The organism is Frankia sp. RB5 (assembly GCF_059816245.1).
The window spans coordinates 1-55,424 of record NZ_JCBATA010000032.1; the positions used below are offsets into that span (position 1 = coordinate 1).

A 55,424-nucleotide genomic window follows, 5' to 3' on the forward strand; every position below is an offset into this window, starting at 1 on the left:
CCGGCTCGTCGGCATCCTCCACGGCTGCCTCAAGACCCAGACCGCCTACAGCGAGGCAACCGCCTGGCCACAAAACGTCACACTCGATGTCGCCGCTTGACATTCAAAAACATGGGATGTCTGACGTCCGGCGAGGCGGCGCGGGGTGCGGCGGTCAGGCGTCGTCAGCGGGCTGGGGGACACCGGTCGCGGCGGACAGCAGGCATCGCAGGCCCCCGCCGAAGGTGGTGCTGCCGTCGAAGCGGCTCCATTCGACCAGCGCCGTCATCATCGTGGCCAGCTCGGCGGTGGAGGCTTCCCCGGAGCGGGCCCGCTCGATCAGGCTGTGCAGCCGGGCTGTCCAGGTCAGCGCATCGTTGCCGGCGGAGCGCGCGCGCCGGGCCGCCTCGTCGATGCGGGCGCGGCGCAGGATCGGCCGGCCGATGGCGGTCGGCGCGTCCGCGAGGCGCAGCAGTCCCGCCGCCCGGCCCGAGTCGGAACCGACCCGTCCGTACGCGGCCAGGGAACGCCGCCACAGCTCCTCCGCCCGATCGCGGTAGGCGGGCCGCGCCGGCGGGATCGGCGTCCCGTCCCAGCCGCGGCTGAGCGTCTGCGCTCCGCCGTCGGGGTAGCCGGCCCAGTCGCCGCGGACGAGCGCGGCATGGGCCAGCGTCGCGTCGTCGACGTCGCCCGCGGACTCCACCACGTCCAGCGCCCGGTTGGCGTCGGCCTCGCGACCCATGCGGAACAGCAGATCGGCCCGCAGGATCGTGCCGTAGGCGCTGGCCTGGCGCACGGGGAGTTCGGCCAGCCGGCCCACGAACGCGTCCGCCGCGCTGAGCGCCTGGGCGGCCATCTCGCCGGCGGTCGGGGCACGCAGCCCACCCTCGCCACCCGCCTGGCTCGGCGGCGGCACGGCCACGGCCGTTCCCCGCGGACCCGCCGTTGCGTCCGGACCGGTCGTCGCGTCCGCTGCCTCGGGCCGCAGGTGCCTGGGTCTGGGTCTGGGTCTGGGTGGCATGAGGCTCAGGGGCGCCGGGGCGGGTTGCGCCGGATCCGGGCCGCCAGCCGGCTCCTCTGACGGTGCCGCCAGGGCCGCGGAGAGGGCCGGGCGCCGCGGCGCCCTGTCGGGTGGGGACGAGAGCGGCGGCGGGAAGGCGGGCAGCGGCGGGAGCGGCGGCGTGACCCCCCGTGGGAGGGCGAGGGTGTCGGCGGATGCGCTCAACCCCTTGCCGGGAGTGGGGGTCTCGTCGGGTCCGGATACCCGCCGCCCGCCCCGGCCGAGCATCGCCGGCAGCAGGCCGCGCCCGCGCGGAGCCGTCCGGTGCGCCTCCCGGTCGGCGGCGGGCTGGCGGGCGAGGCCGCTGCTACCACTCCACCCGAGGTACATCGGCAGGTAGGACTCCGGCGAGGGGAATCCGGCGTCCGGCGCCGACCGCGGGGCGGCGGGTGGTGCGGTGGAGGGCGGCGGTGGGGCGTCGCTGTCGCTGGGCGGTGCCTGGCTGTCGGCGGAGGGCGCGTCGGTGGCTGCGGGAGGCACGTCGCCGTCGGGCGGTCGGGGAGCGGCGAACACGGTGATCATCGGCGTGGTCGGGGCCTCGGCGAGGACGATGGGCCGGGTGGTGAGGCCGTCGGGCGACGTGTCCAGCACCGTCGGCGGGCTTGCCGGGCCAGCGGCGGGGGAGAGGGCGGCGGGGGAGACGGCTGCGGGCACCGTGCTGCCGGCGGTCAGCGCGCGGGGGCCGATGGTGATGGCCGCACGGGCGGGTGGGGCCAGCGGGGGCGGCTCGACCGGCGTCGGATCGATGGGCGGCGGGTCGGCGAGCAGCTGGGCGCGGGCGATCCGGATCGCGGGGATCACTTCCGCGCCGAGCACGCAGATGACCGCTGTCGCCGGGTCGAGCAGGTCGCCGCGCTGCCGGTGGATGGCCTGGGTCGCCCAGGCCGCCAGCAGGCCGTAGTCCCGCGCGGCCGCGGCGGCCGGCCCGGGTCGGGCGACGGGACGCACGAGGCCGGCGTCGTCCGGGGCCCAGTTCAGGTCGAGGGCGAGCGCGGCGAGGTAGAGCGACTCGTGCACGGCGACCTGGTCAGGGTCGGCGCGGTCGTGCTCACTCTGGCGGAGCTCGCGCAGCGCTCCCTTGGAGCGGCCGGCGGCGACCGCGGCGGCCGCGCGGACGAGATGCCGCTCTGCCGGCGGCGGGAACGGGTACCGCACGGGTACCCAGGCGGGTTCGACGCGGTGCTGCTCAGGCATCAGGAGAGCGATCAGAAGCCGGGCTGACGAAAGCGGCATCGGAGGGGTGTTCCTTCACGGGGGCGGCGCGGGAACCGGGGCTGTCCGGACTGTTCGGACCAAGGGGGAAACTCGGGGCTTCCGACGGTACCGAGCATTCCGCCCGGAGGAAACGGTTTCCGACCGTTCAATGGCGGACCAGTTGTTGCATCCGCGATATCTCGAATAAATGGTCGCCCGTCGTGCGATAATGCCGGGTCGGCATAATTGGCTAACCAATTAGACTTCTAAGTAGAGGGCGTCGAGACCCCCGGGGGGCGTGAGCCGGCGAGGCGCGCGGCGGCCGTCAGACAGCGTCGAGCGGGATGGCCCGGTAGCGGCGGATCAGCTCCTCGACCAGCGGCGTCGACCCGGGGAAACGATGGTCGTCGATGGCGGCGACGGGGGCGATGCCCCGCGAGTTCGTCACGATCGCCGCGTCGAAGCGGTCGAGGTCGGCCAGCCGCAACGGCTCGCGCACGCCGTTCGTCAGCGGCTCCACCAATGCCATCGTCACCCCGTGCAGGGCCGGTGCCGCCGGCCACACGACCGTGTCCGCGGACAGGAAGCCCACATTGGTCGTGGCGCCCTCGGTCATGGTCCCGTCGGGACAGGTCAGCAGGGCCTCGTCGAAACCGCGGGCGCGGGCGACGCGGTTGTACTGCAGCTGACCGAAGGTTCCCAGGTGCTTGATATGCGCGAACGGCCGGGTGTAGGGGACGGACAGCAGTCGCTGGGGTACCGCGGACGCCTCGGCCGGGGCGGTGACCGCGACGATGATCCGGCTGGGTCCGTCACCGGCCGTCCGTGTGGCGACGACCCGCACCGTGGCGTCGCCGCCCGAGGTGCCGGCCGACGCGTCGCCGGCACCGGCACCGGCACCGGCACCGGCCAGAGCGTGACGGATCCGGGCGCGCAACAGGTCGCTGGTCAGCGGCGAACCGTACAGCTCACGGTTCGCGGCGTCGAGGCGGGCGAGGTGCAGGCCGAGCCCGCGCACGCCGCCGCCGCGCACCTGCATGACCGTGAAGTGGCCGTGCGTGGCCAGCGCGAGCGGATGCGGCCCGTCGGGCGGCATGGCCCGGCCGTCGACCTCGACATGGGTCGGCGTGGCCTGGCTCACCCTGCCGACGATAGCGCGGGGGCATCTCCGGGGGTGCCTGGTCGCCCGAACGGGCCACCAGGCGACGGAGACCACATCTGTGTTCGCTAGCGTGCTGGTACGCCCAGGGTGCCCACCCGAAGCCGATCCGATGCTTGTCCGTGAATGGCTCGTCAAACGAATTGCCCGCCGAACGAATGGAGTGGAAAATGTCCGACCTCGCGGTTGACCCCACCGCCGATCCGGCCAGGCTTGTCAGTGGTCTGTCCACCATGTCGGAACGCGAGATCTCGGATCTTCTCGGCGGTCCGGCCGGGGAGCGCGTTCTCGACGAGATCTTTCGCCAGATGCGCGACACCTTCCGGCCCGAGCAGGCCGGCGACGAGACCGCCTCGGTCCGGTTCGCCCTCACCGGCGGTCCCGGCGGCTCGACCCGCACCTACGAGCTGCGCATCCTGGACGGCACCTGCACCCTGGTGACCGAGCCCGCCCCCGGCGACGCGGCCCCCGCCGGTCGGGCGCTGACCATCACGACCGACCGGGTGCGCTTCGTCCGGGTGCTGACCGGGCAGGTCAGCGGCGCCAAGCTTTTCCTCACCCGCAAGATCAAGGTTGATGGCGACATGAAGTTCGGCGGCAAGGTGATGACCTGGTTCGGGATCAGGCAGGAGGACTGACGCGCCGTCCGACCCCACCCTTCCATGCGCTCAGTGTGCTGATCATACTACCGTCGGTAGACGTCGGGGGATGGTCGGGTCGCTGGGCGGACGGGACGGGAGGGCGGTGCCGATGGTGCGGCTGGTGCTCGATGGCCAGGCCTACGACCTACCGGCCGGCACGGACGCGTCCACGCTGCGCCGCCGCGCGGCCGACGTGATGAGCGGCCACGCCGGCAACGTCGGCCTCGACCGGATCGCCCTCGCCGACGGCAGCATCCTGGAGGTGAACTGGCGGGCGGTCACCATCGTCCAGGTCCTCGACACCGACCGGGACGCCTCCCCCTGATCCGATGCCCGGCTCCCTGCCCCGATGCCCGGCAGCGCGCCTCCCGGGACGTCCCGCCGGGACCAGGACCCGGACAGGGCCGCGGACCAGGGTGGGCGTCCGACCAGGCGGGCGTCAGAGGGAGAACTCGGCCGGATCCAGGCCCAGGGTGAGAGCGGCCTCCCGCACGACGGCCCGCTCGCTGGCCACGAACTCGCCGTCGACGAGACCGATGACCTCGCCGAAGCGCACGACGGCGGCCGCCTGCGCCACCCGGCCCCGCACCTTCGCGATCTCCGCCAGCGCCACCCGCCGGCCCGCCGGCAGGTCGGTGGACAGCCGGTCCAGATGCTCCTCGAACAGGCGGACCGTGTCCTGTTCGGGGAACTGGGACAGGACCGGGTCGGTCGCGGCGAAGGCGCGCAGGCCCTCGCGCTCCGTCGGGTCGATGTGGCCGTCGGCGACGGTGACCAGCGCGCACATCGCCACCGCCGCGTCGCGGAACGCCAGCGTCCGCAGCTCCTCCCGGCGGGCGAACAGCTGCGAGCGCAACGACGCCAGCGACGGCAGCCGCCGGGTGCCGCCGAGCGGATCCAGCCCGCGCCACAGCGGCCAGCCCTCGGCCAGCCAGCGGCGCACCGCCTCGGCCATCGACAGCGGGCGCAGCCGGGTGGCGAGCAGGACGTCCACGTCCACCGGGACCAGGCTGTGGTCGCCCCAGCGCGACGGCGTCGGGATGTCGGCCGGCCAGACGCCGGCGAACAGCACGCTGAGCACGTGATTGTCCGCGGACTCGGGGGAGCGGCCGGTCAGGCTGCCGTCATGCTCCACCGCGCCGACGAACTGCCGGGACACCACCCGGGGCCCGGCCAGCCGGCCGACCTGCCGCTCCAGCGCGTCGTCCGTCGTCTCACCGCCCTCGACGGGGCCGCCGGGCAGCACGTGCCAGACGTCGTCGGGCGGCCGGGCGAGCAGCACCCGGTTGTCGATGCGCAGCAGCAGCCGGACATCGAGTCGAACAGCGGCCTGCGATGGCATCCCGAACTTCCCTCCGAAGACGCACGGCACAAGGTGGGTCACCCGCCGAAGGCATCATCCCCCAGAAGAGTGGACGACTCGCCGTGGCGGTCCGTCCGGGTGACCCGGCACGGCGACGTGTCCCGGCTCGGGTGGCCCGTCGGTGCCGGCGCCCGTCCCGAAGGCCCGCCGGTAGGCGCGGGGGCTGGTACCGACGAGCTCGCGGAACCGTTCCCGGAACGCGGCCGGTGAGCCGAACCCGACCTGCGCGGCGATCATCTCGACGGGATGCCCGGTCGTCTCCAGCAGCTGCTGCGCATGCCGCAGCCGGCTGCGCCGCAGCCAGGCGACGGGCGTAACCCCGATCTGCTCGCGGAACCGGCGGTTGAGGGTGCGCGGACTGACCCTCGCGTGCGCCGCGATGTCGGCGAGCGTGAGCTCACGGTGGGAGTTCGCGGCCAGCCAGCGCAACAGCGGCTCCAGAGCCAGGCCGTCGGGCGGCGGCGGATCGCGGTCAATGAACTGCGCCTGCCCGCCGTCACGCTCGAGCGGCGCGACGCACAGCCGCGCGGTGCGCGCCGCCACCGCGACGCCCTGGTCTCGGCGCACCATGTGCAGGCACAGGTCGAGCCCCGCGGACGCGCCGGCCGACGTCAGCACCTGCCCGTTGTCCACGTACAGCACGTTCGGGTCGACCGTGACGGCGGGGTGGCGCCGCGCGAGCTCCGCCGCGGCCGCCCAGTGGGTTGTCGCCCGCCGGCCGTCGAGCAGGCCGGTGGCGGCGAGCAGGAACGCCCCGGAGCAGATCGACGCGATCCGCGCACCCGCCGCCGCGGCCTCGCGGACGGCATCGAGGGCCGCGACGGGCGGGTCACCCGCCTCATCCTCGCGTCCCGGGATGATGACGGTGTCCGCCGCCGCGAGCGTGTCGAACCGCCACGGAGCGCGCAGCGTGAACGCGCCGGTGGTCACCTCCGCCGCAGGCGTGCAGATCCGCACCTCGTAGGCCGGACCGCCCCCGGGCAGATGGGTGCGGCCGAAGACGTCGAGCGGCGTCATCAGGTCGGAGGGGACGACGTCGTCCAGTGCCAGGACGGCAACCACGTGCATGGCGGCCAACGTAATCCCGTGCCCGGCCGCGCTCCGTCCCAGTTTCGACGTTCGGGCGACGGCCTGGGGCTGGGCGTCGGCCTTGGGGCTGGGCGCCGGCGATGGGGGCGCGCTCGAAGGTGCGGGCCGATGGCGGGAAGCCGGCGCTTTCTGGCCGGGGCCCGGGCATCGGGGCGGGCGCCGTTTCGTAGCGTCTCCAGACGTACCGTCCGTGTCCCTTCCGCCCGCGGTGAGGTGTCCGTGTGAACCGTTCCTCGTCCCTCCGGCCGCGCGAGGCGCGCTGATGACCAAGTTCCTGCTCAGCGTGCACGTCCTCGCGGCCATCGTGGCCATCGGTCCCGTCACCGTGGCGGCGAGCATGTTCCCGCCCGCCGCCCGGGCCGCGCTCACCCGGCCGGGTGACGCGCATGCCGCCGGCGTCGTCCGCACGCTGTACCGGATCTGCGGCGTCTACTCGGCGCTCGGGCTGCTCGTCGTGCTGTTCGGCTTCTTCACCGCGCAGAGCCTCGACGTGCTCGGCCAGGGCTGGCTCATCGCGGCGATCGCCCTGACGGCGCTGGCAGCCCTCGTCCTCGCCTTCGCCGTCCTGCCCATCGAACGCGACCTGATGGACGTCATCACCGCCGCCACCCCGAACCCCGACCCCGCTGCCGTCCCCGCGCAGACCGCCGTGCCCAAGCAGACCGTCGTCCCCGAGCAGACCGGCGGCGCCGTCCTGCCCGAGCGGAGCGCGGCCGTTCCCGAGCGGGCCGCCGCACCAGACGCCACGCCGTCGGCTCCCGCGCAGGCGGGTCCCGCCCTGCCGGCCGCGGAGGCCGCCCCACTCCCGGCCGCGACCACGGCCGGGCCGGCGGCGGCGATCGCGCGCAGCCGGCGGCTCGCGATGACGGTTGGCATCTTCAACCTGCTCTGGGTCGCCGTCACCGTGCTGATGATCGTCCGTCCGGGGTCGACCACAGGCGTCTAGCCCGCGTGTGCAGGTGTGATCTTCACGGCCACCGTCGCGAGAACGTGTCACTCGACGTGCCCACCCCGGCGTGCCCACATGATCACACGTCGAGACATGACGTGATCTGACCCGCCTCGCGAGTACGCGGATTCGGCGGCGGCGCCGGATCGTGCGATGGGAGGATCTGGGCGCGGGCGCTCGGTCAGGCGCCAGCAGGCGATGCGATGCGAGGGCGAGGGCGGGAGGCCCGGGTGGGCGAGGCGCTGGACACGGTCAAGCAGGCGCTCGACGCCTTCGACGCGGGCGACCAGGACGCCGTCCTCGCGTTGCTGGACGAGAACCTCGTCGTCGAGGCGCCCGGCGGAGTGCGGGTCGAGGGGCGTGACGCCGGCGCCGGCTACAGCGCGGCGTTCCTGGCCGCGTTCGGCGACATCGACGTCGACACCCACGTCCTCGCCGAGCAGGGCGAGCTCGTCGTCGAGGAGTACACCCTGGCCGCGACGCACACCGGCCCGCTGCGCGACCCCGACGGCACCGAGCATCCCCCGACCGGGCGGCGCATCACCCTGCGGGTCGTCGAGGTCTACCGGGTCGAGCGCGGCCGGATCACCGAGAACCGCCTCTACTATGACCAGACCCGCCTGAGGGCCCAGCTGGCCGGCTGATCGCTGGCCGCCGTGGAACCGGATGATCAGACGGTGCCCGGGGGCGGGCTGACATCGGGTGGCTGGGCGGGCTCGAGGCGGTAGCCCATGCCACGTACGGTGACGATCCGGCCGGCGCCCAGTTTGCGGCGCAGGTAGCCGACGTAGACGTCGACGATGTTGCTGCCGGGGTCGAAGTCGTAGCCCCAGACGGCGGACAGCAGCTGCTCGCGGGCGAGCACCTGGCCGGGATGACGCAGGAACGTCTCGGTCAGGACGAACTCCCGCGCGGTGAGGTCGATGATCCGGTCGCCGACGCGAGCCTGGCGGGTGCGCAGGTCGAGGGCGAGATCGCCCCGGCGCAGCACGGTCGGGTCGCCGTCGGACCGTTCCGGGCGCAGCCGCAGTCGGATCCGGGCCAGCAGCTCCTCGAACCGGAACGGCTTGCTCATGTAGTCGTCGGCCCCGCCCTCCAGGGCGGCGACCGTGTCACGCACGCCGTCGCGGGCGGTGAGCATCACCACGGGGAGCCGCGAGCCGGCGGCACGCAGCTGGCGCAGCACGGTGAAGCCGTCGAGGTCCGGCAGTCCGATGTCGAGAAGGAGCAGGTCGACGTCCCCGGAGAGGGCGACCCGCAGCGCCGACTGGCCGTCGTCCACGCAGGTCGGCACGAAGCCGTGGGCGCGCAGCCCCTTCGCCACGAACGAGGCGATCCGGTGCTCGTCCTCGGCGATCAGCACCCGGTTCGTCAACCCGGCGTCCCCTCTGCTCCGCCGCGCGGACGCCCGCCCGCCGCGTCATGGTGCCCCCGGCCGGCGGTCCCGGGGCCGACGAGCTCGACGCGTCCAGGCTCGTGGACGGGAGTGCTCTGCTCGACCAGGCTCAGTTCGAGGGTGAAGGTCGCGCCCGCGCCGGGCTCGCCGCTGACCCGGACGGTGCCGCCGTGCGCGGTCGCGATCGCCCGCACGATCGCGAGACCGAGCCCCGCGCCCCCGCCCGCTGGCGACGGCGGCCTGGCGGAGGCGCCACGGGCGAAACGCTCGAAGATGCGAGCCCGGTCCGCCGGCGACACCCCGGGGCCGGAGTCGGCCACCCAGAAGCGCGCGGCGCGGTCGTCGGCGGCCGAGCCGATCGCGATCGTGTCACCGGTCCGGGTGTGCTCGGCCGCGTTCTGCGCGAGCTGCAGCAACGCCTGGGTGAGCCGCTGCCGGTCGGCGAGCACCCGGCCGTCCCCGACCGCCGCCAGCCGCCATCCGCGCGGGGCCAGCGCCCGCGTCTTCACGAACAGGTCCGTGGTGAAGCCGGCGAGGTCCACCGGCTCGCGGCGCAGGAAGTCGGGCTGCTCCGCCTTCGCGAGCACCAGCAGGTCGTCGACCATCCGGCTCATCCGGTCGAGCTCGTCCAGGACGAGGGCGACGGTCTCGGCCCGGTCGTCCGGATCGTCGCCGAGCAGTTCCAGATGCCCGCGGATGATGGTGATCGGGGTGCGCAGCTCGTGGCCGGCGTCGTCGACGAAGGCGCGCTGGGTCTCGAAGGCCTGCTCGAGGCGATGCAGCATGCCGTTGAACGTCCGCGTGAGCTCCGTGATCTCGTCCCGGCCACCCCACCCGCGGCCGATCGGGATGCGCCGGGACAGATCCGTCTCCGTGATCGTCTGGGCGGTCCGGCGGACCATCCGCACCGGGGCGAGCACCCGCCCGGCGACCATCCAGCCGGCCGCGCCGGCGACGGCCAGCGCGCCGAACCCGACGATGCCGAGCACCCTGGCCACCTCGTCCACCTCGGCGCGCTCGCGGTCGACGAACACGGCCGACACGAAGACGCCCCGCTCCGAGTGGCCCCGCACGCTGACGGGGACCGCGACGTAGCGCACGTCGCCGGCCGAGGTGCCTACCCGACCGTAGTGCGGCTGGCCGCCCGCCACCGACGACACGAACGCCGCGGTCGCGGCCCGGTCCGTGTCCAGCCGGTAGGGCGGCGTCTCGGCGCTGCGGTACGCCGGCACGCCGTCGACGAGCGCGAGCATCGTCTGGTTGCGGTCCGGGATGGCCCGTTCGAGATGCGCCTTCAGCAGGGCGCGCACGTCGGGGAACTGCGAACGCCTGGTGGCCGGGTCGACGCTCTTGTCGACGAACCGGCGCAGCTCGCTGACCTCCTTGGCCAGGCCCTGGTCCACCCGTTCGTCGACACGCGCCATCAGCACCTGGCGGGCCGCCAGCACGGAGCCGCCCAGCGCCAGCGCCACGAGCAGCAGCTGCCAGCCGAGGATGCGCAGCCGCGCCGAGCCCGCCACCACGCGGATCCGCATCACGCCGCTTCCCAGCCCGCGGGCCCGCGGCCGCCCGGGCAGCACGCGTTCCAGCGTCGCGAGGAAGCCGAAGCCACGGATGAGAACACCATGAGAAGCCTCTCATCCGACGGCCGTCCCTGGCGGCGGGCTACGGCACGGCTCCCGCGGCCGGCGTCGCTGCGGCGGTGGGCGTGGCGGGGGCGGGGGCGGGAGCCGGAGCGCCGCCGGGCGCCGCCGCCATCGCGGTCGGCTGGACCGTGGGCGGGACCGGCAGCGCGCGGACGGGCACCGGCGTCGCCGCCCGCGCCGCGGAGGCCCTCGTACCGTCGGCCCGCGCGAGCACCTGCGGCGGGAGCTGGCCCGGGCGCCTCCTGCCGGGCACCGGCGACAGCGTCCCGGTCAGCGGCGCGGAGGTGGCGGTGGACGCCGACGCCGGCGTGGACACGGCGCTGGGCGCCAGGATCGGCCCGCCCAGGTCCGGCGGGCGTGGTGTGCCCGAGACGGACCCCACTCCGGCGGCCATGCCGGCGACGACCGCGGCCAGGCCCAGCGCGGCGAGGCCGATCCCCCAGATTCCGGTCCGAGCCGCCACCTCCGGCGCCGCCGCGGCGCCCGTGGCAGAGCCCGACGTATCCGGCTGATCCGCCATGCGGGTCATCTTAGGCCAGCCCGGCGGCACCCCCCGGCCGTCACGTCGACGCGCGGACAGCGCCGGGCGGATGAGAGGGCTCTCATCGTCATCTCATTCAGCGCCCATCCGGCGTGGACAGGCTCGATGCGGGCCGGGCAGGCGAACCGGCCGGTGACCATCGGCATCCGGTCGGCCCGTACGTGGCTCTGGATGCCGCCGACAGAATCGAGGTAACCCGGTGATGAGCACTCCCAGCCGCCCGGCCCGAGCCGGCCAGAGGCTGCGCAGGTCCGCGCTCGGGGTGACGCTGGCCGGCGTCATCGCCGTCGGGGTGGCGCTGCCCGCGACGGCCGCCAGTGCCGCGACGCCCGCGCCCGCGTCGGGCCTGCCCGCGACCGGGGCGGCGCCCGCACCGGCGCCGGGCCTGGCCACGGCCACCCCCCGCCCGCGGCCGCCGCGGGCCGACGGGAAGCCGGGCCAGGGACGTGCCCTTCCGGTCCAGCCCCAGGGTGGTGTCGACACCGGCGCCGGCGGCACCCAGCCGGACACGCATTCCGGCACCGAGGCGGCTGTCCCGCTCGCGGCCGGCGGCGCGGGACTCGGCGTACTCGCCGGCTTCGGCCTGTGGCGGCGACGTCGCGCGGGTGCGCTCGGGTGACGAGCGATCCGACGGCCGCCGGCGGCGACGCCGGCGGCCGGACGCCCCGGCCGGGTCACGACCCGCGGCGGTGGTCCGGCCGGCGCCGGTCGGCTGTCGGGGCGGTGCTGGCGGCCGTCCTCGTGCTGGCTGCGGTGACGGTCACCGGCTGCGGCTCGGGACAGCCGGCCACGACCGGCGGGAACCCGCGCGGGACGCCGCCGGCGGAGGTGGGCGCCGTGACGTCAGGTGCCGCGGCGCCGGGCACGACACCAGGCGCCGAGGCGGGCACGGTGGCGGATCCGGTGCGGCTGCGAGTGCCGGACCTCGCCGTCATGGCGCCGGTCGTGGCGCTGCAGCTGGACGCGGCGGGGACACTGATCCCCCCGGCCGGGTTCGACGAGGTCGGCTGGAACCAGGCGGGCCCAGAGCCGGGCGACGACGGCGTGGCCGTGATCGCCGGGCATGTCGACTCCAGGACCGGCCCGGCGGTCTTCTACCGGCTGCGCGGCCTGCGGGCCGGCGCCACGGTGTTCGTCGACCGACGGGACGGCACGACCGCGACCTTCGTCGTCGACCGGCTGGCCGAGTACGCGAAGGCCGACTTCCCGGACCAGGAGGTCTACCACTCCGGCAGCGGCGCGCAGCTCCGTCTGATCACCTGCGGTGGCACCTTCGACCACAGGTCCGGCCATTACGTCGACAACGTCGTCGTCTTCGCCCATCTCGGCTGAGGTCCATCCGCCGGCGGCGCATCCGCACGGGTCGGCGTTCGCGCGCTGATCGTTGTGGACATACTGCCCATCGGGACCCGGTGAACGGGGACGGACAGGACGAACGGGTCCGGGTGCGGCGGAAGGCGGGACATGCGGTTCGACGACGAGCAGGTGGATGCGTCCGAGCTGGACGACCAGCGCGGCGGCGGCGGGGGGCTCGGCCGGGGGATCGCGGTCGGCGGGGGCGGCGCCGGGGTGATCGGCGTCGTCATCTACCTGCTCGTCACCGTGCTCGGCGGCGGGGGGACAGGGTCGGGCGGCGCGCCGCTGTCGGGCCCCGCCGGCCAGACGGCCGGTGACGTCGCCAGACGGTGCAACACCGCGGGAGCGATCGACCGGGACGACGACTGCTTCGTGCTCAAGGCGTTCAACGAGGTCAACGAGGTGTGGGGCGCGCAGTTCGCCCGTTCCGGCCAGACCTACGCGAAGCCCAGGCTCGTCTACTTCTCCCAGGCGGTACGCACCGGTTGCGGGACCGCGTCCTCGCAGGTCGGGCCGTTCTACTGCCCGCCGGACCGGCGGGTGTACATCGACCTCGGCTTCCTGGACCAGCTGCAGCAGCGGTTCGGCGCGCAGGGCCGGTACGCGCAGGCCTACATCGTCGCGCACGAGGTCGGGCACCACCTGCAGACGCTGACCGGCACCGAGTCCCGCGTCCGCCAGGCGCAGCAGGCGAACCCGTCCCAGGAGAACGCGCTCAGCGTCCAGCTCGAACTGCAGGCCGACTGCTACGCCGGGGTGTGGAGCACGCTGGCGAACACGGGCGGCAACGTCACCATCGGAGAGGCCGACCTCGACGAGGCCCTCGGCGCCGCCCAGGCCGTCGGCGACGATCGCATCCAGGCCCGCGCCGGCGACGTCAACCCCGAGACCTGGACGCACGGCTCCGCCCAGCAGCGCAGGACCGCCTTCCTGACCGGCTACCGCGGCGCCACCATGTCCTCCTGCGGCACCGTGCCGCACAGCTGACCGGCGGCTGCCCGGGCCCGCCCGAGCGCGGGCTCCAGCCCAGGCCTCCACCCGCCACCGCCACACCGGCCGCGGCTGGGCGCTCAGTCGGCCCGGTGACCGGACGGCCCGAACACGTGGTGGTAGGGCAGGTCCGATGTCGTTCCGTAGCGCTGCCAGCAGTCTCTGCCGCGCCGTTTGGCGGCGTACATCGCGTGGTCGGCGGCGCCCACGAGGTCGTCGGAGGTGACGACGCGCGGGCCGGTCGTCGCGAGCCCCACACTCGCGGTCACCATGATCTCGCGCGGGCCGGCGCGCCGGCGAATCGTGAGGCCGTCGACCAGCCGGGCGGCGATGGCCTCGACGGACTCGTCGGACGTGACGTCCTCGCACAGCACGACGAACTCGTCGCCGGAGATCCGGGCGACCGTGTCGCGGGGGCGGACGACCTGGCGCAACCGAGCCGCCACCTCGCACAGCAGCTCGTCGCCAGCCTGATGGCCCAGAGTGTCGTTCACCTCCTTGAACCCGTCGAGATCGACGAACAGGCATCCGACGTGCCTGCCCGTCAGCCGCGCCGTCTCGACCGCCCGATCCAGTCGCTCGAACATCGCGGTGCGGTTGGGCAGGCCGGTCAACCCGTCGAGCAGGGCTCGACGGCGGGCCTCCTTCGCCGTCACCCGTTCTCGCTCGACGGACCGGGCCGTGGCTGCGGCCGCGGCGATCTGGCTGGCGGCCAGTGCGACAAAAGTGCGGTAGTCGCGGTCGACGGGAAGCTCGGCACTCATACCGGTGACGAGTAGCGCGCTGGTCTCGCTCTCTGCCAGCGGCGTGACGAGCGCCGCCGTCGACGGTGGGGTCTCGTCCTGGCGCCGCAGGCCGAACCGCTCCAGGACGCTGCCGACCTGCCGGGTCTGGCCCATGGCCAGCGTGTCCGTCAGCTCGGGGACAGGTCCCTGCGGGAGGGCGCGCGTGGTCACGCCGGGCCGGGCGGCCGCGTCCAGGCCGCCCGTGGCGACGGGCACCAGCGGGTCCTCGTCGCCGGGTCCGGGAACGAGGACCAGGCAGTAGGGGACGTCCGCCGCATTGCGGGCCAGACTGGCCGCGGCGTGCACGAAGACCTCGCGAGGGGACGACTGGCCGCTCAGGGTGCCGGCGAGTTCGCGCAGACAGGCCAGCCGGCGCGCGGTGAGGACGCGACGGGTGGTGTCCTGCGAGGTGAAGAGAACACCGAGGACCGCGTTGCCGGAAGGGTCCCGGATGGGGCTGCAGGAGTACGTGAAGTAGCACTCTTCCAGATAGCCGTACCGATCCAACGCCGTCAGGTGGTCCTGGCGCAGTACGGAGCCATGGCCGGCCACCACCCCGGCGATCATGGGCGCCAGGTCCCCGCGCAGTTCCGAGAAGGCCTCGAAGAACGGCCGGCCGAGGGCGGCCGGGTGCTTCTCGCCGATCTGGGCGATCAACGCGTCGTTGTACAGCTGGATGAGGCCCGGGCCCCACAGGATGTGCATCGGGAAGCGGCATTCCAGGCAGAACGTCACCATGGTTCGTAGTGTCAGGGGCCAGTCGCACACGGGCCCGAGGTCGGTGACCGACCAGTCGAGGGTCGCCGCCAGCCGCCCGACCTCGCCACCGGACGCGAACATCGGGAGCGTCACCGACGCGCCGACGGCGCCCGCGGCCGTGTCGGCCGGACCGCGGGCGCCGGACTGGTCCCGTGGGACCCGTTGAGACGCCTCCACACCGTTCGTACCCCCCATCGCCAGCTACCCCCGGGCGGTCCCCGTTACACCACGCATCGGCGCGTCTCGGCCGGCGTTGCCTGGCGGGGGTGGTCCGTCCGCATCACCTCCGCACCGGACGTCTCCCGGCCGGTCTGACTGGGTACCTCTACCTGCGGCGCCTTCTCGGGAGGATCCGATGGAGCTGGTAGGCAGGGCCCCGCAGCTTCAGACCCTCGCGGAGCAGCTGGCACAGGCGAGCACCGGGCGGCTGGGGCTCGTCGTCGTCCACGGGGAACCGGGGATGGGCAAGACGACGCTGCTGCGCGCCTTCCTGGCCGGACTCGACTCCGAGCATGTCCTGATGGCCAGCGCCGACCGGGCCGAGGCGACGGTCGCGTTCGGCGTCGTCTCCCAGTTCCTGACCACGGTCGGTGACGAGTCGTCCCGGCCACCTCGCCGGCCGAGGCCGGGAGCGGAGCCGGGGTCGGCGACCTGCGCCGTGCCGGGCGTTCCGGCCGCCGCCGGAGGAACGGCCGCCCCGGGCGACGGGGCGAGTCAGAGCCAGGTCGCCGAGGTCGGCCTGACCGTGCTGCGGCTTGTCCGGCGGCTGCTCGCCGGCGGCCGGCCGGTCGTCCTGCTCATCGACGACGTCCACTGGGCCGACGAGTGCTCCCAGCAGGCCCTCGCCGTCGCGCTGCGCCGGCTGCGCGGCGAGCGGGTGCTGTGCGTCCTCGCGATGGCCGGGGCGCCACCGGAGCTGGCCGACGGGCTGCGTCACCTGGTCACCGAGCTCGCGAGCACGCTGCGGCTCACCGGGCTCGACCCGGACGAACTGCGCACCCTCGCCGACAAGCTGCCCGTCGACGGCCTCTCGCCGTGGGCGGCCGCCCGCCTGCACGCCCTGACCGGCGGCAACATCCTGCACGCACGGGCCCTGCTGGAGGAGCTGCCCCCGCAGGCGCTCGACAACGGCGCCGATCCGCTGCCCGCGTCGAGCGCGCTGGCCCAGGACGTGCTGGCCCGGCTGGCCGCCTGCCCCGACGAGGTCCGGCGCCTGATCGACGCCGCCGCCGTGATCGGCCCGACCTGCCGGCTCGCCGACGCCGCCGGGATCGCCATGGTGGACGATCCGGCGCTCGCCCTGGAGGGAGCCGTCGCGGTCGCGCTGCTCACCGAGAAGACGACCGCCGTCGACCGGATGGTCGCCTTCACCGAGCCACTCGTGCGCTCCGCCGTCTACCACGGCATCGGGCTGGCTCAGCGCTCGGAGCTGCACCTGCGCGCGGCCTGCCTGATAGACGATCCGCGGGCCCGGCTCTGGCACCGGGTGGTCGCGGCGGTGGTGCCCGACGAGGCACTGGCCATGGAGGTCGAGGGCGCCGCCCGCAAGCTCGCGACGGGTGGCCGCTGGCGCCCGGCGGCGGATCATCTCCTCGCCGCGGTCCGGCTCAGCCCCCACCGGGCGGCCCGGGAACAGCGGTTCACCGACGCCCTGGACTACCTGCTGTGGGGCGGCGAGCTCGCCTACGCGGGCAGCCTGCTGGCCGATCTCGCGGGCCTGCTCGACGACTCGCGCGGCGGCTACCTCCGGGGCCGGCTGGCGATGCTGCGCGGTTCGCTGCCGGAGGCGACCGCGCACCTCGGCCGGGCCTGGCTCGCGGTGGACCCGGGCCTGCGGCCCGCGCTGGCGCGCGCCATCGGGGAGCAGCTGGCGTGCTGCCACTTCTCGAACGGCGACGTCGCCGTCGCCGCGCAGTGGGGACGGCGGGCGCTGGAACTCGGCCCCGCTCCACTGGGCGACCCCACCCATCTGCTCGACATGCTCATCCTCTCGCTGTCCGACGCCGGCGCCCGCGACGAGGCCGCTCGCCTCGCCGCCGACGTGCCGGTGCCGGAGCGGGATCCCGCCGGCCCGCCGGTCGGCGAGGCGTGGCACCTGCCACCCGACGGTCTGGTCGGGCGCGGCGTCGTGCGCCTGGCGGCGGACGACCTGCCCGCGGCACGGGAGGCGTTCCTGCAGGCGATGGCGGTCAGCAGCGGCCAGGAGTGGAAGGTTCCCGCCGGACTGTTCGCGCTCATCCAGCTTGCCGAAACCGAGTTCCTGCTCGGCAGCTGGGACGCGGCGATCGCGCATGCCGAGACCGCGGTGGCCGTCGCCACGTCCGCCGGACAGGGTTGGCTGCTCGCGGCGTGCCACGCGGCCGCGGCCTGCCCACTGGCGGCGCGCGGCAGCCCGAAGGCGCACGAGCATCTGGAGCGCGCGGCCCGGCTTCCCAGCTCCGCCGTTCCCTACACCGAAGCGGCGGTGATGAGGGCGAGACTGTGGGCCGCGCGTGCCCGCAGTGATCCCGAGGCGTGTGTCGCCGCGGTGGAGAGTCATCGCACCTTTGATCGTCAGGAACCGTCGGAACCGCGATGGATGCTCTGGCGCCCTCTGCTCGCCGAGGCGCTCGCCCAGACCGGCCGTCCGCGGGAGGCAACGGCCATCCTCCGGCCCTTCGAAGCGGCCGTCGAGCGCCGCGGCCGACGTTCGGAGCTGCTGTCCTGCCTCCGAGCCCAGGCGGCGGTGGAGATCGCCGACGGCCGCGAGGAGCAGGCCGACCGGACCTACCGGGACGCCCTGGAACTGGCGGCCGGGCTGCCGTTGCCGTTCGAGCGGGCGCTGCTGGAGTTCCACCACGGGGCGCTGCTGCTGCGAGACGGGCAGATGCCCGCCGCGGCGGACCTGCTGGAGACGGCCCGTGACCGGTTCGGATCGCTCGGCGCCGAGCCGTATGTCACGCTATGTAATCACAAACTGGCGGGGTGCGGCCGATTGTCGCCGCGTCGCCAGCGCGGCGCGCTCGACGCCCTCACCCCGCAGGAAATCCGGGTGGCGAGGCTCGCGGCGACCGGCCGCTCCAACGCGGTCGTCGCGCGCGAGCTGGTGCTCAGCGTCAAGACGATCGAATATCACCTGGGGAATGTCTACGCCAAGCTCGGCCTGCGCTCGCGCCACGAACTCGCCGCGGCCCTGCCGCCCGACCTCACGGCACGCGAGGGCTGACGGTTCGCAGGCCGGCCGGTCGTTCGTCATAGGCGGGGCTTTCGGGATCCGTCATGTCCGATGATGAGCCGAATCGGGCAGATCGGCGCCGAGCTCCACCCAGGGTTGCCCGCGAATCTTTCCGGACGAACCGCATCCCGGCCCCGGGAAATCCAGGGGTTTAACCGCGACCCCGGGGTGGCCCAGGGTTCCTTGGTCTGCCGTTCCCGGTGGATCGACTCCGCCATCCCTTACATCCCGGCCTCCGCCCGGGGATGACAGCCGGGGGTCGTCACGGCCCTGCCACGCCTTGCGGAGCAACGCACGGAGGGATCCGCGGGGACGCGATAGCGATGTGAGGAGCGTCATGACTCTGAAGAAGCGAGCCTGTGTGATGCTGGCTGCGATTCCAGCGAGTATTGCCATCGGTGTCGTGCCGCCTGCGGTCGCCCAGGGGAACACCGCCGGCGGCACCTCGGTCAGCGGTACCGGTAACACCGCCGGTGGTACGACGGTCGGTGGCGGTGGCGGTAACACGGCCGGTGGTACGACCGTTGGTGGCGGTGGCGGTAACACGGCCGGTGGTACGACGGTTGGTGGCGGTCCTGGTGGCGGTAACACCGCTGGTGGTACGACGGTTGGCGGCGGTGGTGGTAATACCGCTGGTGGTACGACGGTCGGCGGCGGTGGTGGTGGCGGTAACACGGCCGGTGGTACGACGGTCGGCGGCGGTGGTGGTAATACCGCTGGTGGTACGACGGTCGGCGGCGGTGGTGGTGGCGGTAACACGGCCGGTGGTACGACGGTTGGTGGCGGTGGTGGTAATACCGCTGGTGGTACGACGGTCGGCGGCGGTGGTGGTGGCGGTAACACGGCCGGTGGTACGACGGTTGGTGGCGGTGGTGGTAATACCGCTGGTGGTACGACGGTTGGCGGCGGTGGTGGTGGCGGTAACACGGCTGGTGGTACGACGGTTGGTGGCGGTGGTGGTAACACCGCTGGTGGAACCACGGTCGGTGGCGGCGGCGGTGGTGGTAATACCGCTGGTGGTACGACGGTCGGCGGCGGTGGTGGTGGCGGTAACACGGCCGGTGGTACGACCGTTGGTGGCGGTGGTGGTAATACCGCTGGTGGTACGACGGTCGGCGGCGGTGGTGGTGGCGGTAACACGGCCGGTGGTACGACCGTTGGTGGCGGTGGTGGTAATACCGCTGGTGGTACGACGGTCGGTGGTGGTGGTGGCGGTAATACCGCCGGTGGAACGACGGTCGGTGGCGGTGGTGGTAATACTGCTGGTGGAACCACCGTGGGTGGATTCCGTCGAAACACGGCGGGTGGCACGAGCGTCGGACGATTCGGTTCGCGCAACACCCTTATCCGGACCTTCCCCTTCGTCGGTAACACCGCTGGTGGAACGACGGTCGGTGGCGGCGGTGGTGGCGGTAACACGGCCGGTGGAACGACGGTTGGTGGCGGTGGTGGTAACACCGCTGGTGGAACCACGGTCGGTGGCGGCGGTGGTGGTGGTAATACTGCTGGTGGTACGACGGTTGGTGGTGGGCCTGGCGGTGGGAACACGGCTGGCGGGACCACTGTCGGCGGCGGTGGCGGTGGTGGTAATACCGCTGGTGGAACCACGGTCGGTGGCGGCGGTGGTGGTGGTAATACTGCTGGTGGTACGACGGTTGGTGGTGGGCCTGGCGGTGGGAACACCGCGGGTGGGACCACTGTCGGCGGCGGCGGTGGCGGCGGCGGAAACACGGCCGGCGGCACCAGCGTCGGATAACACTCGCGTTCCGGCGGGCATCTGACCCATGTGCTCCACGGACAGCGGCGGCCCTTTCCTCGGGCGGACCACATGCATCGTCATGTGCCGGACCGGGGCAAGGGCCGCCATCATGTCCGGAGTCAGGACATTCACGCGGCCTCGGATTCGTCGAAACCGGGCCGGCGGATTGGCTCCGAAACCCCGCTGCTGAGTGACTACGTATCAGTTCTTCCTGGACGTGAGCTACCCGCCTTCCGCGGCGGACACGCGGAACGAAGGCGCGGCCTCTTCGATGCTTCTGCTGGCTACGATCTCGCGGAGCTGGTCCCTGACCTGCGCGCGAAGAGGAGCCACATGCATATCAAAAGATGTTCGACCGGCCTGTTTTTGACAGGTGGGATTTCGGCCGCGGCCGTCCTTCTGGCCTCGCCCGCGTCGGCCGCGACAGCCGGGACGGAAAACGGTGGCGAGGCCCGGTATGCGGGTCAGAAAAGTCTTCGTTCCCTGACGGTACCGATCTGTTACCGTCCGGGTGACCCGGAACCGGTCAATGGCGGGGGCACGTCCACACAGAATCCGAGCTCCACCAACCCGACGGACCCGACGACGTGCTATGCGCTCAGTTACCAGTACGATCCCGGCGCGTCGACATGGTGGCCTTCGCTGGATCCGCTGTGCACCCCGGGCGGTACCGCGGGGGGTGGCGTGCCGCTGGCGGAGCGAATCGACCAGGCCGACCGTCAGGACGACTGGTTCCGCAACGATGACGACGACTGGTTCGGCGACAAGGGCCGCCGTTTCGACGACCTGATCATCGGCAGTGTGACGATCGGCATCGGCGGGCCGACCGTCGGCGGTACCGGCATCGTCGGCGGGACGGGGAACACGGCGGGCGGCACCACCGCGGGGTTCGGTGGCGTCACCGCGGGCGGCACGACGGTCGGCGGTTTCACCAATACCGTCACCAACAGCGGCACGACGATCACCGCGCCCGTTCTCGGTGGCGCGGCCGGCATCGCGGAGGAACCATCGCCCTTCGGCTCGCAGGCCTGGGGCACGGACACCAGCCTGCCGACCTGCGATCCCGCTCGACTCCCCGGTGGCGACGGCCCGGACGGAGACAGCGTTGGCGGCGACGTGATCGCTCCGGACTCGGCGTCTGACTCCGGTGGAACGACCGAGACGAGTGCGCTGGCCGGAGCCGGTGAGCAGACGTCCTTCGCGCCGCCGTCCGCGTACGAGCGGGGATGGTGGGCCGGCTGGGCGGCCCGCGGTCAGCGGGACGGCGAGGCCGTCGCCTCGGTCGACGGTGAGCCCGGCAACGGCGGATTCGTGCCGACGGACGAGCCGCCGGTCGATGGGGACGGCATCGTGTCCGCGTCCTGACGCCGCGGCCGATCAGGGCGTCTCCGGGAGGGGTCGGGGACGCCGTGGGCGGGGCCTGTCCGTGGTCCCAGCCGCGGCGGCCCCGCCCGGATCGTCGCGTCAGCTGATCCGTCCAGCCTCCCGGGCGGCGGTCTCGGCGGCGCGCAGCTGGGCTTCGACGAGGTCGAGGCCGGCGGACCAGAATCCCGGGTCGGTCAGGTCGATCCCGACGACACGACCCAGGTCCTCGGGCAGCCGCGATCCGCCCGCGCCGAGCATCTCCAGGTAGCGAGGCACGAACGACGCCCCCTCCTCGACGTAGCGCTGGTACACCGACAGCGCCAGCAGCTGCCCGTACGCGTAGGCGTACACGTAGCCGGGGGTGCCGATGAAGTGCGGCACGTAGCTCCACCAGGTGCGGTAGCCGTCGGTCAGTTCGACCGCGTCGCCGAACAGGTCAAGCTGGGTGGACGCCCACGCCTCGTTGAACCGTTCCACCGACAGCTCGCCCTCGGTGCGACGCGCGCCGTGCACGGCCTCCTCGAACTGGTTCATCGCGGTCTGGCGGAAGACGGTCGCGATCGCCCCCTCGATCGACTCCGCCAGCAGCGCGAGGCGCGACTCGGCGTCGCCCGCCCGCTCCAGCAGCCGGTTGAACACGATCGTCTCGCCGAACACCGACGCCGTCTCGGCCACCGTCAGGGGCGTGCTCTGCTGCAGGATGCCCTGCTTCTCGGCGAGCGCGAAGTGGATGCCGTGGCCGAGCTCGTGGGCGAGAGTGAGCACGTCACGGCGCCGCGAGGTGAAGTTCAGCATCACATACGGGTGCACCGACGGGACGGCGGAGCTCGCGAACGCACCGCCCCGTTTGCCCGGCCGGACGGGCGCGTCGATCCAGTTCTCGTCGAAGAACCGGCGGGCGACCCGCTCCATCTCCGGCGAGAACGAGCCGAACGAGTCGAGCACCAGGTCGCGGGACTCGACCCAACCGTAGTGCTCGTCGGCGTCGGCGGTCACGGCCGCCGACCGGTCGTGGTCGGCGAGCTTCGGCAGGCCCAGGATCCGGGCCTTGAGCCGGTACCAGCGCTGCGGGATGTCGTAGCGGCCGCGGACCGCGGTGATCAGCGCCTGGACGGATTCGTCGGACACCTCGTTGGCGAGGTTGCGGCTCGACAGCCAGGTCGGGTAGCCGCGCAGCCGGTCGTTGACCGCCTTGTCGTGCAGCAGGGTGTTGAAGATGTAGGCCCGGGTGCGCAGACCTGGGGCCAGCGCCGTCGTGACGGCCTCGGCGGTGGCGCGGCGGACCTCGCGGTCGGCGGACGCCAGCCGGCTCAGCGCCACGTCGAGGGGCTGGCCGTCCACCGTGATCGCCGAGACCTGCTCGGAGAAGAGCCGCCCCCAAGCCCCCGCCCCGGTGACCGACTTCTCGGTGAGCAGCTTCTCCTCCGGCTCGCTGAGCAGGTGCTGCCGGTAGCGGCGCTCCATCCGCAGGTAGTGCCGGGCCTGGTCGAGACCGTCGGCGGCGAGCAGTCGCTCGGCCGTCTCGTCGTCCAGCGCGGCCCATTCGAGGCCGAAGAACAGCATCGCGGTGTGGATCGAGGTGGAGCCCTCGCGGACCTTCTGCAGCATCGCGCCGCGCGCCGGTTCGGCCGTGTCGGTGGAGAAGCGCAGCGACGCGTACCCGCCGGCCTTGCCGATCAGCTCGTAGATCGCCGCCAGTTCACCGACGGCGTCCACCAGCCCCGGCCCGTCCAGCTCGGCGACCTTCCCGGCATACCGCGCGGCGAACGCCTCGGCCCGCGCCCGTGCGTCCGCGAGCTGTACGTCGACCTGCTCCTCGCCGCCCCCGTCGAGCAGCGGCCCAAGATCCCAGGCGACATCGTCCAGCGAGGGATCATCCTGCGTCACACCCACCATCCCCGCAGGCTACCCACTCCCGCCCGGCTCGCCTGGGAAGGACGGTCGGGCCAGCAGACGCCCGGAGCCACTGAACTGCCTTGAGTTCACGCCAGTTACCGGTATCCTCGACGCCATGACCGTGCTTCCTTTCACCGAGGCGCGTAACCGGCTGTCCGAGATCCTCGACGACGTGGAGCGCACGCACGAGCGCGTGGAGATCACCCGGCACGGCCAGGCGGTCGCGATACTGATCTCCCCCGACGATCTCGCCGCTCTGGAGGAGACCCTCGACGTCCTGGCGAGCCGGGAAGCAATGCGTCAACTCGCGGAGTCCCAGGAGGCGGTCGAGTCCGGGGACGTTCTCGACGCCGAGGAACTGGCCGCGCTGATGGCGAAGCGCGGGCGTTCCGCGAGCCTGCCGCCCGGCAGTGGCTGAACCCGCTCTGCGCCCTTTCGAGCTGCGGGTGGCGGGGCCGGCGGCGCGCGCGCTGGCCGGCAGGCTGCCCGAGAAGGTCGCCGCGGCGGTCTACGAGTTCATCACGACGACTCTGCTCGAGAATCCGCATCGCCTTGGCAAACGGCTTCTCCTGCCGCCGTTCGAGGGCACCTGGTCCGCGCGCAGAGGCGGATATCGCGTGCTGTACGAGATCGACGAGGAACATCGCGTAGTCCTCGTGACCGCGATCGAGCATCGCTCGGACGCCTACCGTTCGCGTTGACCTCGCCTGCCTGCCCGGGCGCGGTCGCAGGTCAGTGGCGGGTGGAGAGGGTGAGGCCGTCGTCGAGGGGGAGGTGGACGGTCGTGTAACCGTTCGCGGGGTCCTGGACGTGGTCGAGGTAGTCGCGGGTCTCGTCGGCGAACCGGACCGTGTCGTCGGCGATGATCAACGTTCCCGGCCGCAGGTTTGGTTCGAGGACGCGCAGGACCTGCAGGTAGATGTGGTTCCAGCCGTCGAGCAGCACCAGGTCGGCCGGGCCGGGCAGGTCGCGCAGCGTCTCCAGGGCATCGCCGGCGCGGACGTCGACGAGGTCGCCGAGCCCGGCCTCGGCGACGTTCGCCTCCGCCGCCCTCACCTTGCTGGCCGACAGCTCGCTGGTGACGATCTGGCCACTGCCGTTGTCACGCAGCGCGGCGGCGAGATGGATCGTGGAGATCCCGAATGACGTGCCGAACTCGACGACCAGCGCGGGTCGGCTCGCGCGGGCGAGCGTGTAGAGCAGCGTCCCGACCTCCGGGGCGACCGGCAGGTACGCCTCGCCAGCCAGATCGGCCAGCTCCGCGGCGGGCATCCGCTCGATGACCGCGCCGGGTGCCAGGCCCGCGAGCAGGCTTGCCATCAGGGAGCCGTCCCCCTGCGCGGCGCCGAAGAGACGGTCGAGGACGGTGCGGACAGCGGGGTCGTACAGGGCCGAAGGCATGCTGAGGAGACCTCTTCTCCTGGTGAGGATCGTGCTGGGTGGGTGCTCCGGGGCGGAGCGACGGTGAGGCTGGCGGCGATCAGTCCATGCCGCGTTTGCCGGGCGTCCAGAACGGTTCGGTGAGGACGGCGCGGCGCGGCCAACCACGATCGTTGACGAGATGGTTGCGGACCGACTGGACGGTGCGGGCCTCACCGGCCACGTAGGCGACACCCGGCTGTTCGGGCAGGTCGAGCTCGGCGACGGCCCGCGGCAGCAGCGGCGACGAAGCCGCCGACGCGCCCTTCCGATGCACCCAGGTGGTCCGAAATGTCGCGGTCGCGTCACGGGCGCCGGGCGGTGGCAGTTCGTCCGCCGGATCGTCACACTCGAAGATCGCCCGAGCCTCGGTGCCAGCCGGCAGGGCACGCAGGATCGCGCTGAGGGGGACGGCGGCCGTGTCGTCCCCGACGAACAGGTGGTGGGCCGCGTCCGGCCGGGCGGTGAGGTGGCCGTCGGGCTTGGTGGTGATCACATCATCGCCGGGTTGGACGGTGCGTGACCAGGTCGCGCCCGGTGAGTCGCCGCCGTGGTCGTAGACGGCGAGCTCCAGGCGTCCCGCAGTCGGGTCCGCGTCCCAGACGGAGTAGCTGCGCTTCATGTCGCGCGGATTGCGCAGCCATGAGCCGGGAGCGGAGGGATCGACGAACAGGACGGAGACGCTCTGGCCGGGCGTCCAGGGCAGGTCGATCAGCGGCGCGCCGGCGAGCACGATGCGCCGCGTGCGCGCGGCCAACGGCTCGACGGCGGCCACCTGCACGCGCAGCAGCACGCGATCCAGCAGTCGACGCCGGGTAGCGCTCGGGTGACTCGACGGGGTGGCTGGAGAGTCGGCAGTCATGGCAGCTCCTGCTGGACGATAGTCATCGACGCATCGCGATAGCTCGTTAAGATGAGCCTAGGGGTGCCGTGATCTGCCGACAAATGCAACTGAGGCAAGGGGACGATGCACGCGATGCAATCCGTGGCGGATGACGTTCCAGCCGCAACGCCGCTGATCATCGGGCGCGGGCAGCCGATGGGGCGCCCGCTTGCCGGCATCGACCTGAATCTGTTGGTCACGCTCGACGTTCTGCTGGCCGAACGGAGCGTGAGTGGCGCCGCTCGCCGGCTTCATCTCACCGAGCCGGCTGTGAGCCGAGCGCTGGGCCGCATCCGCCGGGCCATCGGCGACCAGATCCTTGTGCGGTCGGGAAACACGATGCTGCCCACGCCGCGCGCCCTGGCGATCCAGGCTGAGGTGCGGGATCTCGTGGCACGGGCTCACGGCGTCTTCGCGCCCGTCGGCCAACCCGATCTCTCGACACTCGAGCGTACGTTCACGATCCTCAGCAGCGACATGCTCGTCGCATCGATCGCCGTCGACCTGCTCGACAGGCTGACCGCGGCGGCTCCAGCAGTGCGCGTGCGGTTCCTGCCCGAGCCGATGCCGTCCGCCGATCCGCTCCGCGACGGCACCGCCGATCTGGAGATCGGCCAGATCGACTCGACCGCGACGGAGATCCGCGTGGAGACCCTTGGAGAGGACGCCGCCGTCGCCGTCGTCCGTGCCGGCCATCCGCTCACCCGCGGTCCGCTCACCCCGGAGCGGCTCGCCGACGGCCGGCATGTCGTCGCGTCGCGCCGCGGCCGCGTCCAAGGCCCGCTGGACGCGGCGCTGGCCGCCCATGGTCTGCGGCGCACCGTTGCCGTCACCGTTCCATCGCATACGGTGGCTCTTTCTCTGGTCGCCCAGAGCGACCTCATCGGCATAGCCCCCCGCCGTCTCGGTCGCGTCGGCCTGGCGAGCGCCGGTCTGGTCGCCCTCGATCTGGATCTTGACCTGCCGACCCTGCCCGTCTGCCTGGCCTGGCACCCGCGCTACGACGCCGACGGCCCCCACCGCTGGCTCCGCGCCCACGTCCGCACCGCCATCACCACCGCCCTGCGCTCGTCGAGCTGGTCGACGACGGCCGGCGGGTAGTCGTCACCGCTGCAGGTCGAGGGCGGCGAGCCGGTCCGTGGCGGCGGCGACCAGATGCGGATCGACGTCGATCGTCGTGACCTGGCTGCTGCCGTACCTGCGGGCGAGCAGCGCCGTGCCGTAGCCGGATCCGGTGCCTACGTCGAGGATGTCCAGGCCCTCGCCCGCGGTTGTCGCGTTAACCGGCGGGGCTGACGGCGGTGATGTTGGCTATGGCGAATTCTCGGCCGGCGTTGCGGAGGTAGCAGTGGGCGTCGAGCCAGCGGCCGAACAGGGCGTTGATGCGGATGCGGCGGAGGGAACGGGAGCCGCGCTTGTCGGTGTAGGCGATGACGACGTCGCCATGGGATTCGACGGCCTCGGCGAGCAGGGTGAGCTCGTTGTCGTTCAGGGCGGTGGCCATCTTGCCGAGGGTGACGGCGAGGGGGCTGAGGATGGCGGGGATGCCCGCGTGCTCGTCGGCCTGGAGGAGGGCGACGAGCTCCTCCGGCGTGACCCGCCTGAGCTTCGCGGGGCTTGTACGACTCGGACTGCCCGATCCAGCCCGCGCGGAGGAGCCTCCACCGGACAGCCTGGAGGAACGCCGCCCGGTGGAGGCGGAAGGCTGGTCGTCGTCCTCGGAGGCGAAGGCGGCGGATGGTGGGCCGAGCGGGTTGGCGCCGGAGGGAAGAATGATCGTTCCGGTTGCGTCCTCGGGCATGGGGGAGAAGCCGGCGCGGCGCAGTTCGCGCAGGACGGTGGCCGACTCCTCGGGGCTGGACAGGACAGTGGGGGCGAGCTGGGCGAGGTGCAGGTTCTTCAGGACGCGGGTGTGCAGCAGCTCGGTGACGGTCGGCGGATCGCCGAGGATGGCGCTGCGCATCCCGCGGACCCGGACGTGGCCGTGGCGGCGGGCGACGTCGCCGATCAGGTACTCGAGGGCCTGCGGGAGGGCGCGGTCGGTGAGCGCGCGCAGCTCGGTGAGCAGCTCGTCGGCGCTCCAGCCGAGGTCGAGGGCGGCGCGGACGCTGGTGGGGGTGAACCGCCACGTCCCGGCGGCGCCGCGCGACTCGGATTCGGCCGCCGCGCGCAGGACGCGGGCCATCGACGGGGTGGGCGAGCCGGAGACGACGGCGGTCAGGTCGGACTGGAGGATCAGGCTGGTCCGGGTCGCCGGCAGCAGCTCGGCGCACTGGTCGCCGAGGCGCACCATGGCCTCGAGGAGGGCCGCGGGGACAGCGCCGCCGTCGTCGTCGGCATCGTGCGCGTCCAGCAGCCGTGGGATGTCGGCCAGCTCGGCCATCGCGTCGGCCTGGGCGAGCAGCCTTTCACCGAGGCCGGAGAGCACGTCGACGGCGACGACGCCGAGTCGTTCCGCCTCCTGGATCGATGCGGCGACCAGGTCCTCACACTCCTCCTCCTCATAGTCGTGCAGGGGGAAGTACCACTCGACGTTCTCGCCGCTGCGCCGCACCGACCGACCGCCGGCCGCGGCGCGGAGCAGGGCACGGCGGATCATGCCCGCGGCCGAGTTGACCGGCAGCGGCGGCGGGACCTCGCGTTCCTCATCCAGGGCGCGCCGGGACGAGACGTGCTGCAGCGTGAACCAGCCCAGGGCGAGGGCCGCCCACTGCTGGGCGGGCGCCTCCTCGCGCCACCCGTCGAGCCGCGGGCCCGGGCCGTAGCTGATGGTGTCGCCTCGGCGGGCGGGCGCGAGCAGGCCGGCCGCCGCGGCGAGGTCGATCCACAGGAACAGCTCGTCCGCCGGCATCGCCAGGCGCTTCGCCAGCCGTACCCGTTCGCGCCCACCGATGCCGCCGCGCTTGAGCCCCGCGATCGGGGCGGCGGACGCCTCGTCGACGAGGGTCGTCACGGCGCGCACCGCCTCCTGTGCGGCGGCCTGGGCGGCGGAGCGCAGGCCGGCCGGATCGACCGTCGGCCGGGGAATGTCGGGCGGCCCGCTGAGGCCGAGTTCCTCCTCGGCGATCCAGGCCGCGACGGCGACCTCGCGGGGCAGCTCCGGACGCCCGTTGACGGGGATCAACAGCCCGGCGTCGATCAGCGCCCGGCGTTCCCGGGGCGCGGTCTGCTGAGCCGTGTCGATCCAGAGAGCGCCGTGGAACATTGCGCCGAGGGTGAATGCCCGTAGGTCGTCGAGCATCGTGCGGGCACCCGCGGGAAGCCTCGCGATGATGGACGCGACGCGCCGCGGATCGGACAGCCGCTCGGTGAGCGCCGCGATGAGTTCCGGCTTGCGCAGGCCCGCGGTGTCGCCGCCCAGCGCGGTCACCGCGTTGCGGACATCCTCTGCCAGCGCGTTGCGGCCGATCTGCGCGGCGGTGCGCCGGCCCTCGACGGGCTCGAGCCAGTGCTCGCGCAGCGCCTCCGGAAGTTCAAGAATCATCGCACCCGGATCGCTCCCGCCGCCCGGCCCCGCGCCTCTCGGGCTCGGCCCCGCGCCGCTCGGGCTCAGGCTCGGGCTGTCCGAGCGCATGCTGTCCGGCCCCGGGCCGTCCAGCGGGCTGAGCCAGGCGAGTCCACGGGCGCACAGATCGCTGATCACCGCATCAACCCGGTCGGGCGCGGCGTTGAGCAGCGTTGCCAGTCGGGCCGGCGTTGGTGGCCCCGACAGCATCGCCGCGGCGGTGCCGACCCGCAGCGCATCCCGATTGATCCTGACCAGCGCGAAGGTGAGGGAACGCGCGTCGCACAGGCGCTGCGCCACCTGCTCAAAGCCGCGCGGCGACGGGGTGAGCAGCACGTCCGGGCGGGCCCGGAAGATCGCGGCCAGCGACTCCGGCTCCAGGCCGGCAAGGTACACGGCGAAGGATGAGGTCGGCATCGCCTCTCATTCTTCACCCGCCGTGGCACCGGACCCCACCCTCCCCTCGCGGGCCACATAAAGCCCACCGGCGACGACTCGGTGCGCGTCGATACCAGGTCGCGTGTCAAGCCGTGATCTTCGCTGTCGTTGCGACGGGTCGTGGCAGAGTTCTGGCCGGTTTGCGGCGCTTCGTGTCGCGAGCTGGGGGACAAAGCAGAAGGAAACGGGGTGCTCGCGACACGGTGCCGCTTTCCCCGGCACGCGCTTTCCCTCCATGGGAAGTCGGCCCCAGATGCGGCCGTCAGGCCGACGCCGACGCCGAGGTGGAGGCCGAGGTGACGTCGACCGGGCTGGGTGTCAGACCTGCTGGGTCAGCGTGAGGCCGGTGAGGACGGCGTGCAGGGCGGTGCGCCAGGTGGCCTCGGGGTTGTCGGTCGTGGTGAGCATGCCGCGCAGTTCCATCGAGGCGAGGCCCTCGGTGAGGGCGTGGACGGAAAGGGCGGCGGCGGGGACGGCGGCCTTCGGGAGGGTGCCCTCGGTGTTCAGGCGCTCAACCAGTGCTTCGAGGCGGCCGAAGGCGGCGCCCGCGGTGGCGGCGAACTCGGCGCCGAGCTGGAGATCCGGGACGACGCGCAGGAACACCAGCGAGTACAGCGTCGGGTGGTCGATCGAGGTGCGCCGGAAGCCGGCGAGGGACGCCGTGATCAGGTCGTCCACCGGGTCGTCTGTGCGCGGGCAGGCGTCGATCGCGGCGATCAGCACGTCGAACAGGCGGATGGCGAGCGCTTCGAGCATCCCGTCCTTCGAGCCGAACACGCTGTAGACGGCCCGGGTGGTCGTTCCCACCGCGTCGGCCACCGCCCGGACGGAGGCTGCGTCGGGCCCATCGCGCTCGATCAGCCGCTCGGCGGCGTCGAGCAGCGCCAAGCGGGTGCTCTCGTCGTGCTGCCGCGGTCGTCCCATGGTTGACGACTTTATCGCAACACCGTACCGTTACGACGTAACGTAACGGCGTTGCATAACTGAGGGTCAAGGAGAGGTGCCACGATGGACATGTTCCACCGCTTCGTCACGCTGCCGACGGCCGCGTTGTCCGGGATCACCGGCGGGGTGCTGTTCGGGTTCTCGATCCTGGTGATGCCGGCGTTGCGCCGGGCGCCCGCGCCGTCGGCGATCCGCTCGATGCAGCAGATCAACGTGGTCGCGCCGCACAGCCTGCTGATGCTGCCGCTGTTCGGCTCGGCCCTCGGCTGCGTGGGGGTCGGGATCTGGGCGCTCGGGCACTGGGGCCGCCCGGGCAGCCAGCTGCTCCTGCTCGGAGCCATTGCCGGGGCGGCGTCACTGCTGGTGACGGCAGCGATCAACATCCCGCTGAACAACGGCCTCGCCGACCTCAACCCCGACGCCGTCGGCGCGGCGGACACCTGGCTGCGCTACGTCTCCCGCTGGAGCGTCGCCAACCACATCCGCTCGCTGCTGGCGTTCGTCTGCACCGGCGCCCTGCTCGCCGCCGCCCGCTGGCCGAATCTCGGCGTCGGCCGCTGACTCGCCGTGCGCCATCGCCAGTCGCCATGCTGATCTTGTTGGCCGAGGCTGAGGTTGAGGTGAAGGTGGAGAGAGCCGCGCTATGCGTCGGATGCGGAGTCCACCGTCTGCCCGCGCAGGTGGGTGACGATGGCGGTCAGGGAAGCGGTGAGGGCGGCGCGGATGGCGGGGTCGTCGATCGTGCCGGCGGGGGTGACGGCGTCGCGGGGGACCGGGATGTCGACGCAGGCCGGTCCGATGATCTCGGCGGTGACGTAGCCGAGGACGGTGCGCAGCTCGGCGAGGGCGCCGGTGCCGCGGCCGGGGGCGGCGACGTTGATCCAGGCGGCCGGCTTGCCGTAGAGGTCGCCGGTGCCGACCGTCCAGTCGAGGAGGTTCTTGAGGCTGCCCGGCAGCGCCCCCGCGTACTCCGGGGTGCACAGCAGTACGGCGTCGGCGTCGGCGAGCCGGGTACGGAGATCGGCGACGGCGGGGTGCGGCGCGCTGTCGTCGGCGTCGGGGGTGAACGCGGGCAGGTCCGCGAGGCCGTCGTGGACGACGGCCTCGACGTCCGGTGGCGCGAGGGCCAGGACGGTGCGCAGCGCCGCGGTGTTCGTCGACGCCGCGCGGGTGCTGCCCGAGATCAGGAGGAGCCGGGTGACGACCATGTGCCCATCCTGCCGGTGAGGGCGCTTCCCGCATTCGGACGGCATCGCTGTGCCCGCCGAGTATTACCGTGCACTGCGTGACCATCGACGTGGAGCAGGAGCCGACCGCGGTGGCGGGGGGTGCGGCCGCCCAGGCGACCGGACGGATGGTCGTGGACATCGTCGCCGGCTACGACGTCGGGCCCGAGCCGCGGGTCAGCCTGCTGCACGTCTCGGAGAACGCCACCTACCAGGTGACGGATCCGGTCGGCGGGCGCCGCTGGGCACTGCGGCTGCACCGGCCGGGCTACCACGGCCTCGCCGAGATCCACGCCGAACTCGCCTGGGTGACGGCTCTGCGCGCGGACGGCGTCGTGCGCACGCCGCCGGTGGTCCCGACCCGCGCGGGTGAGCTCGTGGCGACATCGCGAGCCGGGCGGCACGCCGTGCTCTTCGAGTGGGTGGCGGGGCAGTCCCCGCAGTCCTGGGCGCCGGCGGCGCTGCCGGGGGCGTTCGGGCAGCTGGGGGAGATCGCGGCGCGGCTGCACCGGCATGCCCGGGGCTGGGCGCGGCCGGGCGGGTTCGAGCGGTTCGCCTGGACGTGGGAGACGATGCTGGGCCCGGCCGGACGCTGGGGGAGCTGGGCGGCCGGCGTCACGGCGGCGCTCCCCGGCGACGAGGGGCGGGCGGCGGTCGCGGTGCTGCGGCGCGCGGCGGAGGTGCTGCGCCGCCGGCTGGCGGAGTTCGGCACCGGGCCGGAGCGGTTCGGGCTCGTCCACGCCGACATGCGGCTGGCGAACCTGCTGGTTTCCCCTGCGCGCGGTGACGGCGAGGTGTGCGTCATCGACTTCGATGACTGTGGCTTCGGCTGGTACCTGTGGGATCTCGCGGCGTCGTTGTCGTTCATCGAGCATCTCGACGTCGCCGGGGAACTCGTGGAGGGCTGGCTCGCCGCCTACCGGCGACGGCTGCCGCTGAGCGCGGACGAGGTGGCGATGGTGCCGACGTTCGTGCTGCTGCGGCGACTGCTGCTGGTCGCCTGGCTTGGCACACACCCGCACTCGGACGCGGTCCCGAGTGCCGCCGGCTTCGCCCGGGACAGCGCCGCGCTCGCCGAGAGCTACCTGCGTGGCCGCTTTCTGACTGACTGATCGGGAGCCGTGCATCCCGACACACCGTCGGCTACACGACAGGGAATCACCATTCATATGAATATCTGTTCATGTTACTGTCACGCTCATGAGCCGGAGTCTCGGGGAGGCGAGGATGTGCAGGTGGCGCCGCGCTGACGATCCGGACGCGGCCGTGGTGCGCGCGGCGCTGGCGGTGCTGGCCGAGGAACAGGGCCGCGTGCTGCGCGAGCGGGCCCTCGCCCGGCTCGCGGACCGGCCGGGCCTGGCCTGGGCGAAGATCGTGCGCGGGCTGTACGTCGTCGCGCTCGACGGGGCGGACATCGGCCAGGTCCGGGCGACCCGGGGGCGTCGCCGGGTGCGGTGGGCGGCGCTGCCCCCGGGGTGGTCCGCGCCGTACCGGCTCTGCCCGACCATCGAGGGGGCGGCCATGATCCTGCGTGGCCGCCGGGTGGCACGGTCACGCGACGATCATCATTCGCGACCGCCGGCGGCGTTCTAAGCTGGCGGGGTGTCGAACGGCGTGCCCGGCCCGGGTTCCGACGGCGCCGTCCGACTCCCCGTCGACGGGGACATGGCGGGCCGGATCGCGGACGTGATGTTCGCGCTGTCCACCCCGAGCCGCGTCCAGTTGCTGGCCTGCCTGACGGGCGGTCCGCGGGCCGTCGGCGAGCTCGTCGAGGAGCTCGGCTCGGAGCAGTCGGCGGTGTCCCACCAGCTTCGGGTGCTGCGCGAGCACGGGCTCGTCCGGGCCGAGCGGGTCGGCCGCCAGCGGGTCTACGCGCTCGCCGACGACGACGCCCGGATGCTGCTCGCCCACGCGTTTCGGCGGGTGGCCCGGCCGGCCGTGTCCTGACCGAGGGCGCGCGGGCCGGTCAGAGCCAGTGGCGGCGTTTCAGGCTCACATACAGCACCGCCCCCATCACGATGATCGCGGCGAGGCTGATCGCGAACCCCCACGGCTGCCCGCTGCCGGGGAAGGGCACGTTCTGGCCGAAGAAGCCGGTGATGGCGGTGGGCACGGCGATGATCGCCGCCCAGCTCGTCAGCTTCTTCATGATCTCGTTGAGCTGGTTGCCCTGGATCGTCAGATGGGTCTCCAGGATCGTGGTGACCATGTCGCGCAGGCTCTCCGTCCACTCGGTGGCCCGCAGGACGTGGTCGTACACGTCCTGGAAGTACGGCATCATCGTCTCGTCGACGACGTGCAGGTCGCGGCGCATCAGACCGTTGACGACCTCCCGCATCGGCAGTACGACCCGCCGGGTGCGCACCAGGGTCTTGCGCAGCTCGAAACTGCGCCGCTGCACGCCGTCCGACGCGGTGTCGTCGGCGAACAGCGCGTCCTCCAGATCCTCGATGGCGTCGTCGAGGGTGCGCACGGCGTCGAAGTGCCCGTCGACGATCACGTCGAGCAACCCGTAGAGCAGGTAGCCGACGCCCTGCCCGGCGAGGTCCGGGTTCGCGTCCCAGCGGTCGACGACCGCGTCCAGGTCGAGGCCGTGGTCCTTGCGGACGGTGATCAGCGCCGAGGGGGTGATGAGGACCGCGAGCTCGCCGGTGACGGCCGCGTAGGTGTCCGGGTCCACCTGAAGGCCGTAGGCGGACAGGAACAGGTGGCTGCGGTACCGGTCGAGCTTGGCGCGCTGGTGGGGGTGCAGGGCGTCCTCGACGGCCAGCGGGTGCAGGCCGAACTCCTCGCTGAGCACGGCGAGGTCGTCGTGGTCGGGGTCGTGCAGGTCCAGCCAGACAGTCGTGCCGGGCCGGCCGACGTACTCGCTGATGTCGGCGACGGGAAAGCCGGACAGCGCCAGCCGGCCGTCCTGGTAGAGCCGGGTGCGGGCGGTGCAGCGGGTGGCGCCGTCCCCGGCGATGCAGTCGTCGGCGGTGCCGCCGTCCGCCGTGGTCCCGATGGCCGTGGGTGCGATGGCCGTGGGTGCGATGGCCGTGGGTGCGATGGCGGTCGGTCCGATGGCGGTCGGTCCGATGGCGACGGGACCCTCGGCGTCACGCGCGGCCGGGTCGATGGTTCCGGCGCGGGGGTGGGGCGCGACCTGGTCGGGCGCGCGGCCGTCGCCGGCGGCACGCACGGAGCCGGGTGCGTGCTCGTCACGGGCCTCGGTGCGGTGGGCCTCGTCGTCGCGGACGGGGCCGTGCGGGTCGACGGGTGCGTCGTCTGCCATGGGGTGGGGACTCCGGGGGATGCGCCGTCGCCGGACCGGACCGGGCCTGGCTCAGCGCAGGCCGAGGGGGTCGGCGGCGACCTGGTCGGCCTGGGCTCGGGTGAGGTGGCCGGTGGCGACCAGACGGTCGAGGACGTGCCGTTGCCGCGCGCGGGCAGCGGCGAGGTGTTCGTACGGGTCGTACGCGGAGGGGGCCTGGACGAGCCCGGCGAGCAGGGACGCCTGGGTCCAGCTGAGCGTGGCGGGCATACGGCCGAAGTAGCCCGCTGCCGCGGAGGTGATGCCGTAGTAGCCATGGCCGAAGTACACCGTGTCCAGATACATGCGCAGGATGTCGTCCTTGCTGTACCCGGCATCGAGCTTGACGGCCAGCCCGATCTGCTCAATTCGATCGGTGAAGCTGCGGTGACCGCCGGTATAAAGGATCTTGACGAGCTGCTGGTCGAGCGTCGCCCCACCCTGGCTCTCGTCGCCCAGTAGCGGGCCGATCACGCCGCGCACCGCTCCAAGCGGATCGACCCCGTGATGGTGCTGGAAGCGGCTGTCCTCGGTCGCGACCAGAGCCTCGACCACCCGAGCCGGCAACCGTTCCGTCAGCGCGGCGGCGCCGTGCTCGGCGGCCTGCGCCGCCACCCGGGCGCGGGCGTCGGAGGTCGACGGCGTGAGAGCCAGCACCCCGCCGAACGCGAGCGCCGCGAGCAGTATGACCACCAGCACCGCCAGGCCCAGCCGGCGTACGACCGAGGGCCAGCGCGGCCGCCTCGTCGGGACCGGCCGTAGCGGCAGGGTTTCGTGCATCCGGCGGCCTCCGTCCCGGCGGTCGTCCGGCGGACTCGGCCTTCCCGAGTCGGGGGGCGCTGGTCGGTCCTGCATGGGCGGCTTCCAGTATCCGGACCCGCGGATGTGAACACGCTGTGAACGTGCCGACGCGCGGCGGCGATCACCGGAGCCGGCGCGGATCGGTCTCCCACCACGGTCGGGTCATCGCCGAGCCGGACTCCGCCTCGGCCTCGTCGAGCATCCGGTCGATCTCGCGCGCCTCCCGCGCGTCCGCCCGCATCCAGCGCACCAGCAGCAGGGCGATGAACGGCAGGTCCACCACCTCGCCGACGCCCCACAGGATGGCGCCGCCGGTGCGCTGGTCGTGCAGCGGTGCCGGACCCCAGGCGGGATGGGCCGTGAGGTAGTAGCCGGCGGCCAGCAGGTGGGTGCGGAAGGTCAGGACGGCACCGGGAACCGAGTCGAGCAACAGCTCCAGGAAGCCGAGGAACAGCGCGCTCGCGGCGGCGAGCCCCGTCGCCCGCGCGGGCTCCTCCACCAGCGGCACGGCGACGAGCAGCCCGAGGGCGAGAAGCATGACCTGCACGCCGTGGTAGATCGCCGCGTGCCGCAGACTCGCCCCGAAAATCCCACTGAACACCACCACGCTCGTGACGACCGGCACCAGCAACGCGCCGAAGGCCGGGTTCGCCACGCCCTTCGCGACCGGGTGTCCGGTCAGCCGACCGGTGGCGACGCGAAGACGTTCGGGTGCCGCGGACCGGGCGAGCCGCACGGGCCGTCCACAGGCCAGCAGCACCGGGGTCACCATGAACAGGCCGACGATCTCGACGAGATACGCGGAGAACAGCGTGTGCGCGTACGCGCCCGGCCACGCCATGGTGAAGACGAACAGGCTCAGCAGGCCGGGGCCGGCGAACAGCACCGTGCGGCCGACCGGCCAGGCCTCGCCGGCCCGCCGCATCCGCAGCAGCCCGTAGCCGTACGCGGCGGCCGCCGCCGCGATCAGCGCGATGCCGACCGGGTCCGGGCGCAGCGTTGCCCATTCGTGGCCCGGCGCCGGGGACGGGGCCGCCACGAGGATGGCGTCCGCTGTGCGCATCCACTCACCTGACCAACCTGACTCGTCGGGCGGCGCCGCGGCGTCCGCGCGGGCGCCGTTGGTCGGCAACCGTCCGCACGCTACGCCGTGTCCGTGGCGCCGTGGGCGGACCGTCCGCCGTCGCCCCGCGATGCGGGACATCCCTCGCGGTACCGGCGGCATGTCGGATCCGTCCGGTCCCGACTATCCGCGGGCCCAGATTGTAGTCGAGATTGTGCTTAGCGTGATCGGGGTATCTGGAGGGGGCGCGCCGGGAGGTCACGGCGACGCGACTCTCGAAGGGATGGCCATGAAAATCCTCAAGGGGTTCAGATATCTCATCCTGGCTGTCGTCCTCGCCTTCACCGCCTTCCTGGGTGCCGCGCCGGCCGTGGCGGCCACGCCGACTCCGACTCCGACTCCGACGTCGACGTCGACGTCGACTCCGGCGCCGCCGCCCAAGCCCGCCGTGGTGACTCCCACGCCCGGCGCCGCCGCCGAGAAGCCGCGCTACGACCATCACCGGGGCAGGTTCTGGATCTGCCGTCCCGGCTACTGGGAGCCTGGCTACTGGGAACCCGGCTTCCGGTGGCACGGCCACGACTTCCCGAAGGTGTGGCACGACAGGACGTGGCACCGCGGGCACTGCTACTGGGGGGTCTGGCCCGCGAAGTAGCGCGCCCGTGAACAACCGCGCCTGACCCCGCGGCGCCGGATTCCCGCCGCCGGTCGGATCATGGTCCGCCGGCGGTCGGGAGTCCGGCGTTTTCGCGCTCCAGGCCAGGTAACAGACTGTCAGACAGCGGGCAGGAGACGGCCGCAGCGTGGCGCGGGGTCGACCGGGGCGAAGCCCGTGCCATCCGGATTCACCCGGACGAACTCGTAGCAGGGTGTGATCGCCGAGATGCCGTGGCTCAGGTCGATCGCCTTCGGCAGCAGGCCGCCGGCGTCGTAGCGGGTCTGCCGGCGCAGGCCGGTCAGGACGCTCGCGCGGGTCGGGCAGGCGCCCGCGGCGCTGATCCCACGTAGCAGCAGGTCCGCGCTGATCCATCCGATGAGGGCGGTGCCGTCCGCGAACGTGGACGCCTGTGGCGCGTAGGCCGCGATCGCGGCGAGGAACCGCCGGTGGGCCGGCGCGTTGACCTCGAACGGAAGGTAGTCGACGAACGTGTACACCCCGCCCGCGTCGTCGCCGACCCGGGCGAGCTGGCTGCGGTCGTAGGTCGTCGGGTTGCCCACCACCGCCGTCAGGCCGAGGCCGGCGGAGCGCACGGCCGCGGTGATCTCGTAGAACGTGTGCGCCGGGACGAAGGCGATCAGGCTGTCGGCGTCCGCGTCGCGCAGCTGGGCGGCGAGATCCATCCCGTCCACCGGACCCGGCGGGATCTGAATGCTGCGCGACACCCTCAGGTGGGCGGCCCGGACGCTCTGCTCGGCCGCGCTGCCCATCGCCTGCGTCCCGCCCGACAGCTGCACCGAGATGACGGCGACCCGGCGGGCCCCGCGGTCGTAGAGGAACTCGCCGAGGCCGCTGCTGGCCGGCTGCGCGAGCAGCGGTCGGGCGTAGCTGAACACGGTGGCGTCCGGGCGTGACGCCGCCGCCGGGTCGCTGACCTGGCCGTCGACGACGGGCACCTTGTCCGCGGCCAGCAGCGCCGCCGAGCCGGCGGAGGCCGAGCTGAACCGCAGGACGCCGAGGGAGCCCTCGGCGCGGGCCAGCCTGCGCCCGGCGACGGCGTTGAGCGTCGGCATCCCCTCGTCGTCCTCGATCCGGTAGGTCAGCCGCCGGCCGAGGATCCCGCCCGTCGCGTTCGCCTCGCCGAGCCGGGCGTCGACGCCCGCGCGGAACAGCGCGCTGGGATCGCCGGGAGTCGGCGAGCCGGATGCCAGCAGGCCAAGGCTGATCGCGTCGCGGGTGACCCCGGGCGTCGGCGGGCAGGGGTCCGGGCCGCTGCCCTGGCGGGCCTCGGACAGGATGCGGCCGCCGTCCCCGCCGCAGGCCGTCATGCCGGCGAGTGCGCAGCCGAGTGCGGCGGCCGCCGCGAGTGCGCGCGGGCTTCTTCTCATTCGTCCCCGTCCTCGTGCCCGTCCGGGCGTGCGCGCCGCCGTCCGCCGTTGCCGGGGACGGGCCTCGTCGGAACCCATGGGCCGGCCCGTCGGTGGGGGGTGGACCGGCCCGCCGCCGGGAATGACGGCCGGGCGCGAGGCAGCACAAGGTATTGACCGGCGGAAACGACGGTGTGGGCGTGCCCGTTTTCGGGTCCGCGCGGTGGGGATTTCGGGGGCACTGGACACACCCGATGAATCACGGAGCGGCCGGGAACCGGCCAATGCCGGACGGCGGCCCGATTTCATGCCCGGTTTCCGGCGGCTCAGCTCATGTCCGGCGCGTGACGGTGACCCTGATCCGGCACTTCTGGTTCAGTGCGATACCTGCTCGGGGGAGAAGAATATGCCCGTCTGGCATGCCGGTGCGGTCGCGTGCGAGTGGTGGGAGCGGGCGCCCGCCGCCGGGCGGCAACCGCGTGACGACGGCATTGCGCCGCTCGGGGCCCGGCGGGGGAAACAAGGCCAACCTTCATGCTTACCGCCGTGCGGCCCATGGCGGCAAGGTCGCCACCACCCACGGTGGTGGCCACGGCTGCCGGGTACCCGCTGGTCACCGGGGGCGCCCGGCAGCCGCTGCCGGCCACCCGCGAACCCTCGGTCGGGCGTGTCAGGGGTGTCAGGCGTGTCGGGCGCCTGTCGGGCCTGTCGGGCGCATCCGGTGTGTCAGGTGCGTCCGGGCCGGGTCAGCGGCCCGTGAAGTGGGGTTCGCGGCGCTCGGCGGTGGCGCGCACACCCTCGGCGAAGTCGGCGGTGGCGCGCAGGATCGCCTGCTCGGACGCCTCCCGCTCGGTGGCCGCCCGGATCTGGCCGATGAGCTCCGCCCACATCGTCGCCCGGATGCTGCGCACCGCCAGCGGCGCGGCGGCGGCGATCGACCCGGCGAACGCCACCGCCTGGGCCCGCAGCTCGTCGTCCGGGACGAGCCGGTCGGCGAGGCCGATCGCGCACGCCTCCTCGCCGGTCACCCGCCGCCCGGTGTAGAGCAGGTCCAGGGCCTTCTGTCGGCCGACGACCGCGGGCAGCGTCACCGTGATGCCGAAGCCCTGGTGCACGCCGAGCCGGGCGAAGTTCGCGACGAACCGCGTCCCGGGGGTCGCGATCCGGAAGTCCGCCGACAGCGCGAGACCCAGCCCACCGCCGATCGCGGTGCCCTGCACGGCCGCCACGACGGGCAGCGGCGCGGCGAACAGCCGGATCGCCTCCTCGTACAGCGCCGGCGCGCCCTGGACGGTGACCGGCTCGGCGGAGCTCGCCCCGCCGAGGTCCGCGCCGACGCAGAAGTGCCGGCCCGCGGCGGCGAGGACCACGGCGCGGGCGTCGCCGCCGGCGGCGAGCTCGTCGTAGGCGTCGGCGAGCGCCGTGACCAGCGGGAGGTCGAAGTAGTTGTGCGGGGGGCGGCGGATCTCGACGACCGCGACATGGTCCGGCCGGGTCTCGACGGCGATGTCCGCGTGCGCGCTCATGGGCTCCTCCGGTGTTGCGCGGCGCCGCCGCGAGGCCGGGACGGGCTCGGCGCGGCCGCGCCGGATCGGGCGGATGGGCTGGCCCGGTGCTTATACCGCACCGCGCGGACTGCCGTCGGCCAGGACGATTCATTTGCATATTCGCGGATCGGTGGCGCGAGCCAGGTGAGCGGCGGAAGAATGAGCGGCGTCCGGGGTGACCGTTATTTGCCGTGCCCGCCCCCGGCGGTGAACGAGCTCTGCGGCGACTGCTGTCGATGGGTCGTTGTTTCCGAATGCCGGGAGGTGCGGCCGGTCGGTCCTTTGCGGACGTCGGTCGACCGCTCCGGCGTAATCCGTGAACCCGTGCCCGGGAAAGGGAGATCACGATGTATGACGGTGTCGACGCGCAGGCCGGAGCGGAGCGGCCCGCGGCTTCCGCGACCGGCGCGGCGCGCCCGGGCCGCTGCGAGTTCGAGTACCTCCTCGCCCTCGTCGAACCCGCCCCGTGACGAGTGGGGCCGCATCAGCCGGCACGTGACGCGGTCGTAGCGCCATCCGGGTTGAACCGCATGGCGAGAAGGTCCGTGATGGAGGGCGTGCAGGCGCGACGGCGAGGCGGATCCGGAGTGGGCGACCACACCGGCGGGCCCGGAGGCGATGATGCCGCCGCCGACTTCGTACGCGCTGTGTACGCCGAGCACGGCTCTGCTCTGCTCGCCTTCATCACCCGGATGACCGGCGATCGCGCCCAGGCCGAGGACGTGTTGCAGGAGACGCTGGTGCGGGCGTGGCGGCACTCCGGCCGCCTCGGCGCCGACGGCCGGCCGCTGCGCCCGTGGCTGTTCACGGTCGCGAGCCGCATCGTCATCGACGAGCATCGGGCCCGCCGCGCGCGGCCGGCGGAGGTCGGGGCGGAGACCCTCGAACAGCTGCCGGCGAGCAACGAGTTGGATCGCGCGATGGAGAGCTGGCAGGTCGCCGAGGCGTTTCGGGCGCTGAGTCCCGAGCATCGCGCGGCCCTCGTCGAGACCTACTACCTCGGGCGCTCGGTGGCCGAGGCGGCGGCGACGCTGGGAATTCCACCCGGAACCGTCAAGTCGCGGGTGTACTACGGACTACGAGCGCTGAAACTGGCGCTGGAAGAACGGGGGTGGGCGACGTGAGTGGTGACTGCGCCGCCCCGCGGATCTCGCTCGGGGCCTACGTCCTGGGCGCACTGGACCCGGCCGACCGCTCGGCGCTGGAGGCCCACCTCATCGACTGCGCGGACTGCCGGGCGGAACTGGCGGGCCTTGCCGGCCTGCCCGGCCTGCTCGGTCGCCTGCGCCTCGACGACGTCGCCGACCTCGCCGGGGATCCCTCGCTGCCCACGGCCGCCGGCCAGGCGCTGCCGCACCAGGGCGGCGTGCCGCCGGTGGGTGCCGTGCCGCCGGTGGGTGCCGTGCGGCCCGGGAGAGACGCGCCCGCACCTGGGCATGGCTCGGCCTCGCCGGGGAGGGCGGGCAGGTCGCGGGCGGCGCGGCGGCGCGCGGCCGCGCCCGGTGTGGGTGGCCCGGCCGAGCGGGCGCTCGTGACGATCCGTCGGCAGCGCCGCACCGATCGCCGCCGGACCGTGCTCGGGGCGGCCGCGCTCGTGACGGCCGTCGCCGCGGCAGCCGTCGGGATCACCATCGCCGTGACGCCCGGCGGCGAGGACGGCGGCTTCTCCACCGCCCGCCCGCCCGGTCGGATGCTGACGGCGACCGGGGCGGCCAGCCAGGTCGAGGCATGGGTGTGGGTGGCCGCGGACCCGGCCGGCAGCGCGTTCACGGTGCGGCTGGCGAACGTGCCCCCGGGCAGTCACTGCGAACTCGTGGCACAGTCCGTCGACGGGCACCGCGAGACGGCGGCGAGCTGGTCGGCGAACTACCACGGCGCGGTCGAGGTGCGGGGGACCTCCGGTATCACCCCCACCAGCCTCGCCCAGCTGATGATCGTCGACGCCGATGGGCGCCAGCTCGTGCTACTGCCGGCGCGACCGGCCTGATGCCCCGACCGCGCCGGTCAGCCGCCGCGGCGGGCGCCCTCCAACCACGGCAGCGCGGCGCCGATGGCGAAGCACGCGGCCGCGGCGACGACCGTGAGCACGCCGTCCACCGTGCCCGTCGGCGACAGCAGCCGGGTCGCCGACAGCGCGAACACGCCGAACAGCCCCACCGCGACGCCGGCCGGCAGGAACCGCAGCCCGCGCTGCCACCAGGTGGCCGGCGCCGCGTGCCGGCCCAGCGGCAGCAGCGCCACCGCCCACAGCAGTCCCATCAGCACCAGCAGGCCCAGGCCGAACAGGCCGTAGACGGAGAACACCGACCCGCGCACACTCGCCGATCCGGTCGCGCGGGCCACCGTGTGCAGATCGGTGTCGCGGATCGCGACCTCGACCGGCACCAGGCCGGTCGCCCGCCCGGCGAGGTCACGGATGTCGAGGTCGACCGTCCAGTTCGCCGAGCCCTGTGCCGGGACCGTTGTGCGCACCCGGGTGTCGTAGTCGAAGAACGTCAGCCCGAGCACGGTCCCGGACAGGCGGACGGAGTCGACCGGGATGTCCGACCGGGTCAGGTTCTGCACGCCGACGACGACCCGGGCGACCGAGCCGGCGTCGAGCACGATGTCCCCCCGGCCGAGCGGCTGGCCCTCCACCGTCACCGCGAGCTGCACTCCGCCGGACGATGCGGCCCGGGCCTCGGTGGGTGGCGACAACGCGAACCAACTGAGACCCACCGCCAGGCCGGCGGCAAGGAGAATACCTTTCCGGCGCGGCACGCCGACCGGCAATCCGATTTCCACGACTTACCCCCCGACTCCGGATGTCCGGCCAGTCGGCTGTTATTCTATCGATCGTCGAGTGGTGGGGCTTCCGCCACCTACGTCGAGCCGGTACCCACGGGGGAGCAGGGGCCTCGAGGGCTGGTTCGAGCACTGGTACGTCGAGCGAGTCAGGCGAGCGTCACGCGTTTTGGCCGGTCCCGTCGAGGGCCGGTTTCGGCCGTGCTGCCGGTCGCACCCGGGGGGGCGCACTGATGACGGGCCATCGAGCGGCCGGCCGTTTCACGCCGAGGCGGCGGTCACGGCGTGGTGTTGTGCCGACGGTCTTTCTGGGTGTGCTGCTCCTCTGCGTCGGGGCCGGCGTCACGGCCGGTCTGGGCTCACCCACCCCTGCCGGTGACGCGGTAGCGGCGGATTCCGCCAGCCTCGCGCATTCCGATAACCGGAGCAATTCCGTCGTCCCCGCCGATTCCGGCGCACCGTCGACGCCCGGCACTTCCACCGGTGCCTCCGGTACCGGTGCCTCCGGCGGGACCAGCGCGTCCGCGGATGCCGGCAGTCCCGCCGGATCAGGCTCGTCAACGGGCACCGGCACCGGCACCGATTCCGGCTCGGGTTCCGCTCCCGGTTCCTCCGGCGGTTCCGGTTCCTCCAGCGGGCCGGGTTCCACCGGCGGGACGTCGTCGGCGCCCGGCACGCCGGATGGCGGATCCACCAGCCCGGGAGGGCCGACGACGCCGCCGCCGAGCCCGGGAACGCCACCGCCACCCCACCCCGACCCCGCTCCCAACCCGTCCAGCGACAGCCCGACACCGACTCCGACGTCGACCTCGTCGTCCACGCCATCGGGCTCCATCAGCGGGACGCCGACGCCGACGCCGACGGGCACCGGATGCCCGGCCGCCACCCCGGCGGTCGGCGGGCCGAACGGCTGCGCCCCCAGCCCCACGGCCTGCGGCGCGTCCGGCGGGTCCGGGACGGACGTGGTGATCGTCGCCGGCACCTGCTCGCCGTCACCCTGCGGGTCGTCGGCGGTGCCGGCGCACGGGTCGGACCACGGCTGCGGGCCGACGTGCACCGCCGCGCCGTCGTCCGCGCCCGGGTGCGGGACGTCGCCGACGTGCGAGCCGGGGGGGCGGGCGCCGGGTCCGCTGCCGACCAGCGTCCAGTCCTGCCCGACGCGGACCATGCCGTCGGTGAGTGGTTCGGCGACGAACACGCCGCACCCGAAGGTCACCTGTCCGGACGGGTCGGTGCGTGACAGTGCCGACCAGTGCCCGCTGCCCCAGCGTTACTGCCCCGGATCACCGGTCGGCGTCCCCGAGGGCCAGCAGTGCCCGCCGCCGCCGCGGCCGACCCAGCCGGCGCCGGTCGTCTGCTGGGACGGCTCGACCCGCGCCGCCACGGCGGACTGTCCCGCCGGGCGGCTGATGTGCCCGGGTGGCGCGTCGGTCCCGCTGGACCAGCAGTGCCCGACCCCCGCGCCGCCGCGCTGCGCCAAGGGGACGGTGCGGCTGCTCGGCGTGTGCACCCCGGCGCGGCGTTCCTCCGACCCGCCGCCGCCGGTCGGAGCGCCCGATCCCCGTGAGGCGCGGCCCGGTGAGCTGCTGTTCGACCGGACGATCATCACCGCGGGGGACACCCTGTTCGCCCGCGGCGCCGGATGCCAGCCGGGCGCGCCCGCCACGCTGACGGCCGGTGGCGAGCTCGTCGGGCGCGCCGTCGCCGACCAGGCCGGCACGTTCGAGACCGTTGTCCAGTTCGCCAGCTTCCAGCCGGGATACCGTCCGATCGAGGCGCGGTGCGGGGCGCGGCTCGACGCCGGCATCGACATGGTGCTCGTCTCGGCCGACACGAGTGCCAGCCCGCCCTCCGTACTGCTGCCGCTGTTCCTCGCGCTGTCCTTCCTCGCCGTGCACTACCAGATGGCGGCGCGGCGGCGCCGGGGCCGGGCGCAGCGCCGCTAGCCGCTGGGCGGCCCGCTGCCCGGCTTCCGTCGACGACCAGGGTGGGAGTGTGGTGCCGATGTCCCACCCGTCCGCGTCCGGCCCAGCGCCCGCGCCCGCTCCCGAGCAGGCCTCGGCGTCCGGGCCCGCGGGGCCGCCGGACCCGACCGAGGTGGGGCCCTACCGGCTGGTGCGCCGCCTCGGTGCTGGCGGGATGGGCACCGTCTACCTCGGTGAGAAGGCCGACGGCGGACAGGTCGCGGTCAAGCTGATCCGCTCGGACCTGGCCCGCCTCGCCGAGTTCCGCGTGCGGCTCAAGCAGGAGGCCGACAACGCGCGCCGCGTCGCCCGGTTCTGCACCGCCGCGGTCCTCGACGTCGACATCACCGGCGAGCAGCCGTATCTCGTCACCGAGTTCGTCGACGGACCGACGCTCGCCGAAGCCGTCGTCGGTCGCGGCCCGCTGACCCCCGCGGAGCTGCACCAGCTCGCCGTCAGCATCACCACCGCCCTGATGGCCATCCACCGGGCCGGCCTCGTCCACCGTGACCTGAAGCCCTCGAACATCCTGCTGTCCCGTCTCGGCCCCAAGGTCATCGACTTCGGTATCGCCCGCGCCCTGGACACCGCGACCCGCATCGGTGCCGACTCCGGCACCGACCGGCACCTCGGCACGCCCGCGTTCATGGCCCCCGAACAGGCCCGCGGCGAGGCGATCACCTCGGCGGCGGACGTGTTCGCCTGGGGTGGCGTCCTGATCTACGCGGGCACGGGCCGCTACCCGTTCGGCGGGGGCCCCGCGCCCGGCCTGCTGTACCGGACGGTCACCCAGCCGCCGAACCTCGACGGCCTCGACGGCAGTCTGGTCCCCCTCGTCGAGGACGCGATGCGCAAGGCCGCCGCGCAGCGGCCCAGCGCCGAGCAGCTCTACGCGCGCCTGCTCGACCTGCGCGTCGACGCGCCTGCCGCCGCCCGCGAGCTGTCCCTGTCCGAGGTGACAGCCCTCATCCGCCCGCTGAACACCCCGCCGCCGCGCACCGGTCCCCCCACCGACGCCGGGTCCGCCACTGGTGCGGATCCGGTCACCGTCTCGGCCGCCGCTCTCGACGCCAACGCCGCTCTCGCCGCTGACGCCGCCAACGCCGCCGATGTCGCCGTCGAGGGCGATCCCGCCGGTCCGATCACGCCCGTGACCGGGCATCGCCCCATCGGCCCGCCGCCGCCGATCTCGACCATCGGCACCGCGCCGCACATCCTGCCCGCCACCCCCACCCCCACCCCCACCCCCACCCCAACCCCGCAGCCCACCGCCGCCGGGCAGGCCGCTCCCTCCGCGCAGGCCCCCGCCGCCGGGCAGGCCCCCGCAACCCCGCAGGCCCCAGCGGGCGGGGTGGACGCGGCGGCGCAACGGCCGGGGACGGCCTGGCCGTCCGGGGATGCCAGCCCGTACAGGCAGGCCAACCCGTCCGGAGAGGCGAACCCGTCCGGGGAGCATCCCGTCTGGCGGCCGGCCGACGACTGGTCCCTGCACCGGGCCGACGACGGACTGGTCACCGTCTGGGGCCTGGAGGAGGCTCGCCGCGGAGCCGGGCCTCGGGGGGCGGCCGACGTCAGCGAGGTGCCGACCGGGATCGTTCCCGCCGACCGTCTGCCCCAGGTGCAGCCCGCCGATGCCGCCACGCCACCGTCGTCGGCCTCCGGCCGGGCGTCCGCGTCCGCCGCAACGCCAGCCGGGCCGGATCGGACGGCGAGCGCGGGACCGGCCGCGCGCGGGCCGAGCCGAAGGCCGTGGCTGATCGTCGCGATCGTCGCCGTCATCGGCATCGTCACCGGCGTGATCGTGGTGCTGGCCGGTCGGGATCGGGGTGCCCCGACGGCAGGCAACGTGCCCGCGGCGGTGGCGACGCGGGCGATCAGCCTGCAGGACGGCGATCCCGCCCTCGCCCGCCGGCTCGCGCTCGCCGCCTTCCACGCCGCCCCGGACCGCCCGGAGACCCGAGCCGCGATGATCGCCCTGTTCGGCGGCGACATCACCCCCACCACTGTCGAGTCCGGCTCCGACGCGGTGCTCGCCGTGGCCGTCAGCCCGGACGGGCGCCGCGTCGCGACCGGCGGCACCGACGGCGTCATCACCGTCTGGCAGGTCGGGGACCGCACCGAGCTGACCCGCCTCGTCTCGGTGACCAGCATCGGCTGGATCAACGCGCTGGCCTTCAACGCCGGCGGCGACCTGCTCGCCTCCGGCAGCACCGACGGCAGCGTCCGGCTGTGGAACCTGCATGACCCGACGGACATCCACCGCTGGTCCATCGCCCGGTTGCACACCGACGTGGTGCGCACCCTCGCCTTCAGCCCCGACAGCAACACCCTCGCCTCCAGCGGCGCCGACGGCGTTCTCGCGCTGTGGAACGTCACCGACCCAGCTGCCCCGACGCCGCGCTCCCGGACCGACACCGCCACCGGCGGTGTCTACTCCCTGGCCTTCACGCCGAACGGCCGCCTGCTGGCGCTGGCGGGCGAGGACGGCACGGTGGATCTGTGGGACATCAGCGACGCCGCCCGCCCCACCCGAGGCCAGGCACTACGCGGGCACAACCGGGCGGTGCGCGCCGTCACCTTCACCGCGGACGGCCGCACGCTCGTCTCCGGCGGGATCGACGCGACCGTGCGCGTCTGGGACGTGACCGATCCGGCCCGGCCGGCCCAGCGGTCGATCATCCCCGGGCAGCTCGGTGGCGTCGCGAGCGTGGCCCGCGGCGACGGCGGCCTCGTCGCGTCCGCCGGTGACGACGAGACGGTGCGGCTGTCCAGCGTCGACGGCGCCGGCGCGCCCGTCCTGCTCGCCCAGTGGCACGGGCACACCCGGCCGATCAGCGCGGTCGCGTTCGTCGGCCGGACCGGGGTCGTGCTGTCCGCCGGGCACGACGGCACCCTGCGCCTGTGGGACGCCGACCCCACCCAGCTCGCCGCCAGCGCCTGCGCCGACCCGGCGAACCAGATCAGCGCCGGCGAGTGGACCAGCGCGTTCGACGGCCTGCCGTACCAGCGCCCCTGCCCGTGACGGGGCATGTTCGTGCCCGTTGGCCGTGCCCACCGACCGTGCCCACCGACCGTGCCCACCGACCGGGTGCGCCAGACTCCGGGTCGTGGACGAAGAGGTAGGGCCGTCGGTGCTGGTGGTCGAGGACTACGGGCCGCGGTGGGAACCAGGCATGTTCGAGCTGGGTACGGACGGCCCACGGTCGATCGTCGCGGGGGTGGACGGCTCGCGGACGTCGATGCGGGCGGCGGCCTTCGCGGCGGGGCTCGCGCGGCGGCAGTCGTCGCGGCTGGTCATCGTCTACGTGGCGTCGCCGTCGGTGTGGGCCGCGGTGTCGCCGGCGCCCCTCGGCGAGGCGGCGGCGCAGATCGTCGACGCGGTCGCCGACGAGGTGCGAACGCTCATCCAGGAGCGGTACACGGAACTCGGCATTCCGGTCCGCTTCCTGATCCGCACGGGCGACCCGCTTGACGGCATCCGACGCACCGCCGCCGAGGTGCAGGCCGACATGGTCGCCGTAGGGGCATCCGAGAGCGCCGGGCACCGGCTCGTCGGCTCGCTGGCCGGCCGGCTCGTCCGCAGCGGCAAATGGCCGGTCGTCGTCGTGCCCTAGCGGTCGGCCCAGGTGGCTGCCGACGCCGTTGACGATCAGGGATTTCGGCCTGGACGGGACCGGTGCGGCGTCGTCAGCGCGACCTGGTGCGACCCAGCCGGCCTCGATCCCGGCCTGCCGCGCCGTCCGCCTGGGCTGGAGGGGACGGCGGCACGCCGTGGCGGGCGATCCTGCGGAGCTGGATCATGCGGCCGACGCCGGGGATGGCGACGAGCAGTGCGCCGGCGACGGCGGCGAACAGCATCGCCACAGCGATGGGCATCGAGCCGTGCGCACCGAGGAACGACAGCTTCACGTCCGCCTGGTTCTGCAGGATGAAGATCAGCAGGAAGACGAGGACGAGGGCGAACAGCAGCAGCGTCGCCCAGATGCGGCTGGTTCGAGTCGCCGGGATATGTGGCCGGCCGGCCGGCGCCGCGTCGGCGGGGGGAGTTGCGCCTGCGGGGGGAGCGGTGCCTGCGGGCCGGGTGGGCGGCGCGGGCGGGGTCGGGAAGGCCGAGGCGGGCGGGGGCGGGCTGGTCGGGCGCTGCCCGGCGGGGATGGGGTCGGTGGTCGACGCCGACGGGCCGGGCGGGCCCGCTGGCGGACGCGGCGCACCACCCTCGGGCGGCGCGGGGCTGGGCGGCGTGGTCATGGACCACTGTTACCCCACCGCCCCGGTGATATCCCCTTACTCCGCTGGTGGAATGTGGTCCAGGTGTGATCTGCTGGCGCGGGCTCACGGCTGGGTGGTCGCGCCGACGCCGGTGCCCAGGCCCAGGCCGGATGTGGGGGCGGGCGCCGCGGACGGTGTCGCCACGTCCGGCGAGGAGCCGGGGCGATCCGAGCCGGGCAGGCCGTCGGCGGTCGTCGGGGTCGCGGTCGCGGTCGCGGAGGCGGACGGATCCACGGACGGTGTCCCGGTGCCGGTCGGGTCGGGGCTGGTCGTCGGGGTCGCGGTCGGAGCCGAGGTGGCGGTGGGGCGCGGCGTCGCGTGGGTGCGCCGTGGCGTCGTGTCGGCCGCGTCGCCGCTGGCGACGTCGTCGGACGAGCTGATGGTCCGCGCGGCCTGGCGGGCCTGGGCGACGTGCTCCGGAGTCGGCCGGACCAGCAGGTAGAGCGCCACGGTCAGCAGGAAGAAGACGACCAGCGCGATCGTCGAGCGGCGGAGGTGGATCGACTGGACGAAACGGACCACCCGGGTCGTGTCGAGGAAGGTCATCGGGTACGCCTCACGACGAGGTCGGGGCGGCGGTGTCGAGGTCGGTCGGCACGATGATGCCCTCGCGCAGCAGCGCGGTGCCGATGCGGGCCCGCAACGTCCGGCCGACCTCGAACTGCCTGCCCGGCTGGGTGCGGGCGACGACCCGGATCTTGTACTCGTCGAGGTCCATGCTCTCCACACCCATCACCGAGGGTGGGTCGAGGAAGAGGTCGTGCAGCGCCTCGTCGGCGTACGCCTCGACGCCGACCTGGTTGAGCACGTCGTTGACCCGGGTGAGGTCCGCGGTGGCGGGGATCGGCACGTCGACGACGGCGCGCGCCCAGTCCCGCGACAGGTTGACCACCTGCACGATCTGACTGTTCGACGTCGTCACGACCTCGCCGCTGGAGGTCCGGATCCGGGTGATGCGCAGCGTGACCTCTTCCACCGTGCCCGTCGAGCCGCCGGACGCGCCGCCGTTGACCATGAGCCGTACAAGGTCACCGAACCCGTACTGGCGCTCGGCGATGATGAAGAACCCGGCGAGCATGTCCTGCACGATCCTCTGCGCGCCGAGGCCGAGCGCGACACCGAGGATCGTCGCCGGCGCGACGAACCCGGTCACCGGAACGCCGAAGCGTTGCAGGACCAGCACGGCGGTCAGGCAGTAGACGACGACCAGCGTCACCCAGGTGATCACCTGGGTGACCGCGTGCCGGTGCTTGGCGGCCTCGGTGCGCACCACCCGGTCGGCCGAGGTGGCCTGCACGTCGATCCGCGTGGTCACCCGGTTGCCGAGCCAGGTCGCGAACCGGGTCAGCAGCAGCGCGCCGGTCACCAGCATCACGACCTCGAGCCCGCTGCCGCGTGCCCAGTGGCCGATGTCGGTCAGGGGCGCGGTCGCCGTGATCATGGGTGGCGCGGCGGCGTCGGCCGGTTGTCTCGAACTCCGCTCACCCTCCCGAACCTACCCTCTGCCGACACAACGGGTACCCGGCGGAGGGGGCTCATAGCGGCCGTCGGACGGCCGTGGCCGCGTCATGTCCGGTGCCGCGTCCGGTGGTTCGCATGGGCGTCGTCGTGTCCGCGTCGTCGTGTCCGCGTCGACAGCCGTGTGACGGCCGGGGGATCCTGACCTCAGCCGCCGTCGCGGTGCGGGTGGCGGAGGAACGGAGACGGTCATGGTGTTCGGTCGGCGCAGGATCGGGTCCAGCCGGCGGGTGGGCGAGGCGGCGGGACGCCCCGCACCGGCGAGCATGCCCGCCGTTCCTGGCACGCCGGGTGAGGACGGCTGGCGCGGCCCCTTTGACCTTGACGACGCGCCGAGCGACGGCCACCGCCGAGTCGACCTCGGCTCGCTCGCCGTTCCGGTGCCTGCGGGGGTCACCATTGACGTGCTGCCCGCGGACAGCGCCTCGGCCGACGGCGGTCCCGCGGGGGGCACGTCGGGTGAGCGTGGCGCGTTGGCCGTCGTGACGGCTGGGCGGGCGGTGCTCACCCTCGCGGCGTACGCGGCGCCGAAGAGTCACGGGTTGTGGGACGACGTGCGGGCCGGGCTCGCCGCGTCCGCGCCCGCCGTCCTCGCCGCGGCGGCGCCGCCGGGCGTGCCGGGCCCGGTCGAGGAGGCGATCGGCGACTGCGGGCCCGAACTGCGGCTCACCATCGCCGTCCACCCGGTCGCCGTCCACCCGGTCGCCGACCAGTCAGACGCCGACCAGTCAGGCGCCGAGCAGCCGCTTCCTGAGCGGCCGGTCGCCGAGCAGGCGGATGCCGGGCAGCGGGCGGCCGAGCCGTGGCTGGTGCGGGTGCTCGGATTCGACGGGCCGCGGTGGTTCCTGCGGGCGACGGTCGCCGCGCCGGTCGAGGCGTCGGACGAGGCCGACGTCCTCGTAGCCGCGGTGCTGCGGCGGGTGATCGTGCTGCGGGGGACGCGAGCGGTGCCAAGCGGCGCGTCGCTGCCGCTTGCCAGCCGGGTGGATGGCGCGGATCAGCAGGTCATCGGCCTGCTGGGGCTTTCCGGGACGGAGCCGGCGGGCGACGGCGCAGGCCGGGGCGACGGGCCGCGCGACGCCCTTGACGACCGGGCCCTCGATGACCAGCTCGGCCGGGTCCGCCCGACCGGTGCCGTCGTCCTCGACGTCCGCGGTCACGACTGGGCGGCCCTGCGCGAACCCATCAGCGGACTGTCCCGGAACCTCGCCACCTGGGGCTGACGTCGGCGGCGTCGACGACGTCATCGCGTCGACGGGGCCGGCGCCGCCGGCCCGACCGGCCCGGTCGGCGCGGGTTGTTCCGCCTGTGGACTGGGGCCCCTCGGAGGGCGCGCCGCGGCGTGCGCGGCAGCGATGCTGACAGGGTCGGTTCCGACCGTGTTGGGAGGCAGCGAATGCTTCGTCACAGCTCGACGCCCGCGCATGTCGTGGTACGTGACCTCTGCGCCGACTTCGTCCCGGATGACGGGGCACGCACCGCCGTCGCGGGCACGCTGCGCTACGACCCGGCGGATCCGTACGCGGTGGAGCTGATCCTGCGCCCGGGCAAGGAGACGATCACCTGGATCTTCGCGCGGTCGCTGCTCGCCGAGGGCACGCAGACCAAGGCCGGCACCGGGGACGTGCGGATCCGCCCGACACGGTCGCTGGGGCGGGCGGTCGTCACCGTCTCGTTGTCGAGTCCGTCGGGGCGCGCCGACCTCGAGCTGCCCCGTTCGGTCGTCGCCCGGTTCCTCGCCGAGATCGAGCAGCAGGTGCCCTCCGGCCACGAGGGCGACGGCGTCGACTGGGAGGCGGAGCTGCGCACTCTGCTGCGCACCCGCAACCCCTGACCCGACCGGTCGCCTGCCCGGTGGCCGGCTCAGGCCGCCGGTTCGGCCGGGCCGTTCTCGTCGAGATCCGGGGTGGCGGTGCTCGCGGCCGCCGGCCAGGCGGGGATGGCGGGTGGCGCGGCGACTCCGGCGTCGCGCATGAACGTCTCGATCGGCGGCGGTTCGACGAAGAACTGGTGGAACGCCTCGTGGGGGTGCCAGTGGTCGAGGCACAGTGGCTGCCCGTCGCGGGCGACGAAGCGGCGCGGCACCCTCAGACCCCCCGGCGTTCGAGGACACCGCGCAGGAACGCGGCCTGCCCGACATGCTGCAGATCGTCCGAGATGACGCTGACCAGGCGCACCCCGAGGGTGACCGGTGGCTCCCAGCGCTCGTCCACGACGCGGTCGAGGTCGTCGTCGCCGAGGGTGGCCAGATAGCGGACGGTCTGGTCGTGGACGGCCTCGTGGTACTGGGTGAGCAGCGCCGGGTCGGCGACGCGCACCGCGTCGACCTCGGCGGAGGTGTGGCCGTATCCGATGGACGCGGTCGGCAGCGGCAGTGCGAACCGGTCCGCGAACCCGGCCGCCGTCCAGATCTGTTCGACGCCGGCGACCTCGGCGACATGGTCGTCCTGCACCCGGGTCAGATGCCAGACGAGCCAGCCGATGGAGTTGGCCGTGCCGTCGAGGCGGGCGGCGAGCTGGTCGGCGCCGAGACCGGTGACGGCGCCGCGCACCTCGTCCCGGATGCGTCCGAAGGCGTCGGCGAGCAGATCGCAGCCGTGCATGGGGCGCTCCCCTCACATGATCGTCGAGACGTCGGTGCCATCGATCCCGATCAATCGTAGGCCCGTGCGCGGGAAGCATGGCCCGCGGGCGAACGGTGGCGTCTCGGTAATCGCGTCGACCCGCTGGATCGTCGGCAGGCAGAATCGGGGCGTGCAGATCTGCGTGCTGGGCCCGCTGGAGGTCCGGACCGGATCCGGGGTCCGGGCCGAGACGGTCGACGTCGGGGGTTCCCGCCTGCGCACGCTGCTGATCCTGCTCGCCCTCGACCCCGGCCGGACGGTGACCACCCAGCGCCTGGTCGCCGGCCTGTGGGGGGACGAGCCGCCGGCCGCCGCGGTCGGGGCGCTGCAGGCGCTGGTGTCCCGGCTGCGCCGTGCGGTGCCCGGGCTGCCCGTCGAGTTCCGCGCCGCCGGCTACCGGCTGGCCGTGGAACCCGACGCGGTCGACGCGGTGCGGTTCGAGCGGCTCGTCGGGGACGGCCGCGAGGCGCTGCGGCTCGGCGACGCCGCCCGCGCGGCCGCGACGCTGCGCTCTGCGCTCGACCTGTGGCGCGGGCCCCCACTGGCCGACGTCGCCGAGGCTCCGTTCGCCCGGGCCGTGGTCGCCCGGCTGGAGGAGCGGCGGCTCGCCGCGGTGGAGGATCGGCTGGCCGCCGAGCTGCGCCTCGGTGCGGCGGCCGATCTCATCCCGGAGCTTCGTGAGCTGGTCGCCGCCGATCCGGCGCGCGAGTCGCTCACGGCGGTGCTGATGCGGGCGCTGCACGCCGCCGGCCGGCCGGGCGCCGCCCTCGACGCCTACGAGCGGCTGCGTGCCCGGCTCGCCGACGATCTCGGCGCCGACCCGTCCGCCGAGCTCCGTGAGCTGCACATCACGATCCTGCGCGGCGAACCCGGCCAGGCGGACCCGGCCACCCCCGCCCCCGTGCCCGTGCCCGTGCCCTCGCCCGCGGCCGCCGCGGCGCCGGACCTCGGCGTTCGCCTCGACGGCGGGCGGCGGACGAACCTGCGCGCCGCCCTCACCAGCTTCGTCGGACGGTCCCGTGACGCGGACATGGTCCAGCGGCTCGTCCGCGAGGCGCGACTGGTGACGCTGGTCGGGCCGGGCGGCGCCGGCAAGACCCGGCTGGCGGTCGAGACCGCCCGCCGCCTGCTCGACGGGGGCGGCGAGCAGGCCGGCCATCTCCCCGACGGCGCCTGGCTGGTCGAGCTCGCCCCGGTGACGGCGGCGGCGGACGTGCCGCAGGCCGTCTTCGCCGCCCTCGGGCTGCGCGAGCAGGTGGTGCTCAACGCCCTGCGGATGCGGGGCGTGTCCGAGGACGATCCGACGCAGCGCCTGACCGCCGCGCTCGCCGGCCGCCGGCTGCTGCTCGTGCTGGACAACTGTGAGCATCTGCTCGACCCGGCCGCCGCCTTCGCCGAGGAGGTCCTCGGCGCCTGCCCCGGGGTGCGCATCCTCGCCACCAGCCGGGAACCGCTGGCCATCACCGGCGAGACGCTCTGGCCGGTCGAGCCGCTCGCCCTGCCCCCGATGGAGCTGGCGGCCCTGGCCGACACCGAGTCGGTCTCCCGCTACGCCGCCGTGCGGTTGTTCACCGATCGCGCCATGGCCGTGCGGCCGGGTTTCCAACTGGCGGCGGCCGCGGTGCCGGCGAACGGCGGGGTGAGCGGGGCGGCCGATGGCCACGTCGCGTCGGTGGTGCGGATCTGCCGGGCGCTCGACGGGATGCCGCTGGCGATCGAGCTGGCCGCCGCCCGGCTGCGGGCGATGACGCCCGAGCAGGTCGCCGCCCGCCTCGACGACCGGTTCCGGCTGCTCACCTCCGGCAGCCGCACGGCCCTGCCCCGGCACCGGACGCTGGAGGCCGTCGTCGCGTGGAGCTGGGATCTGCTCGACGAACCGGAACGCGTCCTGTGGCGCCGGCTGTCGATCTTCCGCGGCGGGGTGACGCCGGCCAGCGCCCGCGCGGTGTGTGCCGACGCGTTCACCTCGGCGGGCGGGGA

General features: G+C 73.7%; 54 protein-coding genes (1 of these 54 running past the window's edge). 26 read left to right on the forward strand and 28 right to left on the reverse strand.

Annotated features, from left to right (window positions below; all coding sequences use genetic code 11):
• Positions 1–154: 154 nt before the first annotated feature.
• Both AC6EXY_RS17925 and AC6EXY_RS17930 read right to left on the reverse strand, forming a co-directional pair.
• On the reverse strand, positions 155–2,272 hold the full coding sequence (locus AC6EXY_RS17925; RefSeq protein ID WP_499817738.1) for a hypothetical protein: 2,118 nt from the start codon (positions 2,270–2,272) through the stop codon (positions 155–157).
• Positions 2,273–2,558: 286 nt separating this feature from the next.
• Positions 2,559–3,374 carry an aminotransferase class IV gene (locus AC6EXY_RS17930; RefSeq protein WP_499817739.1) on the reverse strand — a complete coding sequence of 272 codons (816 nt, stop codon included), beginning with the start codon at positions 3,372–3,374 and terminating at the stop codon, positions 2,559–2,561.
• Positions 3,375–3,562: 188 nt separating this feature from the next.
• On the opposite strand from AC6EXY_RS17930, the gene AC6EXY_RS17935 reads away from it, so the two are divergent.
• Both AC6EXY_RS17935 and AC6EXY_RS17940 read left to right on the forward strand, forming a co-directional pair.
• Positions 3,563–4,030 carry an SCP2 sterol-binding domain-containing protein gene (locus AC6EXY_RS17935; RefSeq protein ID WP_101832882.1) on the forward strand — a complete coding sequence of 156 codons (468 nt, stop codon included), beginning with the start codon at positions 3,563–3,565 and terminating at the stop codon, positions 4,028–4,030.
• 70 nt (positions 4,031–4,100) lie between these two features.
• Positions 4,101–4,358, forward strand: coding sequence for a hypothetical protein (locus AC6EXY_RS17940; protein WP_243407733.1), 258 nt, complete (start codon positions 4,101–4,103; stop codon positions 4,356–4,358).
• 114 nt (positions 4,359–4,472) lie between these two features.
• Here the strand turns inward: AC6EXY_RS17940 and AC6EXY_RS17945 are convergent, their stop codons facing one another.
• Together AC6EXY_RS17945 and AC6EXY_RS17950 are read right to left on the reverse strand one after the other, a co-directional pair.
• A complete protein-coding gene (locus AC6EXY_RS17945; RefSeq protein ID WP_101832886.1) occupies positions 4,473–5,375 on the reverse strand; it encodes a TerB family tellurite resistance protein in 903 nt (300 codons plus the stop codon).
• 54 nt (positions 5,376–5,429) lie between these two features.
• Positions 5,430–6,464 (reverse strand): GlxA family transcriptional regulator, encoded by a 1,035-nt coding sequence (locus AC6EXY_RS17950; RefSeq protein ID WP_101832883.1) that lies wholly within the window; start codon positions 6,462–6,464, stop codon positions 5,430–5,432.
• Positions 6,465–6,747: 283 nt separating this feature from the next.
• Here AC6EXY_RS17950 and AC6EXY_RS17955 point away from each other — a divergent pair, with 283 nt between their 5' ends.
• Positions 6,748–7,431, forward strand: a complete 684-nt coding sequence (locus AC6EXY_RS17955; protein WP_499817740.1) for a protease — start codon at positions 6,748–6,750, stop codon at positions 7,429–7,431.
• 233 nt (positions 7,432–7,664) lie between these two features.
• Complete coding sequence (locus tag AC6EXY_RS17960; protein WP_101832879.1) at positions 7,665–8,078, forward strand: ester cyclase; 414 nt, start codon at positions 7,665–7,667, stop codon at positions 8,076–8,078.
• Between the two features lie 26 nt (positions 8,079–8,104).
• Here the strand turns inward: AC6EXY_RS17960 and AC6EXY_RS17965 are convergent, their stop codons facing one another.
• The 3 genes from AC6EXY_RS17965 to AC6EXY_RS17975 form a co-directional block, all read right to left on the reverse strand.
• On the reverse strand, positions 8,105–8,809 hold the full coding sequence (locus AC6EXY_RS17965) for a response regulator transcription factor (protein ID WP_101832878.1): 705 nt from the start codon (positions 8,807–8,809) through the stop codon (positions 8,105–8,107).
• On the reverse strand, positions 8,806–10,365 hold the full coding sequence (locus AC6EXY_RS17970; protein WP_101832881.1) for a sensor histidine kinase: 1,560 nt from the start codon (positions 10,363–10,365) through the stop codon (positions 8,806–8,808). Before AC6EXY_RS17970 ends, AC6EXY_RS17965 begins: the two co-directional genes overlap by 4 nt.
• A gap of 130 nt (positions 10,366–10,495) precedes the next feature.
• Positions 10,496–10,996, reverse strand: coding sequence for a hypothetical protein (locus AC6EXY_RS17975; RefSeq protein WP_499817741.1), 501 nt, complete (start codon positions 10,994–10,996; stop codon positions 10,496–10,498).
• A gap of 223 nt (positions 10,997–11,219) precedes the next feature.
• Between AC6EXY_RS17975 and AC6EXY_RS17980 the strand changes: the two genes are divergently transcribed.
• The 3 genes from AC6EXY_RS17980 (at position 11,220) to ypfJ (ending at position 13,360) form a co-directional block, all read left to right on the forward strand.
• Positions 11,220–11,636 carry a GVDTG sorting domain-containing protein gene (locus AC6EXY_RS17980; RefSeq protein WP_499817742.1) on the forward strand — a complete coding sequence of 139 codons (417 nt, stop codon included), beginning with the start codon at positions 11,220–11,222 and terminating at the stop codon, positions 11,634–11,636.
• Positions 11,633–12,349, forward strand: coding sequence for a class F sortase (locus tag AC6EXY_RS17985; RefSeq protein WP_243407731.1), 717 nt, complete (start codon positions 11,633–11,635; stop codon positions 12,347–12,349). Before AC6EXY_RS17980 ends, AC6EXY_RS17985 begins: the two co-directional genes overlap by 4 nt.
• 132 nt (positions 12,350–12,481) lie before the next feature.
• Positions 12,482–13,360 (forward strand): KPN_02809 family neutral zinc metallopeptidase, encoded by an 879-nt coding sequence (gene ypfJ / locus AC6EXY_RS17990; RefSeq protein WP_499817743.1) that lies wholly within the window; start codon positions 12,482–12,484, stop codon positions 13,358–13,360.
• Positions 13,361–13,443: 83 nt separating this feature from the next.
• Here ypfJ and AC6EXY_RS17995 read toward each other — a convergent pair whose 3' ends face one another.
• Positions 13,444–15,102, reverse strand: coding sequence for a diguanylate cyclase domain-containing protein (locus tag AC6EXY_RS17995; RefSeq protein WP_243408023.1), 1,659 nt, complete (start codon positions 15,100–15,102; stop codon positions 13,444–13,446).
• A gap of 160 nt (positions 15,103–15,262) precedes the next feature.
• Here AC6EXY_RS17995 and AC6EXY_RS18000 point away from each other — a divergent pair, with 160 nt between their 5' ends.
• A complete protein-coding gene (locus tag AC6EXY_RS18000) occupies positions 15,263–18,112 on the forward strand; it encodes an ATP-binding protein (protein ID WP_499817744.1) in 2,850 nt (949 codons plus the stop codon).
• Positions 18,113–18,383: 271 nt separating this feature from the next.
• Here AC6EXY_RS18000 and AC6EXY_RS18005 read toward each other — a convergent pair whose 3' ends face one another.
• Complete coding sequence (locus AC6EXY_RS18005; RefSeq protein ID WP_499817745.1) at positions 18,384–19,880, reverse strand: hypothetical protein; 1,497 nt, start codon at positions 19,878–19,880, stop codon at positions 18,384–18,386.
• An 81-nt stretch (positions 19,881–19,961) separates the two neighbouring features.
• Here AC6EXY_RS18005 and AC6EXY_RS18010 point away from each other — a divergent pair, with 81 nt between their 5' ends.
• A complete protein-coding gene (locus AC6EXY_RS18010) occupies positions 19,962–21,245 on the forward strand; it encodes a hypothetical protein (RefSeq protein ID WP_499842371.1) in 1,284 nt (427 codons plus the stop codon).
• 99 nt (positions 21,246–21,344) lie between these two features.
• On the opposite strand, the gene AC6EXY_RS18015 is transcribed toward AC6EXY_RS18010, so the two are convergent.
• The gene (locus tag AC6EXY_RS18015; protein WP_499817747.1) at positions 21,345–23,141 is read right to left on the reverse strand and encodes a M3 family oligoendopeptidase; all 1,797 of its coding nucleotides are present in this window, start codon (positions 23,139–23,141) and stop codon (positions 21,345–21,347) included.
• Positions 23,142–23,256: 115 nt separating this feature from the next.
• On the opposite strand from AC6EXY_RS18015, the gene AC6EXY_RS18020 reads away from it, so the two are divergent.
• On the forward strand, positions 23,257–23,559 hold the full coding sequence (locus AC6EXY_RS18020; RefSeq protein ID WP_101834890.1) for a type II toxin-antitoxin system Phd/YefM family antitoxin: 303 nt from the start codon (positions 23,257–23,259) through the stop codon (positions 23,557–23,559).
• Between the two features lie 28 nt (positions 23,560–23,587).
• Positions 23,588–23,842 carry a type II toxin-antitoxin system RelE family toxin gene (locus tag AC6EXY_RS18025; protein ID WP_101834926.1) on the forward strand — a complete coding sequence of 85 codons (255 nt, stop codon included), beginning with the start codon at positions 23,588–23,590 and terminating at the stop codon, positions 23,840–23,842.
• A gap of 31 nt (positions 23,843–23,873) precedes the next feature.
• Here the strand turns inward: AC6EXY_RS18025 and AC6EXY_RS18030 are convergent, their stop codons facing one another.
• Positions 23,874–24,542: an O-methyltransferase gene (locus AC6EXY_RS18030; RefSeq protein ID WP_101834892.1), complete on the reverse strand. Its 669-nt coding sequence runs from the start codon at positions 24,540–24,542 to the stop codon at positions 23,874–23,876.
• A 79-nt stretch (positions 24,543–24,621) separates the two neighbouring features.
• Positions 24,622–25,422, reverse strand: coding sequence for a siderophore-interacting protein (locus tag AC6EXY_RS18035; protein ID WP_101834894.1), 801 nt, complete (start codon positions 25,420–25,422; stop codon positions 24,622–24,624).
• Between the two features lie 114 nt (positions 25,423–25,536).
• On the opposite strand from AC6EXY_RS18035, the gene AC6EXY_RS18040 reads away from it, so the two are divergent.
• On the forward strand, positions 25,537–26,544 hold the full coding sequence (locus AC6EXY_RS18040) for a LysR family transcriptional regulator (RefSeq protein WP_499817748.1): 1,008 nt from the start codon (positions 25,537–25,539) through the stop codon (positions 26,542–26,544).
• A gap of 3 nt (positions 26,545–26,547) precedes the next feature.
• On the opposite strand, the gene AC6EXY_RS18045 is transcribed toward AC6EXY_RS18040, so the two are convergent.
• From AC6EXY_RS18045 to AC6EXY_RS18055, 3 genes are all read right to left on the reverse strand, one after another.
• The gene (locus tag AC6EXY_RS18045; RefSeq protein WP_341477273.1) at positions 26,548–26,700 is read right to left on the reverse strand and encodes a methyltransferase domain-containing protein; all 153 of its coding nucleotides are present in this window, start codon (positions 26,698–26,700) and stop codon (positions 26,548–26,550) included.
• 22 nt (positions 26,701–26,722) lie between these two features.
• Entirely contained in the window at positions 26,723–29,365 is a 2,643-nt protein-coding gene (locus AC6EXY_RS18050; protein WP_101834897.1) for a helicase-associated domain-containing protein, read from the reverse strand.
• A 339-nt stretch (positions 29,366–29,704) separates the two neighbouring features.
• Entirely contained in the window at positions 29,705–30,310 is a 606-nt protein-coding gene (locus tag AC6EXY_RS18055) for a TetR/AcrR family transcriptional regulator (protein WP_499817749.1), read from the reverse strand.
• 84 nt (positions 30,311–30,394) lie between these two features.
• Between AC6EXY_RS18055 and AC6EXY_RS18060 the strand changes: the two genes are divergently transcribed.
• Positions 30,395–30,892 (forward strand): anthrone oxygenase family protein, encoded by a 498-nt coding sequence (locus tag AC6EXY_RS18060; protein ID WP_101834901.1) that lies wholly within the window; start codon positions 30,395–30,397, stop codon positions 30,890–30,892.
• An 80-nt stretch (positions 30,893–30,972) separates the two neighbouring features.
• Here the strand turns inward: AC6EXY_RS18060 and AC6EXY_RS18065 are convergent, their stop codons facing one another.
• The gene (locus AC6EXY_RS18065) at positions 30,973–31,539 is read right to left on the reverse strand and encodes an NADPH-dependent FMN reductase (RefSeq protein WP_499817750.1); all 567 of its coding nucleotides are present in this window, start codon (positions 31,537–31,539) and stop codon (positions 30,973–30,975) included.
• 146 nt (positions 31,540–31,685) lie between these two features.
• Between AC6EXY_RS18065 and AC6EXY_RS18070 the strand changes: the two genes are divergently transcribed.
• From AC6EXY_RS18070 to AC6EXY_RS18080, 3 genes are all read left to right on the forward strand, one after another.
• A complete protein-coding gene (locus AC6EXY_RS18070) occupies positions 31,686–32,669 on the forward strand; it encodes a phosphotransferase enzyme family protein (RefSeq protein ID WP_101834928.1) in 984 nt (327 codons plus the stop codon).
• Between the two features lie 115 nt (positions 32,670–32,784).
• Positions 32,785–33,150 (forward strand): hypothetical protein, encoded by a 366-nt coding sequence (locus AC6EXY_RS18075; protein ID WP_133150868.1) that lies wholly within the window; start codon positions 32,785–32,787, stop codon positions 33,148–33,150.
• 9 nt (positions 33,151–33,159) lie between these two features.
• Positions 33,160–33,504 carry an ArsR/SmtB family transcription factor gene (locus tag AC6EXY_RS18080; RefSeq protein WP_207770549.1) on the forward strand — a complete coding sequence of 115 codons (345 nt, stop codon included), beginning with the start codon at positions 33,160–33,162 and terminating at the stop codon, positions 33,502–33,504.
• 19 nt (positions 33,505–33,523) lie between these two features.
• On the opposite strand, the gene AC6EXY_RS18085 is transcribed toward AC6EXY_RS18080, so the two are convergent.
• From AC6EXY_RS18085 to AC6EXY_RS18095, 3 genes are all read right to left on the reverse strand, one after another.
• Positions 33,524–34,831, reverse strand: coding sequence for a magnesium transporter CorA family protein (locus tag AC6EXY_RS18085; RefSeq protein WP_499817751.1), 1,308 nt, complete (start codon positions 34,829–34,831; stop codon positions 33,524–33,526).
• A gap of 51 nt (positions 34,832–34,882) precedes the next feature.
• Entirely contained in the window at positions 34,883–35,629 is a 747-nt protein-coding gene (locus AC6EXY_RS18090) for a biosynthetic peptidoglycan transglycosylase (RefSeq protein WP_165818624.1), read from the reverse strand.
• A gap of 142 nt (positions 35,630–35,771) precedes the next feature.
• Complete coding sequence (locus tag AC6EXY_RS18095; RefSeq protein ID WP_165818625.1) at positions 35,772–36,713, reverse strand: cytochrome c oxidase assembly protein; 942 nt, start codon at positions 36,711–36,713, stop codon at positions 35,772–35,774.
• A gap of 289 nt (positions 36,714–37,002) precedes the next feature.
• Between AC6EXY_RS18095 and AC6EXY_RS18100 the strand changes: the two genes are divergently transcribed.
• The gene (locus AC6EXY_RS18100; protein ID WP_499817752.1) at positions 37,003–37,368 is read left to right on the forward strand and encodes a hypothetical protein; all 366 of its coding nucleotides are present in this window, start codon (positions 37,003–37,005) and stop codon (positions 37,366–37,368) included.
• 119 nt (positions 37,369–37,487) lie between these two features.
• Here AC6EXY_RS18100 and AC6EXY_RS18105 read toward each other — a convergent pair whose 3' ends face one another.
• On the reverse strand, positions 37,488–38,759 hold the full coding sequence (locus tag AC6EXY_RS18105) for an ABC transporter substrate-binding protein (protein WP_101834914.1): 1,272 nt from the start codon (positions 38,757–38,759) through the stop codon (positions 37,488–37,490).
• 725 nt (positions 38,760–39,484) lie between these two features.
• Positions 39,485–40,264, reverse strand: a complete 780-nt coding sequence (locus AC6EXY_RS18110) for an enoyl-CoA hydratase/isomerase family protein (RefSeq protein WP_499842372.1) — start codon at positions 40,262–40,264, stop codon at positions 39,485–39,487.
• 368 nt (positions 40,265–40,632) lie between these two features.
• Here AC6EXY_RS18110 and AC6EXY_RS18115 point away from each other — a divergent pair, with 368 nt between their 5' ends.
• From AC6EXY_RS18115 to AC6EXY_RS18125, 3 genes are read left to right on the forward strand one after another with little or no spacing between them, the layout of a single operon-like run.
• A complete protein-coding gene (locus tag AC6EXY_RS18115; protein WP_279354710.1) occupies positions 40,633–40,755 on the forward strand; it encodes a hypothetical protein in 123 nt (40 codons plus the stop codon).
• 60 nt (positions 40,756–40,815) lie between these two features.
• Positions 40,816–41,409 (forward strand): sigma-70 family RNA polymerase sigma factor, encoded by a 594-nt coding sequence (locus AC6EXY_RS18120; RefSeq protein WP_499817754.1) that lies wholly within the window; start codon positions 40,816–40,818, stop codon positions 41,407–41,409.
• Complete coding sequence (locus tag AC6EXY_RS18125; protein ID WP_165818626.1) at positions 41,406–42,272, forward strand: zf-HC2 domain-containing protein; 867 nt, start codon at positions 41,406–41,408, stop codon at positions 42,270–42,272. Before AC6EXY_RS18120 ends, AC6EXY_RS18125 begins: the two co-directional genes overlap by 4 nt.
• Before the next feature lie 17 nt (positions 42,273–42,289).
• Here the strand turns inward: AC6EXY_RS18125 and AC6EXY_RS18130 are convergent, their stop codons facing one another.
• Together AC6EXY_RS18130 and AC6EXY_RS18135 are read right to left on the reverse strand one after the other, a co-directional pair.
• Entirely contained in the window at positions 42,290–43,069 is a 780-nt protein-coding gene (locus tag AC6EXY_RS18130) for a hypothetical protein (protein ID WP_243408024.1), read from the reverse strand.
• Positions 43,070–43,229: 160 nt separating this feature from the next.
• The gene (locus AC6EXY_RS18135) at positions 43,230–44,285 is read right to left on the reverse strand and encodes a hypothetical protein (protein WP_499817755.1); all 1,056 of its coding nucleotides are present in this window, start codon (positions 44,283–44,285) and stop codon (positions 43,230–43,232) included.
• Between the two features lie 16 nt (positions 44,286–44,301).
• Between AC6EXY_RS18135 and AC6EXY_RS18140 the strand changes: the two genes are divergently transcribed.
• From AC6EXY_RS18140 to AC6EXY_RS18150, 3 genes are all read left to right on the forward strand, one after another.
• On the forward strand, positions 44,302–45,015 hold the full coding sequence (locus AC6EXY_RS18140; protein ID WP_499817756.1) for a hypothetical protein: 714 nt from the start codon (positions 44,302–44,304) through the stop codon (positions 45,013–45,015).
• Positions 45,016–45,073: 58 nt separating this feature from the next.
• The gene (locus AC6EXY_RS18145; protein WP_499817757.1) at positions 45,074–48,055 is read left to right on the forward strand and encodes a protein kinase domain-containing protein; all 2,982 of its coding nucleotides are present in this window, start codon (positions 45,074–45,076) and stop codon (positions 48,053–48,055) included.
• A gap of 85 nt (positions 48,056–48,140) precedes the next feature.
• A complete protein-coding gene (locus tag AC6EXY_RS18150; protein WP_243407871.1) occupies positions 48,141–48,647 on the forward strand; it encodes a universal stress protein in 507 nt (168 codons plus the stop codon).
• A 73-nt stretch (positions 48,648–48,720) separates the two neighbouring features.
• Here the strand turns inward: AC6EXY_RS18150 and AC6EXY_RS18155 are convergent, their stop codons facing one another.
• The 3 genes from AC6EXY_RS18155 to AC6EXY_RS18165 form a co-directional block, all read right to left on the reverse strand.
• Positions 48,721–49,281, reverse strand: a complete 561-nt coding sequence (locus tag AC6EXY_RS18155; protein WP_499817758.1) for a lipopolysaccharide assembly protein LapA domain-containing protein — start codon at positions 49,279–49,281, stop codon at positions 48,721–48,723.
• Between the two features lie 84 nt (positions 49,282–49,365).
• The gene (locus AC6EXY_RS18160; protein ID WP_101831692.1) at positions 49,366–49,848 is read right to left on the reverse strand and encodes an Rv3103c transmembrane domain-containing protein; all 483 of its coding nucleotides are present in this window, start codon (positions 49,846–49,848) and stop codon (positions 49,366–49,368) included.
• A gap of 10 nt (positions 49,849–49,858) precedes the next feature.
• The gene (locus AC6EXY_RS18165; protein WP_101831691.1) at positions 49,859–50,743 is read right to left on the reverse strand and encodes a mechanosensitive ion channel family protein; all 885 of its coding nucleotides are present in this window, start codon (positions 50,741–50,743) and stop codon (positions 49,859–49,861) included.
• Between the two features lie 268 nt (positions 50,744–51,011).
• On the opposite strand from AC6EXY_RS18165, the gene AC6EXY_RS18170 reads away from it, so the two are divergent.
• A complete protein-coding gene (locus AC6EXY_RS18170) occupies positions 51,012–52,043 on the forward strand; it encodes a DUF3710 domain-containing protein (RefSeq protein WP_499817759.1) in 1,032 nt (343 codons plus the stop codon).
• Between the two features lie 173 nt (positions 52,044–52,216).
• Entirely contained in the window at positions 52,217–52,654 is a 438-nt protein-coding gene (locus AC6EXY_RS18175; RefSeq protein WP_101831689.1) for an SsgA family sporulation/cell division regulator, read from the forward strand.
• 29 nt (positions 52,655–52,683) lie between these two features.
• Here the strand turns inward: AC6EXY_RS18175 and AC6EXY_RS18180 are convergent, their stop codons facing one another.
• Positions 52,684–52,905: a hypothetical protein gene (locus AC6EXY_RS18180; RefSeq protein WP_101831688.1), complete on the reverse strand. Its 222-nt coding sequence runs from the start codon at positions 52,903–52,905 to the stop codon at positions 52,684–52,686.
• A 2-nt stretch (positions 52,906–52,907) separates the two neighbouring features.
• Positions 52,908–53,423: a mycothiol transferase gene (locus AC6EXY_RS18185; protein WP_101831687.1), complete on the reverse strand. Its 516-nt coding sequence runs from the start codon at positions 53,421–53,423 to the stop codon at positions 52,908–52,910.
• Between the two features lie 151 nt (positions 53,424–53,574).
• Here AC6EXY_RS18185 and AC6EXY_RS18190 point away from each other — a divergent pair, with 151 nt between their 5' ends.
• Positions 53,575–55,424: the 5' portion of an AfsR/SARP family transcriptional regulator gene (locus AC6EXY_RS18190; RefSeq protein WP_499817760.1), read on the forward strand. The gene runs 1,558 nt beyond the window's last position; 1,850 of the gene's 3,408 nt are visible here — the first part of the coding sequence; the start codon lies at positions 53,575–53,577; its stop codon lies off the right edge, out of view.

Coding starts and splice junctions, on each gene's coding strand:
- AC6EXY_RS17925 (WP_499817738.1), bottom strand. CDS start 2,272: ATGCCGCTTTCGTCAGCCCGGCTTCTGATCGCTCTCCTGATGCCTGAG.
- AC6EXY_RS17935 (WP_101832882.1), top strand. CDS start 3,563: ATGTCCGACCTCGCGGTTGACCCCACCGCCGATCCGGCCAGGCTTGTC.
- AC6EXY_RS17940 (WP_243407733.1), top strand. CDS start 4,101: ATGGTCGGGTCGCTGGGCGGACGGGACGGGAGGGCGGTGCCGATGGTG.
- AC6EXY_RS17945 (WP_101832886.1), bottom strand. CDS start 5,375: ATGCCATCGCAGGCCGCTGTTCGACTCGATGTCCGGCTGCTGCTGCGC.
- AC6EXY_RS17950 (WP_101832883.1), bottom strand. CDS start 6,464: ATGCACGTGGTTGCCGTCCTGGCACTGGACGACGTCGTCCCCTCCGAC.
- AC6EXY_RS17955 (WP_499817740.1), top strand. CDS start 6,748: ATGACCAAGTTCCTGCTCAGCGTGCACGTCCTCGCGGCCATCGTGGCC.
- AC6EXY_RS17970 (WP_101832881.1), bottom strand. CDS start 10,365: ATGCGGATCCGCGTGGTGGCGGGCTCGGCGCGGCTGCGCATCCTCGGC.
- AC6EXY_RS17975 (WP_499817741.1), bottom strand. CDS start 10,996: ATGGCGGATCAGCCGGATACGTCGGGCTCTGCCACGGGCGCCGCGGCG.
- AC6EXY_RS17980 (WP_499817742.1), top strand. CDS start 11,220: ATGAGCACTCCCAGCCGCCCGGCCCGAGCCGGCCAGAGGCTGCGCAGG.
- ypfJ (WP_499817743.1), top strand. CDS start 12,482: ATGCGGTTCGACGACGAGCAGGTGGATGCGTCCGAGCTGGACGACCAG.
- AC6EXY_RS17995 (WP_243408023.1), bottom strand. CDS start 15,102: ATGGGGGGTACGAACGGTGTGGAGGCGTCTCAACGGGTCCCACGGGAC.
- AC6EXY_RS18000 (WP_499817744.1), top strand. CDS start 15,263: ATGGAGCTGGTAGGCAGGGCCCCGCAGCTTCAGACCCTCGCGGAGCAG.
- AC6EXY_RS18015 (WP_499817747.1), bottom strand. CDS start 23,141: ATGGTGGGTGTGACGCAGGATGATCCCTCGCTGGACGATGTCGCCTGG.
- AC6EXY_RS18020 (WP_101834890.1), top strand. CDS start 23,257: ATGACCGTGCTTCCTTTCACCGAGGCGCGTAACCGGCTGTCCGAGATC.
- AC6EXY_RS18030 (WP_101834892.1), bottom strand. CDS start 24,542: ATGCCTTCGGCCCTGTACGACCCCGCTGTCCGCACCGTCCTCGACCGT.
- AC6EXY_RS18035 (WP_101834894.1), bottom strand. CDS start 25,422: ATGACTGCCGACTCTCCAGCCACCCCGTCGAGTCACCCGAGCGCTACC.
- AC6EXY_RS18040 (WP_499817748.1), top strand. CDS start 25,537: ATGCAATCCGTGGCGGATGACGTTCCAGCCGCAACGCCGCTGATCATC.
- AC6EXY_RS18050 (WP_101834897.1), bottom strand. CDS start 29,365: ATGCCGACCTCATCCTTCGCCGTGTACCTTGCCGGCCTGGAGCCGGAG.
- AC6EXY_RS18055 (WP_499817749.1), bottom strand. CDS start 30,310: ATGGGACGACCGCGGCAGCACGACGAGAGCACCCGCTTGGCGCTGCTC.
- AC6EXY_RS18060 (WP_101834901.1), top strand. CDS start 30,395: ATGGACATGTTCCACCGCTTCGTCACGCTGCCGACGGCCGCGTTGTCC.
- AC6EXY_RS18065 (WP_499817750.1), bottom strand. CDS start 31,539: ATGGTCGTCACCCGGCTCCTCCTGATCTCGGGCAGCACCCGCGCGGCG.
- AC6EXY_RS18070 (WP_101834928.1), top strand. CDS start 31,686: ATGGTCGTGGACATCGTCGCCGGCTACGACGTCGGGCCCGAGCCGCGG.
- AC6EXY_RS18075 (WP_133150868.1), top strand. CDS start 32,785: ATGTGCAGGTGGCGCCGCGCTGACGATCCGGACGCGGCCGTGGTGCGC.
- AC6EXY_RS18085 (WP_499817751.1), bottom strand. CDS start 34,831: ATGGCAGACGACGCACCCGTCGACCCGCACGGCCCCGTCCGCGACGAC.
- AC6EXY_RS18090 (WP_165818624.1), bottom strand. CDS start 35,629: ATGCACGAAACCCTGCCGCTACGGCCGGTCCCGACGAGGCGGCCGCGC.
- AC6EXY_RS18095 (WP_165818625.1), bottom strand. CDS start 36,713: ATGCGCACAGCGGACGCCATCCTCGTGGCGGCCCCGTCCCCGGCGCCG.
- AC6EXY_RS18100 (WP_499817752.1), top strand. CDS start 37,003: ATGAAAATCCTCAAGGGGTTCAGATATCTCATCCTGGCTGTCGTCCTC.
- AC6EXY_RS18105 (WP_101834914.1), bottom strand. CDS start 38,759: ATGAGAAGAAGCCCGCGCGCACTCGCGGCGGCCGCCGCACTCGGCTGC.
- AC6EXY_RS18110 (WP_499842372.1), bottom strand. CDS start 40,264: ATGAGCGCGCACGCGGACATCGCCGTCGAGACCCGGCCGGACCATGTC.
- AC6EXY_RS18115 (WP_279354710.1), top strand. CDS start 40,633: ATGTATGACGGTGTCGACGCGCAGGCCGGAGCGGAGCGGCCCGCGGCT.
- AC6EXY_RS18120 (WP_499817754.1), top strand. CDS start 40,816: ATGGCGAGAAGGTCCGTGATGGAGGGCGTGCAGGCGCGACGGCGAGGC.
- AC6EXY_RS18145 (WP_499817757.1), top strand. CDS start 45,074: ATGTCCCACCCGTCCGCGTCCGGCCCAGCGCCCGCGCCCGCTCCCGAG.
- AC6EXY_RS18155 (WP_499817758.1), bottom strand. CDS start 49,281: ATGACCACGCCGCCCAGCCCCGCGCCGCCCGAGGGTGGTGCGCCGCGT.
- AC6EXY_RS18160 (WP_101831692.1), bottom strand. CDS start 49,848: ATGACCTTCCTCGACACGACCCGGGTGGTCCGTTTCGTCCAGTCGATC.
- AC6EXY_RS18165 (WP_101831691.1), bottom strand. CDS start 50,743: ATGATCACGGCGACCGCGCCCCTGACCGACATCGGCCACTGGGCACGC.
- AC6EXY_RS18170 (WP_499817759.1), top strand. CDS start 51,012: ATGGTGTTCGGTCGGCGCAGGATCGGGTCCAGCCGGCGGGTGGGCGAG.
- AC6EXY_RS18175 (WP_101831689.1), top strand. CDS start 52,217: ATGCTTCGTCACAGCTCGACGCCCGCGCATGTCGTGGTACGTGACCTC.
- AC6EXY_RS18185 (WP_101831687.1), bottom strand. CDS start 53,423: ATGCACGGCTGCGATCTGCTCGCCGACGCCTTCGGACGCATCCGGGAC.